At 75.0% G+C, this 56483-nt stretch carries 56 protein-coding genes and 1 pseudogene (1 of these 57 cut by a window edge); 35 read left to right on the forward strand and 22 right to left on the reverse strand.

Features of this window, described 5'->3' with window-relative positions; translation table 11 throughout:
• Positions 1–133 precede the first annotated feature (133 nt).
• The 8 genes from ABD160_RS05330 to ABD160_RS05365 all read right to left on the reverse strand — a co-directional run bounded on the left by ABD160_RS05330 (position 134) and on the right by ABD160_RS05365 (position 10041).
• Entirely contained in the window at positions 134–1030 is an 897-nt protein-coding gene (locus tag ABD160_RS05330) for a PaaX family transcriptional regulator (protein ID WP_344018877.1), read from the reverse strand.
• Between the two features lie 102 nt (positions 1031–1132).
• On the reverse strand, positions 1133–2758 hold the full coding sequence (locus ABD160_RS05335; RefSeq protein ID WP_344018879.1) for a flavin-containing monooxygenase: 1626 nt from the start codon (positions 2756–2758) through the stop codon (positions 1133–1135).
• Positions 2759–3094: 336 nt separating this feature from the next.
• On the reverse strand, positions 3095–4297 hold the full coding sequence (locus tag ABD160_RS05340) for a TetR/AcrR family transcriptional regulator (RefSeq protein WP_344018881.1): 1203 nt from the start codon (positions 4295–4297) through the stop codon (positions 3095–3097).
• A gap of 105 nt (positions 4298–4402) precedes the next feature.
• On the reverse strand, positions 4403–5278 hold the full coding sequence (locus ABD160_RS05345) for an SMP-30/gluconolactonase/LRE family protein (protein ID WP_344018883.1): 876 nt from the start codon (positions 5276–5278) through the stop codon (positions 4403–4405).
• 40 nt (positions 5279–5318) lie between these two features.
• Entirely contained in the window at positions 5319–6932 is a 1614-nt protein-coding gene (locus ABD160_RS05350) for an AMP-binding protein (RefSeq protein ID WP_344018885.1), read from the reverse strand.
• Complete coding sequence (locus ABD160_RS05355) at positions 6929–8092, reverse strand: acyl-CoA dehydrogenase family protein (protein WP_344018887.1); 1164 nt, start codon at positions 8090–8092, stop codon at positions 6929–6931. Before ABD160_RS05355 ends, ABD160_RS05350 begins: the two co-directional genes overlap by 4 nt.
• On the reverse strand, positions 8085–9266 hold the full coding sequence (locus tag ABD160_RS05360) for an acyl-CoA dehydrogenase family protein (protein WP_344018889.1): 1182 nt from the start codon (positions 9264–9266) through the stop codon (positions 8085–8087). Before ABD160_RS05360 ends, ABD160_RS05355 begins: the two co-directional genes overlap by 8 nt.
• Position 9267: 1 nt before the next feature.
• Positions 9268–10041: an enoyl-CoA hydratase-related protein gene (locus ABD160_RS05365; protein ID WP_344018891.1), complete on the reverse strand. Its 774-nt coding sequence runs from the start codon at positions 10039–10041 to the stop codon at positions 9268–9270.
• 201 nt (positions 10042–10242) lie between these two features.
• Here ABD160_RS05365 and ABD160_RS05370 point away from each other — a divergent pair, with 201 nt between their 5' ends.
• The 7 genes from ABD160_RS05370 to bsaP all read left to right on the forward strand — a co-directional run bounded on the left by ABD160_RS05370 (position 10243) and on the right by bsaP (position 17804).
• Positions 10243–11568 carry an adenosylmethionine--8-amino-7-oxononanoate transaminase gene (locus tag ABD160_RS05370; protein WP_344018893.1) on the forward strand — a complete coding sequence of 442 codons (1326 nt, stop codon included), beginning with the start codon at positions 10243–10245 and terminating at the stop codon, positions 11566–11568.
• 250 nt (positions 11569–11818) lie between these two features.
• On the forward strand, positions 11819–14164 hold the full coding sequence (locus ABD160_RS05375) for a SulP family inorganic anion transporter (protein WP_344018895.1): 2346 nt from the start codon (positions 11819–11821) through the stop codon (positions 14162–14164).
• A 79-nt stretch (positions 14165–14243) separates the two neighbouring features.
• Positions 14244–14636, forward strand: a complete 393-nt coding sequence (trxA, locus tag ABD160_RS05380; RefSeq protein WP_344018897.1) for a thioredoxin — start codon at positions 14244–14246, stop codon at positions 14634–14636.
• A gap of 84 nt (positions 14637–14720) precedes the next feature.
• A complete protein-coding gene (locus ABD160_RS05385; protein WP_425563579.1) occupies positions 14721–15884 on the forward strand; it encodes an 8-amino-7-oxononanoate synthase in 1164 nt (387 codons plus the stop codon).
• Positions 15881–16582, forward strand: a complete 702-nt coding sequence (bioD, locus tag ABD160_RS05390) for a dethiobiotin synthase (protein WP_344018899.1) — start codon at positions 15881–15883, stop codon at positions 16580–16582. Before ABD160_RS05385 ends, bioD begins: the two co-directional genes overlap by 4 nt.
• Positions 16579–17586: a biotin synthase BioB gene (gene bioB, locus ABD160_RS05395; RefSeq protein ID WP_344018901.1), complete on the forward strand. Its 1008-nt coding sequence runs from the start codon at positions 16579–16581 to the stop codon at positions 17584–17586. Before bioD ends, bioB begins: the two co-directional genes overlap by 4 nt.
• Positions 17583–17804 (forward strand): biotin synthase auxiliary protein BsaP, encoded by a 222-nt coding sequence (bsaP, locus tag ABD160_RS05400; protein ID WP_344018902.1) that lies wholly within the window; start codon positions 17583–17585, stop codon positions 17802–17804. The genes bioB and bsaP overlap by 4 nt, the downstream gene beginning before the upstream one ends.
• Here bsaP and ABD160_RS05405 read toward each other — a convergent pair.
• Positions 17791–18825, reverse strand: a complete 1035-nt coding sequence (locus ABD160_RS05405; RefSeq protein ID WP_344018903.1) for a zinc-dependent alcohol dehydrogenase family protein — start codon at positions 18823–18825, stop codon at positions 17791–17793. The two genes, bsaP and ABD160_RS05405, sit on opposite strands and share 14 nt — an antisense overlap.
• Positions 18826–18934: 109 nt before the next feature.
• Between ABD160_RS05405 and ABD160_RS05410 the strand changes: the two genes are divergently transcribed.
• Together ABD160_RS05410 and ABD160_RS05415 are read left to right on the forward strand one after the other, a co-directional pair.
• Complete coding sequence (locus ABD160_RS05410; RefSeq protein ID WP_344018905.1) at positions 18935–19507, forward strand: type II toxin-antitoxin system PemK/MazF family toxin; 573 nt, start codon at positions 18935–18937, stop codon at positions 19505–19507.
• Positions 19458–20858 carry an ATP-binding cassette domain-containing protein gene (locus ABD160_RS05415; protein WP_344018908.1) on the forward strand — a complete coding sequence of 467 codons (1401 nt, stop codon included), beginning with the start codon at positions 19458–19460 and terminating at the stop codon, positions 20856–20858. The genes ABD160_RS05410 and ABD160_RS05415 overlap by 50 nt, the downstream gene beginning before the upstream one ends.
• 7 nt (positions 20859–20865) lie before the next feature.
• Here the strand turns inward: ABD160_RS05415 and ABD160_RS05420 are convergent, their stop codons facing one another.
• Entirely contained in the window at positions 20866–21549 is a 684-nt protein-coding gene (locus ABD160_RS05420) for an LON peptidase substrate-binding domain-containing protein (protein ID WP_344018910.1), read from the reverse strand.
• A 4-nt stretch (positions 21550–21553) separates the two neighbouring features.
• On the reverse strand, positions 21554–22282 hold the full coding sequence (locus ABD160_RS05425) for an NUDIX hydrolase (RefSeq protein WP_344018912.1): 729 nt from the start codon (positions 22280–22282) through the stop codon (positions 21554–21556).
• Positions 22283–22447: 165 nt separating this feature from the next.
• Between ABD160_RS05425 and nadA the strand changes: the two genes are divergently transcribed.
• Genes nadA through nadC form a run of 3 tightly spaced genes read left to right on the forward strand, consistent with a single transcriptional unit; the run spans position 22448 to position 25976 of the window.
• Entirely contained in the window at positions 22448–23446 is a 999-nt protein-coding gene (gene nadA, locus ABD160_RS05430; RefSeq protein ID WP_344018914.1) for a quinolinate synthase NadA, read from the forward strand.
• Positions 23443–25029: an L-aspartate oxidase gene (locus ABD160_RS05435; RefSeq protein WP_344018916.1), complete on the forward strand. Its 1587-nt coding sequence runs from the start codon at positions 23443–23445 to the stop codon at positions 25027–25029. Before nadA ends, ABD160_RS05435 begins: the two co-directional genes overlap by 4 nt.
• Positions 25026–25976 carry a carboxylating nicotinate-nucleotide diphosphorylase gene (gene nadC, locus ABD160_RS05440; protein ID WP_425563580.1) on the forward strand — a complete coding sequence of 317 codons (951 nt, stop codon included), beginning with the start codon at positions 25026–25028 and terminating at the stop codon, positions 25974–25976. Before ABD160_RS05435 ends, nadC begins: the two co-directional genes overlap by 4 nt.
• A gap of 68 nt (positions 25977–26044) precedes the next feature.
• Here the strand turns inward: nadC and ABD160_RS05445 are convergent, their stop codons facing one another.
• On the reverse strand, positions 26045–27241 hold the full coding sequence (locus tag ABD160_RS05445; protein WP_344018918.1) for a winged helix DNA-binding domain-containing protein: 1197 nt from the start codon (positions 27239–27241) through the stop codon (positions 26045–26047).
• A gap of 59 nt (positions 27242–27300) precedes the next feature.
• Complete coding sequence (locus tag ABD160_RS05450) at positions 27301–27699, reverse strand: hypothetical protein (RefSeq protein ID WP_344018921.1); 399 nt, start codon at positions 27697–27699, stop codon at positions 27301–27303.
• A gap of 353 nt (positions 27700–28052) precedes the next feature.
• On the opposite strand from ABD160_RS05450, the gene hisD reads away from it, so the two are divergent.
• The 4 genes and pseudogenes from hisD to ABD160_RS33290 all read left to right on the forward strand — a co-directional run.
• The gene (gene hisD / locus ABD160_RS05455) at positions 28053–29378 is read left to right on the forward strand and encodes a histidinol dehydrogenase (RefSeq protein ID WP_344018924.1); all 1326 of its coding nucleotides are present in this window, start codon (positions 28053–28055) and stop codon (positions 29376–29378) included.
• On the forward strand, positions 29375–30499 hold the full coding sequence (locus ABD160_RS05460) for a histidinol-phosphate transaminase (protein ID WP_344018926.1): 1125 nt from the start codon (positions 29375–29377) through the stop codon (positions 30497–30499). Before hisD ends, ABD160_RS05460 begins: the two co-directional genes overlap by 4 nt.
• On the forward strand, positions 30496–31095 hold the full coding sequence (gene hisB / locus ABD160_RS05465; RefSeq protein ID WP_344018928.1) for an imidazoleglycerol-phosphate dehydratase HisB: 600 nt from the start codon (positions 30496–30498) through the stop codon (positions 31093–31095). Before ABD160_RS05460 ends, hisB begins: the two co-directional genes overlap by 4 nt.
• Before the next feature lie 99 nt (positions 31096–31194).
• Positions 31195–31356 (forward strand): annotated as a pseudogene (locus tag ABD160_RS33290) (flavoprotein); the annotation flags it as partial.
• Positions 31357–31455: 99 nt separating this feature from the next.
• Here ABD160_RS33290 and ABD160_RS05470 read toward each other — a convergent pair.
• Both ABD160_RS05470 and ABD160_RS05475 read right to left on the reverse strand, forming a co-directional pair.
• Positions 31456–31818 carry a hypothetical protein gene (locus ABD160_RS05470; RefSeq protein WP_344018930.1) on the reverse strand — a complete coding sequence of 121 codons (363 nt, stop codon included), beginning with the start codon at positions 31816–31818 and terminating at the stop codon, positions 31456–31458.
• Between the two features lie 64 nt (positions 31819–31882).
• Positions 31883–32758: a sulfurtransferase gene (locus tag ABD160_RS05475; protein WP_344018932.1), complete on the reverse strand. Its 876-nt coding sequence runs from the start codon at positions 32756–32758 to the stop codon at positions 31883–31885.
• A gap of 646 nt (positions 32759–33404) precedes the next feature.
• On the opposite strand from ABD160_RS05475, the gene hisH reads away from it, so the two are divergent.
• A complete protein-coding gene (hisH, locus tag ABD160_RS05480; RefSeq protein WP_344018935.1) occupies positions 33405–34037 on the forward strand; it encodes an imidazole glycerol phosphate synthase subunit HisH in 633 nt (210 codons plus the stop codon).
• Positions 34038–34134: 97 nt separating this feature from the next.
• On the opposite strand, the gene ABD160_RS05485 is transcribed toward hisH, so the two are convergent.
• On the reverse strand, positions 34135–34650 hold the full coding sequence (locus ABD160_RS05485) for an OsmC family protein (RefSeq protein WP_344018937.1): 516 nt from the start codon (positions 34648–34650) through the stop codon (positions 34135–34137).
• Between the two features lie 57 nt (positions 34651–34707).
• Here ABD160_RS05485 and ABD160_RS05490 point away from each other — a divergent pair, with 57 nt between their 5' ends.
• The 4 genes from ABD160_RS05490 to hisI are packed head-to-tail and all read left to right on the forward strand — an operon-like array spanning position 34708 to position 37418.
• Positions 34708–35484, forward strand: a complete 777-nt coding sequence (locus ABD160_RS05490) for a GntR family transcriptional regulator (protein ID WP_344018939.1) — start codon at positions 34708–34710, stop codon at positions 35482–35484.
• Between the two features lie 46 nt (positions 35485–35530).
• Complete coding sequence (gene priA, locus ABD160_RS05495) at positions 35531–36277, forward strand: bifunctional 1-(5-phosphoribosyl)-5-((5-phosphoribosylamino)methylideneamino)imidazole-4-carboxamide isomerase/phosphoribosylanthranilate isomerase PriA (RefSeq protein WP_344018941.1); 747 nt, start codon at positions 35531–35533, stop codon at positions 36275–36277.
• Complete coding sequence (gene hisF, locus ABD160_RS05500) at positions 36277–37050, forward strand: imidazole glycerol phosphate synthase subunit HisF (protein WP_344018944.1); 774 nt, start codon at positions 36277–36279, stop codon at positions 37048–37050. Before priA ends, hisF begins: the two co-directional genes overlap by 1 nt.
• Positions 37047–37418 carry a phosphoribosyl-AMP cyclohydrolase gene (hisI, locus tag ABD160_RS05505; protein WP_344018947.1) on the forward strand — a complete coding sequence of 124 codons (372 nt, stop codon included), beginning with the start codon at positions 37047–37049 and terminating at the stop codon, positions 37416–37418. The genes hisF and hisI overlap by 4 nt, the downstream gene beginning before the upstream one ends.
• Positions 37419–37475: 57 nt before the next feature.
• Here hisI and ABD160_RS05510 read toward each other — a convergent pair whose 3' ends face one another.
• The 5 genes from ABD160_RS05510 to ABD160_RS05530 form a co-directional block, all read right to left on the reverse strand.
• On the reverse strand, positions 37476–38357 hold the full coding sequence (locus ABD160_RS05510) for an oxygenase MpaB family protein (RefSeq protein WP_344018950.1): 882 nt from the start codon (positions 38355–38357) through the stop codon (positions 37476–37478).
• A gap of 41 nt (positions 38358–38398) precedes the next feature.
• Positions 38399–39877: a sodium:solute symporter family protein gene (locus ABD160_RS05515; RefSeq protein WP_344018952.1), complete on the reverse strand. Its 1479-nt coding sequence runs from the start codon at positions 39875–39877 to the stop codon at positions 38399–38401.
• Positions 39874–40170 carry a hypothetical protein gene (locus tag ABD160_RS05520; RefSeq protein ID WP_344018953.1) on the reverse strand — a complete coding sequence of 99 codons (297 nt, stop codon included), beginning with the start codon at positions 40168–40170 and terminating at the stop codon, positions 39874–39876. The genes ABD160_RS05515 and ABD160_RS05520 overlap by 4 nt, the downstream gene beginning before the upstream one ends.
• Before the next feature lie 85 nt (positions 40171–40255).
• A complete protein-coding gene (locus tag ABD160_RS05525) occupies positions 40256–40939 on the reverse strand; it encodes a GntR family transcriptional regulator (protein ID WP_344018955.1) in 684 nt (227 codons plus the stop codon).
• Between the two features lie 51 nt (positions 40940–40990).
• Positions 40991–41899, reverse strand: coding sequence for a hypothetical protein (locus ABD160_RS05530; protein WP_344018956.1), 909 nt, complete (start codon positions 41897–41899; stop codon positions 40991–40993).
• Between the two features lie 107 nt (positions 41900–42006).
• Between ABD160_RS05530 and ABD160_RS05535 the strand changes: the two genes are divergently transcribed.
• The 8 genes from ABD160_RS05535 (at position 42007) to ABD160_RS05570 (ending at position 49753) form a co-directional block, all read left to right on the forward strand.
• On the forward strand, positions 42007–43245 hold the full coding sequence (locus tag ABD160_RS05535) for a sensor histidine kinase (protein WP_344018958.1): 1239 nt from the start codon (positions 42007–42009) through the stop codon (positions 43243–43245).
• Entirely contained in the window at positions 43242–43898 is a 657-nt protein-coding gene (locus tag ABD160_RS05540; RefSeq protein ID WP_344018960.1) for a response regulator, read from the forward strand. Before ABD160_RS05535 ends, ABD160_RS05540 begins: the two co-directional genes overlap by 4 nt.
• Before the next feature lie 55 nt (positions 43899–43953).
• Positions 43954–45528: an anthranilate synthase component I gene (locus tag ABD160_RS05545; RefSeq protein ID WP_344018962.1), complete on the forward strand. Its 1575-nt coding sequence runs from the start codon at positions 43954–43956 to the stop codon at positions 45526–45528.
• A complete protein-coding gene (locus tag ABD160_RS05550) occupies positions 45525–46145 on the forward strand; it encodes a Trp biosynthesis-associated membrane protein (RefSeq protein WP_344018964.1) in 621 nt (206 codons plus the stop codon). The genes ABD160_RS05545 and ABD160_RS05550 overlap by 4 nt, the downstream gene beginning before the upstream one ends.
• 76 nt (positions 46146–46221) lie before the next feature.
• Complete coding sequence (gene trpC, locus ABD160_RS05555) at positions 46222–47034, forward strand: indole-3-glycerol phosphate synthase TrpC (RefSeq protein ID WP_344019347.1); 813 nt, start codon at positions 46222–46224, stop codon at positions 47032–47034.
• 1 nt (position 47035) lies between these two features.
• Positions 47036–47932: a prolipoprotein diacylglyceryl transferase gene (lgt, locus tag ABD160_RS05560; RefSeq protein WP_344018966.1), complete on the forward strand. Its 897-nt coding sequence runs from the start codon at positions 47036–47038 to the stop codon at positions 47930–47932.
• On the forward strand, positions 47929–48567 hold the full coding sequence (locus ABD160_RS05565) for a DUF2461 domain-containing protein (RefSeq protein ID WP_344018968.1): 639 nt from the start codon (positions 47929–47931) through the stop codon (positions 48565–48567). The genes lgt and ABD160_RS05565 overlap by 4 nt, the downstream gene beginning before the upstream one ends.
• A 145-nt stretch (positions 48568–48712) precedes the next feature.
• Entirely contained in the window at positions 48713–49753 is a 1041-nt protein-coding gene (locus ABD160_RS05570) for a M28 family peptidase (protein WP_344018969.1), read from the forward strand.
• Between the two features lie 4 nt (positions 49754–49757).
• Here the strand turns inward: ABD160_RS05570 and ABD160_RS05575 are convergent, their stop codons facing one another.
• A complete protein-coding gene (locus ABD160_RS05575; RefSeq protein ID WP_344018970.1) occupies positions 49758–50093 on the reverse strand; it encodes a VanZ family protein in 336 nt (111 codons plus the stop codon).
• Between the two features lie 178 nt (positions 50094–50271).
• Between ABD160_RS05575 and pyk the strand changes: the two genes are divergently transcribed.
• The 6 genes from pyk to ABD160_RS05605 all read left to right on the forward strand — a co-directional run.
• A complete protein-coding gene (gene pyk / locus ABD160_RS05580) occupies positions 50272–51696 on the forward strand; it encodes a pyruvate kinase (protein WP_344018973.1) in 1425 nt (474 codons plus the stop codon).
• Between the two features lie 22 nt (positions 51697–51718).
• Positions 51719–52633, forward strand: a complete 915-nt coding sequence (locus tag ABD160_RS05585; protein WP_344018975.1) for an acyl-CoA thioesterase — start codon at positions 51719–51721, stop codon at positions 52631–52633.
• A complete protein-coding gene (locus ABD160_RS05590; RefSeq protein ID WP_344018977.1) occupies positions 52630–53343 on the forward strand; it encodes a dienelactone hydrolase family protein in 714 nt (237 codons plus the stop codon). Before ABD160_RS05585 ends, ABD160_RS05590 begins: the two co-directional genes overlap by 4 nt.
• Before the next feature lie 24 nt (positions 53344–53367).
• The gene (locus ABD160_RS05595; RefSeq protein WP_344018979.1) at positions 53368–54708 is read left to right on the forward strand and encodes an O-acetylhomoserine aminocarboxypropyltransferase/cysteine synthase family protein; all 1341 of its coding nucleotides are present in this window, start codon (positions 53368–53370) and stop codon (positions 54706–54708) included.
• Positions 54705–55196 carry a CoA-binding protein gene (locus ABD160_RS05600; protein WP_344018981.1) on the forward strand — a complete coding sequence of 164 codons (492 nt, stop codon included), beginning with the start codon at positions 54705–54707 and terminating at the stop codon, positions 55194–55196. The genes ABD160_RS05595 and ABD160_RS05600 overlap by 4 nt, the downstream gene beginning before the upstream one ends.
• A gap of 123 nt (positions 55197–55319) precedes the next feature.
• Positions 55320–56483, forward strand: partial view of an FAD-binding oxidoreductase gene (locus tag ABD160_RS05605; protein ID WP_344018983.1) — the 5' portion only. Its footprint extends 240 nt past the window's final position; the window shows 1164 of its 1404 coding nt (coding positions 1–1164); the start codon lies at positions 55320–55322; its stop codon lies off the right edge, out of view.

Genomic DNA, 56483 nt, shown 5'->3' on the forward strand with positions numbered 1-56483 from the left:
CGCGCGCCGCGCCGCACCTCTCGTCCCGCCGAGATGCAGCTCAGCGGGAATTGTCGATCTTCGCGGCCCGCTGATCTGCATCTCGGCGAGCGACGGGGTGCGGTGCGCAGGGCGGGGTGCGGCGCGCGCGAGGTCAGGGCCCGGTGGCGAGGGCGGCCCAGGCCGCTCGGGCCTCGGCGTCCCACCGGGCGTGCAGGGTGCTGAACAGCTCGGCGGCCCGGGCGCCCGCCCACCGGTCGGGGAGCAGCTCGGCGGGCAGCTCCGGGTCGAGGAACGGGAACCGGCGCCAGGAGTGCACGAGCTGCACCTGCCGGGCCAGGGTCGCCGGCCCGGGGGCGGGGTCGGTGGTCCGGTCCGGGCTGAACTCGTCGAGGAACTCCTGGTAGGCCTGCTCGACCCGGTCCAGGTCCCAGGCCTGCTCGACGACGTCGGCGGGGCGCCCGATGCCGCCGTAGTGCCCGATGAACGAGCTGCTCATGCCGCGCAGGTCCAGCTCGTCCAGGACGGCGGCGACCTGTGGTTCCTTGCCCGGGTCGGGGGAGACCCACACCCCGGGCGCCGGTGAGCCGAGCCCGGCCCAGGCGAGCCGGGTGCGGAGCCGGTGGCGCAACCTCCGGCGGGACTCCGGGACGCTGGCGAGCAGCACCAGCCAGCGGCCGTCCCACCCGGTGGCGGGCCGGCCGAAGGCGTAGATCCGTGCGGCGCCGTCGGACAGCAGCCGGTGCCCGGACGCGGTCAGCGACCAGCGGACCCGCCGGCCGTCGCGGTCGGAGCTGAGCAGGCCCTCGCCAGCGGTGCGGGCGAGCGCCTGGCGGGCCGACTTCGACTCCACGCCGAGCCCGCCCAGGACCTCGAGCAGCGCCCGCGTCCACACCGGCTCACCGGAGGGCAGGACGAACTCCCCGAGCACGGTCAGCAGCAACGACCGGGCGGAGGTCTGGCCGAGCTCGCGGCGGCGCAGTGCCGGGTCGGCCGCGTCGTCCGGAGGGTCCGGCTCGGTGGAGGCGGGATCGCGGAATGGGGTGGCCATGGTCGGGTCAGCCTAGAACCCCGGTGCCCGGGCACCAGCGGGCGATGCGGCACGTCGCGGGTGCCGCCCGGACGGGCGGCACCCGCGGTCCGGCGGCCGCGGTCAGGACAGGGCGAAGCCCGCGTAGCCGTTCTCCGCCGACTGCCGGCACTTCTCCAGGTAGGTGGGCAGACCACCGGGGTAGGCGAGCAGCTCCCGCTTCTTGCCGGGCACGTTGGCGTTCATGTACCAGGAGTTGGCGAGCGGGAAGGTGGTCGCGCTCGCCAGGGCCTCGAGGTGGTCGTGCCACTCCTTCTCGGCCTCCGGGGTCGCCTCGATCCGGGTCAGGCCGTTGTCGCGCAGGTGCACCAGGCAGTTGACGACCCACTCGCCCTCCAGCTCGGCGCAGGTGGGCCCGTTGCAGAAGGCGGACGGGCTCTGCGGGCCGTACACGTAGAGCATGTTCGGGAAGCCTGAGGTCGCCCTGCCCAGCGCGGTGCGGGCGCCGTCGCGGAACACCTCGGCGAACGACTCGCCGGACGTGGAGCGGACGTCGATGTCGGTGAGGCCGCCGGTGAAGGAGTCGAAGCCGGTCGCGAGGACGATCACGTCGAACTCGTGCTCGCGGCCGTCGGCGGTGACGATGCCGGTCCGGGTGACCTTCTCGATGGGCGTCTCCCGGACGTCGACGAGCTCGACGTTGTCCCGGTTGAAGGCGTCGTAGTAGGTGTACTCGAGCGGGCAGCGCTTGGTCCCGAACGGGTACGGCGGCGTCTCCGGTGCGAGCTTCTCGGCGAGCGCGGGGTCCTTGATCCGGGCGAGGGTCTTCTTCCGCCAGAACGCGTAGATCCGGTGCCCGACCTCGGCGTTGAAGAACATGTCGGCGTAGCCGCCGAGCCAGATCTGCAGGCCGCCCTTCGCCCAGAGCTCCTCGAGGGTGGCCTCGAACTCCTCGTCGGAGACGTCGGCGGTCGGGGTGTAGATGACGTCGTACTCGAGCCCGCCGAAGGTGGTCTCGCGGTACCGGAACAGCTCCGGGTAGCCGCGGCGCAGCTCGTCGTTGGCGGCCGCGTCGAGCTTGCGGGAGATCATCGGCAGCGCGGTCGCCGGGGTCCGCTGGAACACGGTGAGCTGCGCGACCTCGGGCGCGATGGACTGCACGACCTGGACCCCGCTGGCCCCGGTCCCGATGACGGCCACCCGCTTGCCGGTCATGTCGTAGCCCGCCGGCCAGCGGGAGGTGTGGAAGTGGTCGCCGGCGAAGTCGGCCAGCCCGGGGATCTCCGGGACCAGCGCCTTCGAGCCGGTGCCCAGCAGCGGGAGGACGTAGCGGGCCCTGGTCCGGAACGTCTCGCCGGTCCGCTCGTCGCGGGACTCGACCGTCCAGGTGTCGGTCCGGTCGTCGAACCGGGCCGCGACGACCCGGGTGCTGTAGCGGATGTCGCGGGCGAGATCGAGCCGGTCGGTCACGAACCGGAAGTAGGCCTGCAGCTCCTCCTGGCCGGGGAAGATCTCCGACCAGTTCCACTCCCGCCAGATCCGCTCGTCGGAGAACTGGTAGAGGGTCGCCTCGGTGTCGACCCGGGCCCCGGGGTAGCGGTTCCAGTGCCACACCCCGCCCGCGTCGGCCCCGGCCTCGTAGAGCGAGACCGAGAAGCCCAGCGAACGGAGCCGCTCGAGCTGGTAGATCCCGGAGAAACCGCCTCCGATGACGAGGACGTCGAGCTCCTCGACGACAGACGTCTCCATGCGAGTTCCTTCCTGTGGGTGGTGAGTCCCGGGCGTCGGAGGCTCACCTCGGCGCGGACGAAGTGTCAGTCAGGGCTGCCGAAGGGTGACCCTGGTCACCGCCTCATTGAAGAGCCTCTGCCCAGTGTTGTCAATGACGGCTAACTGATTTCTGGCCCAAGATCGGAGGCCCGCCGTGGCCGGAAGTCCGCTTCACGTGGCGTTTGCGCAGAGCAGCGGACGGCGATGGGGTAACGCTGGCTCATTCCGGTGCCGCGCACGGAGAGTCGAGCGCACGAAAAATGTCCATCAGCGCTCATTCGTCCGGCGGGACGGGAGCGGAGGAGTGGGCCGCGCTCAGGCGGTGCCGGACGGCAGGCCGAGGACGGCCCCCGTCAGCCGGGCCAGCTCCGGGGCGAAGCGCCGGTCGGCCCGCAGGTGCGGGATGCGGACGATCCCGTCGACGGTCGTGCGGGCGGCGTTGACCAGGGTCAGCGCCTCGGTCTCCGGGAGATCGGGGCGGGCCGCGCCGAGCCGGCGCAGCCACTCGCCGACGGTGTCACCGGCCATCCGGTTGAGCCGCTCGTCGACGTCCGGCGGGAGGTAGAGCCGTTCGGTGATCGAGACCGACGCCAGGTCGGTCTCCTCGACGCTGAGCCGGACGTAGCCGTCGACCAGGGCCGTGACGACCTCGTCGTCGGGCACCGGCAGCCGCAGCGCCCGGGAGGTCTCCAGCGCCGACCACTCGCCGAACCGGGTGGCCACGGCGACCAGCAGATCGGCTTTGGTGTCGAAGTACCGGTACAGCGCAGGCCCCACCACGCCCGCCGCGCCGCCGATCTCGTCGATCGTGACGCCGCCGTAGCCGCGCCTGCGGAAGGTCCGCGCGGCCGCCCGCAGCAGCAGCTCCCGCCGCGAGGTGGGCAGCCGGTCGACCGGCTCGGGTCCGCCGTCCGGGTCCGGCGCCCGCCCGGCCGGGCAGTGCACCAGCCGGGTGGCCGCCTGCACCAGCAGATCGGTGAGCCGGGTCGTGGACAGGCTCGTGTCGTAGTGACCGGGACTGGTCACCAGCCCGATGACCGCCCAGCTGCGGAGCTCGGTCAGGTACGGGTCCAGGTCCGGCCGGGCCGGCGCGACGCACACCGCGTCGATCCGGTCCGCGATCCAGCGGGTGCGGGCCCGCACCGCGGCGTAGTCGTCGGGGCCGAGGTGGCGGGCCTCGCGCTGCCACAGCAGCGACAGGCGCAGGCTCTGCAGGGCGGTCTCGACCAGCCGCCGGAGCCCGGTGTCGAGATCGGCAGGCGGCGTCGCGTCGAACCCGGTGAGCAGCTCGACGAGCCGCGCCTGGTCCTCGTGCACGACGTGCGACAGCAGGGCCTGCTTGTTCGCGTAGTGCCGGTAGAGCGCCCGCGCCGTGATGCCGCTGGCCTGCGCGATGTCGTCCATCCGGACCGAGTGGAACCCGCGCGCGGCGAACAGCGCACCGGCCGAGAGGCCGATGTCGGCGCGCCGGGTCTTGGGGCGCTTGGCGCCACCGCCCGTCGCGCCTGCGCTGCTCATCGCTCCTCCTCGGCTGCCGCGGCCCGTGCGGAATCCTAGGCAGCGGTGCGCAGCGGCCGGATCGCCGGGTGCAGCGGTGCCGCGCGCGGCGACCCGGCCGCGGGCTCACCCGGTCCGCGCCGGATCGACCCCGCGGCGGCCCACCGACGCGGTGCGGACCTCCCCGGCGGAACGGCCCTCGTGGAACTCCTCCAGCGTGGTCGTGTTGCACATGAGGTGGAGGACGTCGAGCTCGGCGCCGCCGAACGCGCAGGCGATCGACCAGGTGCCCGGGGTGGGGATGTGGTCGGTGATCTCGCCGCCCTCCAGCACCCGGTAGAACCCGGACGCCGGACCGGGGTCGAGCGCGTTGCCGAACCACACGCCGCCGTCGGTGTCCAGCGCGATGCCGTCCGGGTGCACGGTGTCCGGCAGCTGCGCCCAGGTGCGCAGGTTCGCCGGCGAGCCGTCGTCGGTGATGTCGAAGGCGCTGATCCGGTGCGCGAAGGTCTCGGCGAGCAGCAGCGTCCGCCCGTCCGCGGTCAGCGCGGCGCCGTTCGGGAAGAGCACGTCGCCGAACACCCGGTGCACCTTCCCCTCCGGATCGACGTGCGCGAGGTTGGTGGTGCGCGGGTCCTCGGAGCCGAGCGCGAACCCGAAGTTCCCCACGTAGGCGTGGCCGGACGGGGAGACCAGCATGTCGTTGCCGAGCCCGGTGGCGATGTGGCTGAAGTCGGCGTACGCGGTGACCGCGCCGTCCGGGGCGATCCGCCGGACGGTGGCGGTGGCCTGGGAGACGACGAGGATCGACCCGTCGGCGAGGAAGCCGAGTCCCGACGGTGCCCCCTCGATCTCGGCGACCGGCTGGTGGCTGCCGTCCGCCTCGATGCGGAGCACGTGGCCGGCGAAGAAGTCGCTGGCCCAGAGCCGGCCGTCGTGCCAGCGCGGAGCCTCCAGGAACTGGTGGCCGCTGGAGAACGGGGTGGTCCGGTGGAGCTTCATTGTTCCTCCTGATCCCTGTCGGTACGTGCGGGTTGCCCCGTCACGGGGCGGACCGGCGGAGCCGGTCGCGCAGCTTGAACTTCTGCACCTTGCCGCTGGCGGTGCGGGGCAGCTCGTCCACCAGCAGCAGCCGCTCGGGCAGCTTCTGGACGGCGAGGCGGTGCCGCTCGCGCAGCCAGGTCGTGAGGGCGGGCAGGGTGACGTCCGCGCCGGGCTCGGGCACGACGACGGCGCAGGCGCGCTCGGTCAGGACCGGATCGGGGACCGCCACCACGGCGACGTCGGCGACCGCGGGATGCTCGAACAGGCGGTCCTCGATCTCCTTGGCGCTGAGGTTCTCGCCGCCGCGGATGATGATGTCCTTCTCCCGGCCGGTGATCTCCAGGTAGCCCGCGTCGTCGACGACGGCGAGATCGCCGGTGCGGAACCAGCCGTCCGGGGTGAAGGCGTCCGCGTCGAGCGTCGGGTCCAGGTAGCCGACGAACCGCTCGGGCCCGCGCACCAGCAGGTGCCCGGCGGTTCCGGGCGGGACCGGCCGGTCCCGGTCGTCGACCACCCGCACCTGCGCCCGGCCGATCGGCCGGCCGTCGGTGTGCGCCCGGGTGCGCACCGGATCGGACAGGTTGGTGCTGGTCGCGGTCGGGAACTCGGTGGACCCGTAGATCCGGACGACCAGGCAGTCCAGCTGCTCGCCGGCCCGCCGCACGAGATCGGGCGGCACGTCCGCGCCGCCGCAGGCGAAGACGCGCAGCGTGCGGGTCGACTCCGGGGTGCGGCCCGGGTGGTGCACCAGCCCGTGCAGGAACGGCGTGGCGGCCACGACGAACGTGCAGCCGTGGCGCTCGATCAGGTCCAGGCCGGCGCCGGGCTCCCAGACGTCGAGCAGCACGACCGGCGCCCCGATCATGAACGGGAGCTGCAGGCCGTACAGCACCCCGGTGACGTGGGTGACCGGCGACGGCATGAACACCACGTCGGAGCCGGTGAGCCCGAAGAACTCGATCATGCTGTGGTTCTCGTGCTCGAGCGTCGCGTGGGTGTGCAGGACGCCCTTCGGGTCCGAGGTGGTGCCGGAGGTGTAGAGCAGCAGGGCGAGCGCGTCCGGGTCGTCCGGGACGGCCGGTTCCGGTGGCGTCGGCTCGGTCGCCGGAGCGGACAGGAAGTCCTCCAGCCCGACGACGCCGTCCCCGGGCGGGGCGGTGCCGACGACGACCACGGTGGCCAGGTCCGGCAGCCCGGCGCGGAGGTCGCCGACCATGGCCGGGAAGTCGAAGCCGCGGAACTCCGCCGGGACGACGACGATCTCCGAGCGGGCCTGGCGGAGGATGAACCCGACCTCGGCGTGCCGGTAGATCGGGACGATCGGGTTGCTGATCGCGCCGATCCGCAGCGTCGCCTGGTGCAGGACGACCGCCTCGGCCCGGTTCGGCAGCTGCCAGGACACCACCGCGCCGGGTCGCACGCCGTGCCGCACCAGGGCGGCGGCCCAGCGGTCGGTCTCGCGGTCGAGCTCGCCGTAGGTCCAGGTGCGCCCGCGGTCGACGAGCGCCGGGCGGTCCGGGTGCCGGGCGGCGGCGGCCCGCAGGTGGGCGTCGATCCGGCCCGGCTCAGGTGCGGCGCCGGGCCGGGCCGCGGGACGTGCCGGGCCGGTCACGGCGCGCCCCCGGCCCCGCCGAGCAGGCCGTCGCCGATCTCGTGGGCGAGCTCCTCCGGATCGCCGAACCAGGCCCGCAGCGCGAGCGCGCGCTTGTAGTAGAGGTGCAGGTCGGTCTCGGTGGTGAAGCCGGTCCCGCCGTGCAGCTGGATCGCGCCCTCGGCGACCCGGACCGCGACGTCCGCCGCGTACGCCTTGGCGACGGCAGCCGACCGGGCCTGCCCGGCGGTGGTGTCGGTGCTCCCGGCGGCGGCGTCGGCCAGGGTCACGTCGCAGAGGTTCCGCAGCGAGCTCGCCAGCGTGTGCAGGTCGGCGAGGAGGTGCTTGACCGCCTGGAAGGACCCGATCGGCCGGCCGAACTGCTTGCGGACCAGCACGAACGCGGTGGTGTCCTCGACCAGCCGGGTGGCCATCCCGGACAGCTCGCAGGCGGCCAGGATCCGGGCCCAGGCCCGCAGCTCGGTCGCGAACCGGTCGGCGGCCGGGCCGGTGAGCACCGGCGCGGGCCCGGGCCGCCCGGTCCGGGTGAGGGTGACCCGGGCGAGCCGGGCGGTCGGATCGGCGCTCCGGACCGGCTGCACGGCGATCCCGGGCGCGTCGGCCGGGAGCAGGTGCACGACCGTGCCGTTGCCGTTGCCGTTGCTGTTGCCGTCCGCCGAGCGGGCGACGGTCAGCAGCAGATCGGCCTCGGCGGCGAACCGGACCGGCAGCATGCCGCCGATCGGCCCGTCCGGTCCGGCGCGCAGCCCGGCGTCGTCGGCGGCCCAGCTGCCCAGTGCGGCCGGATCGACGAGCGCGACGAGTGCGCCCGTGAGGTCCGGGCCCGGGTGGGCGCTGCCGAGGTGGCGCAGCAGCAGCGCCGGGAGCAGCAGCCGTTCGGGCAGCGGGCCGGGTACCAGGTGCCTGCCGGCGGAGAGCATCGCCGCGCCGGTGGCGGACAGCGGCAGGCCCAGCCCGCCGTGCTCGTCGGGGACGGCGAGCGCGAACCAGCCGAGCTCGTCGAGCTCGTCGAGGAAGGCCGGGTCCCAGCCCTGGCGTCCGATGAGGGCGCGCCTGCGGTCCGCGTCGTAGGACCGGGTCAGGTAGGCGTCGACCGTCTTCTCGATCTCGGTCACGGTGGCTGCGGGAGCCCCGGTCGCGGTGCGGGAGGTGTCAGTCACGGGGCAGTCCGAGGAGTCGTTCGGCGATGATGGTGCGCTGGATCTGCGAGGTGCCGCCGTAGATCGAGGCGGCCCGCGAGTACAGGTGGTCGTGCGCCCACCGGGCCGGGTCGAGACCCAGCGGCCGGCCGGACGGGGTGGCCCGCAGCGGGCCCAGCAGGTCCGCGATGGATCCGTACACCTGCTGCTCGACGTCGTTGAGCAGGAGCTTGTCGACCGAGTCCGCCGGGACCGGCCCGGTGTCGGCGGCCAGCCGGTCGATGGTGCCGCGGGTCCGTGCCTCGAGCACCCGCAGCGCCACGTGCGACCGGCCGACGGCGCTGCGCACCCGGTGCGCGCGGTGCGGGTCGGCGTCGAGCGTGCCGCAGGCGGACAGCTCGGCGATCGCGTCCCGCAGGGCGACCTCGTACTCGACCCGGCGGCGCAGCGTGTAGGCGGCGCGCTCGGTGCCGAGGGTGTGCCGGGCGATCGGCCAGCCCTGGTGGAGCCCGCCGACGAGGTTCTCCCGGGGGACCCGGACCCCGTCCAGGAAGACCTCGCAGAACTCCTGGTCGCCGGTCATCTGGGTGAGCGGCCGGGTCTCGATGCCGGGGGTGGACATGTCGACCAGCAGGTAGCTGATGCCGCGGCTGCCCGGCGCGTCCGGATCGGTGCGCACCAGCATCGCGCACCAGGACGCGAGATGCGCCCAGCTGGTCCACACCTTCTGCCCGGTGACGACGAAGTGGTCCCCGTCGGGCTCGGCGCGGGTGCGCAGCGACGCCAGGTCCGAGCCGGCGTCGGGCTCGGAGAAGCCCTGGCACCATATGTCGGCACCGGACAGCAGCCGCGGCAGCAGCTCGGTGCGCTGGCGGTGGGTGCCGAACCGGTCGATCGAGGGACCGACGACGTCGAGCCCGATCAGCCCGATCGGCTGCGGGGCCCTGGCCCGGGCCAGCTCCTCGGAGAAGACCAGCTGGTGCCGGTGCGACAGGCCCTGGCCGCCGGCCGCCCGGGACCAGGCGATGCCGGTCCAGCCGCCGTCGTGCAGGGTGCGCTGCCAGCCGCGCAGCACCCGGAACCGCTCGGTGAGGTCCAGCGGCACCTCGGGGATCGGCGTGGCCGCCAGCCAGCTGCGGCAGCGCTCCCGGTACCGCCCGAGGTCGGCGGTGTCCGGATCGGCGGAGGCGACCATCTCAGCGCCCCGTGTAGACCGGCTCGCGCCGCTCGAGGAAGGCGTTGACGGCCTCCTTGGCGTCGTCGTACGCGGCGAGCTCGCCGGTGAGTCCCTGTTCGAGCCGGTAGCCCTCCTTGAGCGGCAGGTACTCGATCGCGTTGAGGCTGCGCTTGGCGAAGCGGAGCACGGTGGGGCTGTGCCGGGCGATCGAGCGGGCGAGCCGGCGGGCGGCGGCGTCGAGCTGGTCGGCCGGGACGATCTCGGTGATCCCGCCGTAGCGCAGGAGTTCCTCGGCGGGGACCGGATCGCCCTGCAGGTGCATCCGCCGGACCACGCCCTGCGGGACGAGCCGGGACAGGTGCTTGGCGCCGCCCATCACCCCGACGTTGACCTCGGGGAGCCCGAACCGCGCGCCCTCGGCGGCCACCACGAGATCGCACGACGCGGCGATGGCCAGCCCGGTGCCCACGGCCACCCCGTGCACCGCGGCGATCACCGGCACCGGGCAGTCGTAGACGGCGAAGAACGCCTCGCGGACCAGCCGCATCCGCTCCGCGGCGTTCTCGGCGGTCATGGTCTGGAACTCGGCGAGGTCGTTGCCGCCGCAGAAGTGCCTGCCGCGGCCGGACAGCACGATCACCCGGGCGTCCGGCAGGTGGGTGGTGACGTCGCCGAAGAAGCGGGTGATCTCGCGGTACATCGCGCCGTTCACCGCGTTCACCGGGGGCCGGTCGAGCTGTACCAGGCCGATCGTGCCGTCGGCCGAGAAGTCGATGAAGTCCCGTTCGCTCATGGTCAAGCCTCACAGCCTCATCAAGTCAGTCAGAGCTAATAGTGAGTGTCGGCCGCTCCCGTCGAGAGAGCCGCGTTCAAGGGCAAGACTAGCGGCCTGCACGGGCATTTTGTCAACGATGACTAACTCAGTTCGACGGGCGGGCAGGGGCGGTGACCGGTCCGGCCGGGGACACCCGTCCGCCGGTACTACGGTGGGTCCGTGACCGCCCCCGGATCCGACAGCACGCCGGGGGAGACCCCGTACGGCACCTCCGGACTGCTCGCGGCCGACCGGGCACACGTCTGGCACCCCTACGCCCCGATGCCGGCGACGGCGACGCCGCTGGTCGTCGAGTCGGCGTCCGGCGTGCGGCTGCGGCTGCCGGACGGCCGGGAGCTGGTCGACGGCATGTCGTCCTGGTGGTCGGCGATCCACGGCTACCGGCACCCGCGGCTGGACCGGGCGGTGCAGGAGCAGCTCGGCCGGATGAGCCACGTGATGTTCGGCGGGATCACCCACGGGCCCGCGGTCGACCTGGCCCGGCTGCTCGTCGAGATCACCCCCGAGGGCCTCGAGCACGTCTTCCTCGCCGACTCCGGCTCGGTGTCGGTGGAGGTCGCGATCAAGATGTGCCTGCAGTACTGGCGGTCCCGCGGCCGCCCGGGCAAGCACCGGCTGATGACCTGGCGGCGCGGCTACCACGGGGACACGTTCGGTGCGATGAGCGTCTGCGACCCGGACGGCGGCATGCACTCGCTGTGGGCCGACGTGCTGCCCCGGCAGGTGTTCGCCGACGCGCCGCCGGAGGACTTCTCGCACGCCTACGTCGCGCACCTGGCCGAGCTGGTCGAGACGCACGCCGACGAGCTCGCCGCCGTCGTCGTCGAGCCAGTGGTGCAGGGCGCCGGCGGGATGCGCTTCCACGATCCGCGCTACCTGCACGTGCTGCGCGAGCTGTGCCTGGCGCACGACGTGCTGCTGGTCTTCGACGAGATCGCCACCGGCTTCGGGCGGACCGGCGAGCTGTTCGCGGCCGACCACGCCGGGATCGCCCCGGACGTCATGTGCCTGGGCAAGGCGCTCACCGGCGGCTACCTGACGATGGCCGCGGCGCTGTGCAGCTCCCGGGTGGCGGCCGGGATCAGCGAGGGCGAGGCCGGGGTCCTCATGCACGGGCCGACGTTCATGGGCAATCCGCTCGCCGCGTCGGTGGCGCACGCCTCGGTGAGCCTGCTGCTGGAGCGCGACTGGCGGCGGGAGGTGAAGGACATCGCCGCCGGGCTGCGCGCCGGGCTCGCCCCGGCGCGGTCGCTGCCCGGGGTGCGCGAGGTCCGGATCCTCGGCGCGATCGGCGTGATCGAGCTGGACGGCGAGATCGACCTGCCCGCCGCGACGGCCGCCGCGGTGCTCGCCGGCGCCTGGCTGCGGCCGTTCCGGAACCTGGTCTACGCGATGCCGCCGTTCGTCTGCTCGCGCGAGGAGATCGGCCTGATCACCGCCGCCATGCGCGCTGCAGCCCTTGCCGGACAACAGGATCGACGATGACCTGAACCACCGGACCGGGTGGAAGTCACTATGATCCGAGTCACGTTACGCTCGGGTGAACGGTCCTGACCGGGCGTTTCGTCGTGAGCGACCGAATCGATGAGAACGGCTCTCATCAAGATCCGTTTGCGTGAGGTGGTGCAACGCCGGACCGGGCCACGAACCCGGTCGGCGTCGCCCAGGCACAGCCGTGCAGTGACCGCATCGTCGCGGTCCGGCGCCCCCCAACGGACCGATCTCGGAGGATCCGGTGCATCCGCACAATCACTCCAGCAACATCAGCAACACACGTAACACCAGTTCCACCCGCTCGACCCAGGACGAGCACGCGCCCGCCGAGTCCGGCCGGGGCGAGCACTCCCCGCCCGGCGGCCGGTTCGGCCGGATGTTCCCGCACGCCCGCGCCGACCTGTCGGCGTCGGTCGTCGTGTTCCTGGTCGCGGTGCCGCTCTCGCTCGGCATCGCCGTCGCCTCCGGCGCGCCGATCCTCGCCGGGCTGGTCGCCGCCGTCGTCGGCGCCGTGGTGGCCGGGCTGCTCGGCGGCTCCCCGCTGCAGGTCTCCGGCCCCGCGGCCGGCCTCACCGTGATCGTCGCCGAGCTGGTCAACCGCTTCGGCTGGGAGGTCACCTGCCTGATCACCGCGGGCGCCGGCGTCCTGCAGCTGGTCTTCGGGCTCACCCGGCTGGCCCGGTTCGCGCAGGCCATCCCGCCCGCCGTCGTGCACGGGATGCTCGCCGGGATCGGGGTCACCATCGCCGTCTCCCAGCTGAACGTCGTGTTCGGCGGGGAGTCGCGCACCGGCGCGGTCGAGTCGCTGGCCGCACTGCCCGGCTCGGTCGCCGCGCTGTCGCCGGTCGCGCTGCTGCTCGGCGCCCTGGTCATCGCGCTGATGCTCACCTGGCCGCGGCTGCCGCGGCCGGTCACCGCAGTGCCCGGCGCGCTGGTCGCCGTGCTGGCCGCCACCGCGCTCTCGCTGGTCGTCCCGGGCGCCGCCGACGTGGTCCGGGTCGAGCTGGGGGGCTCGCTGCTGGACGCGCTGTCGACGCCGGTGCTGCCCGAGTCGGACTGGGCCGGCGTGCTCGGCGGGATGCTGACCGTCGCACTGATCGCCAGCGTGGAGTCGCTGCTCTCGGCGGTCGCCGTCGAGCGGATGCGACCCGGCACCCGCACCGACGCCGACCGGGAGCTGCTCGGCCAGGGCGCGGCCAACACCGTCTCCGGCATGATCGGCGGCCTCCCGGTGACCGGCGTGATCGTCCGGTCCTCGGCGAACGTGCGCGCCGGCGCCCGGACCCGCGCGTCGGGCGTGCTGCACGGCATCTGGATCGCGCTGTTCGCGATCGTGCTGATCGACGTCATCGAGCTCATCCCGATGGCCGCACTGGCCGGGCTGCTGGTCGTCGTCGGCCTGCAGCTGGTCAAGCCGGCCGACATCCGCACCGCCCGCTCGCACGGTGAGCTGGCCATCTACCTGGCGACGCTGGCCGGTGTGGTCACGCTGAACCTGCTGGAGGGCGTGCTGATCGGCCTCGCACTGGCCGGGCTGATGCTGCTGTGGCGGGCCGTCCGGTCGCGCCCGCACCTGGAGCAGCACGCGGACGGGCACTGCGAGCTCGTCGTCGAGGGATCGCTGTGCTTCCTGTCGGTGCCCCGGCTGTCCCGCGAGCTCAACACCGTCCCGCGCGGGGTCGACACCACCGTCCGGCTGGTCACCGACTACCTCGACCACGCCGCCTACGACCACCTGCTGGCCTGGAAGGCCCGGCACGAGGGGACCGGGGCCACCGTCACGGTGATCGAGCCGGACGCCGCCCGGCCCGCCCCGACGCCGTCCTACGCGACCTGGTCGCAGTGGCAGTCGGTGCAGCCGGTGGACCAGGAGCCGCACGAGCCGATGATGGCCGGCGTCGCGGCGTACCACGAGAACACCCGGGACCGGATCCGCCCGACCATGTCGGAGCTGGCCGGCGGCCAGGCGCCGTCCGCGATGATGATCACCTGCGCGGACTCGCGGGTGCTGCCGCACGTGATCACGCACAGCGGTCCCGGCGACGTGTTCACCGTCCAGAACGTCGGCAACCTCGCCGTGGGCCCGGGCACCGCCGCCGCCGTCGAGTTCGCCACCTCGGCGCTCGACGTGCCGCTGGTCGCCGTCTGCGGGCACTCCGGCTGCGGCGCGATGAACGGGCTCCGGGCCGGCCTGGCCGGGTCCGACGGCGCCCTCGGCCGGTGGCTGCTCGAGGCGCGGCCGGTGCTGCGGGCCTTCGAGCAGGGCCATCCGGTCGGCGTCGCCGCCGCCGCGGACGGCTTCGACGAGACCGACCAGCTGGCCATGGTCAACGTCGCCCTGCAGCTGGAGATGCTGCGCGCCAAGCAGTCCGGTCCGGGCTCGGATCCGGGTCCGGCGGACGGTCCGGCGCTGATGGGGCTGTTCTACGACATCGGGACGGCGGCGGTGCTGGTGCTCGACGAGGAGGCCGGGCGGTTCGTCCCGATCCGGCCGGACGACGCCACCCCCGGCTCCGGCCTGGAGCGGATCGCCGCCGGACACGGACACGGGGTGGCCACGACCGCGGCCCGGCTGCTGCGGGTGTGACGCGAGCGGTCCCGGCGCGGACCCGATCGGGTGGTCCGCGCCGGGAACATCCGGCCGCCGCTGCTCGTTGGAGCCGGGCATGGCCACCGTGGAACTGACCACCGACAACTTCAACGACGTCGTGGGCGCGCCGGGGGCGACCGTCCTGATCGACTTCTGGGCGTCCTGGTGCGGTCCGTGCAAGCAGTTCGCACCCGTCTACGACGCCGCGTCCGACAACCACCAGGACGTCACCTTCGGCAAGGTCGACACCGAGGCGCAGCAGGAGCTGGCCGGGGCGTTCGGGATCTCCTCGATCCCGACCGTGATGGCCGTCCGCGACGGTGTCGTCCTCTACTCGGAGCCCGGTGCGCTGCCCGCCGAGGCCCTGGAGGACCTGATCGGCCAGGTGAAGGCCGTCGACATGGACGAGGTCCGCGCCGCCGTCGCCGAGCAGGAGAAGCAGGCCGGCGGGGGTGCCCCGCAGGCCTGATCCGCCCCGCCGCCGCCCCGGCCCCGCACACCACGGTGTGCGGGGCCGGTCGTCGTCGCGACCCGGTTGCCTAGGCTCCGGGGCGTGATCCGCCCCGACGCGCACCCGCTGGCCTGGCTCGACGAGCGCGCCGCCGCCCGCACCGCGGCCGGGCTGCGCCGCAGGCTGCGGCCCCGCCCGCCGGCCGGCGCCGATCCGCCGATCGATCTCGCCGGCAACGACTACCTCGGCCTCGCGGCCGATCCGCGGGTGGTCGCCGGCGGCATCGAGGCGCTGCGGGTGTGGGGCGCGGGCGCCACCGGCTCGCGGCTGGTCACCGGCAGCACCACGCTGCACCGCGACCTGGAGACCGAGCTGGCCGGGTTCTGCGGGTTCGCCGACGCGCTCGTGTTCTCCTCCGGCTACACCGCGAACCTCGGCGTCGTCACCGCGCTGACCGGCCCCGGCGCGCTGATCGTGTCGGACGCGGCGGCGCACGCGTCGCTGGTGGACGCCTGCCGGCTGTCCCGGGCCCGGGTGGTCGTCGTCCCGCACGCCGATCCGGCCGCCGTCGCCGCCGCGCTCGCCGCCCGCACCGAGGAGCGCGCGCTGGTGGTGACCGACACCGTCGGCTCCGCGGACGGCGATCTCGCGCCGCTGCGGGCGCTGCACCGGGCCTGCCGGGAGCACCACGCCGTGCTGCTCGCCGACGAGGCGCACGGCCTCGGCGTGCGCGGGCCGGGCGGGCGCGGCCTGCTCGCCGAGACCGGCCTGGCCGGCCAGGACGACGTCGTCGCCACGGTGACGCTGTCCAAGGCGCTGGGCAGCCAGGGCGGCGCGGTGCTCGGCCCGCCCGCCGTGATCGCGCACCTGGTCGACGCGGCGCGGTCGTTCATCTTCGACACCGGGCTGGCGCCGGCACCGGCCGGTTCCGCGCTCGCCGCGCTGCGGGTGCTGGCCGCGGAGCCGGAGCGGGCGGGCGAGGTGCTGCGGGTGGCCGGGGTGCTGGCGGCGGCCGCCGGGGCGCCGGTCCCGGTCTCGGCGGTCGTGCCGGTGGTGCTCGGCGAGCCCGGTCCGGCCGTCGCCGCGGCCGCGGCCTGCCTGGCCCGCGGGGTGCACGTCGGGTGCTTCCGGCCGCCGTCGGTGCCGCCGGGGACCTCCCGGCTGCGGCTCACCGCGCGGGCCGGGCTGTCCGCCGCCGAGCTGGATCGGGCCGGGTCGGTGCTGGCCGAGGTGCTCGACGGCGTCCGCGCCGGGAGCCCGCGGTGAGCGCGGCCGTCGTCGTCACCGGTACCGGGACCGGGGTCGGCAAGACGATCGTGACGGCCGCGCTGGCCGCGGTCGCGCTGGCCGCCGGGCTGCGGGTGGCGGTGCTCAAACCCGCCCAGACCGGGATCGGGCCGGACGAGCCGGGCGACGCCGACGTGGTCGCCGCCCTGGTGCCCGGGATCACCGTCCGCGAGCTGGCCCGCTACCCGGATCCGCTGGCCCCGGCGACCGCGGCCCGGCGGGCCGGCCGGCCGCCGGTGACCCCGGAGGCCGCGGCCGGCGCCGCCCGGGCGCTGGCCGGCGAGCACGACCTGGTGCTGGTCGAGGGGGCCGGCGGGCTGCTCGTCCGGTTCGACGACGACGGCGGCACCCTCGCCGACGTCGCCCGGTCGCTCGGTGCGCCGGTCGTCGTCGTCGCGGCGGCCGGGCTCGGCACGCTCAACCACAGCTGCCTCACCGTGCAGGCGCTGCACGCGCGCGGACTGGCCTGCGCCGGCGTCGTCGTCGGGGAGTGGCCGGACACGCCCGATCTCGCCGCGGAGTGCAATCTCGCCGATCTCCCGGCGACGACCGGGGTGCCGCTGCTCGGCGCGCTGCCGGCCGGCCTCGGCACCGCCCCGCCGGACCGGTTCCGCACCGTTGCGTGTCACACACTGGGCCCGTCGCCGCTGGGGCGCTGGCAGGATGCCGGATCATGACGACCGCCCGGACCGACGTCCTCACCGCTGCGCGCGCCCAGGTCCTCGAGCAGGGGACCGGCCTCACCCCGGCCCAGGTGCGCGAGGTGCTCGACCTGCCCGACGAGAGCCTCGACGACCTGCTCGAGCTCGCCCACGAGGTGCGGATGCGCTGGTGCGGGCCGGACGTCGAGGTCGAGGGCATCATCTCGCTGAAGACCGGCGGCTGCCCGGAGGACTGCCACTTCTGCTCGCAGTCCGGGCTGTTCGCCTCGCCGGTCCGCTCCGCCTGGCTGGACATCCCGATGCTGGTGGAGGCCGCCAAGCAGACCGCGAAGACCGGGGCGACCGAGTTCTGCATCGTCGCCGCCGTCCGCGGGCCGGACGAGCGGCTGATGTCCCAGGTGGCCGCCGGCGTCCAGGCGATCCGCGACGAGCTCGACATCAACATCGCCTGCTCGCTGGGCATGCTCACCCAGGACCAGGTCGACCGGCTCGCCGAGATGGGCGTGCACCGCTACAACCACAACCTGGAGACCGCCCGCTCGCACTTCCCGAACGTCGTCACCACGCACACCTGGGAGGAGCGCTGGGAGACCCTGCGCATGGTGCGCGCGGCCGGGATGGAGGTCTGCTGCGGCGGCATCGTCGGGATGGGCGAGACCCTGGACCAGCGCGCCGAGTTCGCCGGGCAGCTCGCCGAGCTGGAGCCCGACGAGGTGCCGCTGAACTTCCTCAACCCGCGCCCGGGGACGCCGTTCGGTGACCTGGAGCCGATGTCCGGCCCGGACGCGCTGCGCACCGTCGCCGCGTTCCGGCTCGCGCTGCCCCGCACCATCCTGCGGTTCGCCGGCGGCCGGGAGATCACCCTCGGCGACCTCGGCGCGCGCAAGGGCCTGCTCGGCGGGATCAACGCGGTGATCGTCGGCAACTACCTGACGACGCTCGGCAGGCCCGCCGAGGCGGACATCGACCTGCTCGGCGAGCTGGAGATGCCGATCAAGGCTCTGAACGAGTCGCTGTGAGCGCTGCGGCCGCGGCCCACCCGCGGGAGGCGGGTGGGCCGTACTGCGACCAGTGCGGGGAGCCGGCGGCCGCGCCGGCGCACCCGCGCTGCGCCGCCCGCCGCGAGCTGGAGCCGCCCCGGTTCTGCCCGTCCTGTGCGCGGCGGATGGTGGTGCAGGTCGATCCGGTCGGCTGGAGCGCGCGCTGCTCGCGGCACGGCGAGATCAGGGCGCGATGAGGACCTTCAGCGCCTCGCGCTCGTTCATCGCGCGGTAGCCGTCCGGCACCCCGTCCAGGCCGACGGTCCGGTCGAAGACCCGGCCCGGCCGGACCGTCCCGTCCAGCACGTCGGGCAGCAGCTCCTCGATGTAGGCGCGGGCCGGGGCGACGCCGCCGCGGATGCCGACGTTGCGCATGAACGAGCCGACGCCCAGCGGGACGTCGGTGTACTGGGAGACGCCGACCCGCCCGACCAGGCCGCCGTCGCGGGTGGACTCGATGGCGGTACGCAGCGCCTCGACGTAGCCGACGCACTCCAGGGTCGCGTGCGCGCCGTCCCCGCCGGTGAGCTCGCGGACCCGCTCGACGGCCTCGTCGCCGCGCTCGGCGACCACGTCGGTGGCGCCGAACGTGCGGCCCAGGTCGGTGCGGTCGGTGTGCCTGCCGAGCAGGATGATCCGCTCGGCGCCGAGCCGGTGCGCGGCGAGCACCGCGGACAGCCCGACGGCGCCGTCGCCGACGACCGCGACGGTGTCGCCGCGGCGCACGTTCGCCGACACCGCGGCGTGGTGGCCGGTCGGGAACACGTCGGACAGGGTCAGCATCGAGGCGAGCAGGGCGTCGTCCGGCTCGCCCGGCATCGGGACGAGCGTGCCGTCGGCGAACGGGACCCGGACCGCCTCGCCCTGGCCGCCGTCCGTGCCGTCGGAGCCCCAGCCGCCGCCGTGCCGGCACGAGGTGTGCAGCCCCTGTGTGCAGAAGTCGCAGGTGTTGTCGGCCCACACGAAGGGGGCGACGACCAGCTGACCGGGCCGCAGCGTCCGCACCGCGGAGCCGGTGTCCTCGACGACACCGAGGAACTCGTGGCCGATCCGGTTGCCGCCGGGGGAGTCCTCGGCCGAGTTGTACGGCCACAGGTCGCTGCCGCAGATGCAGGAGCGCAGGACGCGCACGATCGCGTCGGTGTCGTCGCGCAGGACCGGGTCCGGGACGTCGGCGACGCGGATGTCGTGCCTGCCGTGGATGAGGGTGGCCTTCATGGCGCCCGGATTCCCGTATGCGTGCCGGGCCATGCGCGCCGCGTTGCGGGGTGAGACCGGTGCCACCCCTGGCGCCGGACGGCGGATGCCGATACGGCAGGCTGGCGGCATGGCGATCTCGTGGGGCCCGCTGCTGCGCAAGGCCGCCGACCTGGCGTTGCGGCTGCTGAAGGACTCCCAGAAGCAGCAGGGGCAGCAGAAGCAGCGACCCCGGTCCGCGCGCCCGTCGGCGCCACCGGCGGCGGCGGGCCGGGTGCGCGCCGCGCCGACCGGTGAGCGCGCCCGGCAGGTCGTCTACGCCCCCGAGCCGGACGGCTCCGCCGACCCGGGCGAGATCGTCTGGACCTGGGTGCCCTACGAGGAGGACCCGAACCAGGGCAAGGACCGCCCGCTGCTGGTCGTCGGCCGGTCCGGCGGGGACCTGCTCGCGCTGATGCTGTCCAGCCAGGAGCGGCGGGCCGGCGACCCGGACTGGGTGGGCATCGGCTCCGGGGCCTGGGACCGGGAGGGCCGGGAGTCCTTCATCCGGCTGGACCGGGTGCTGGAGATCGACGAGCACGGCATCCGCCGGGAGGGCGCGGTGCTCGACCGCAGCCGGTTCGACCGGGTCGCCACCGAGCTGGGCCGATCTGGTGTACCTGCCGCAGGAACCGGCGCTCGACGCCGACGGCACCGTCGGTGACCTGCTCGACGACGCGCTGCGCCCGCTGCACGACGCGGTCGCCGAGCTGGAACGCCTGGCCGCCGAGCTGGCCGGCGACCCGTCCGCCGCCGCCGGCTACGACCGGATGCTCGCCTGGGCGGTGGCGCACGACGCCTGGGACGCCGACCGCCGCGCCGAGGTCACCGCGGGCGCGCTCGGCGTCGCCGATCTGGACCGGGACCGCCCGGTCGGGACTCTGTCCGGCGGGCAGCGCACCCGGCTCGCGATGGCCGCCGCGCTGGTCCGCCGCCCGGCCTGCCTGCTGCTCGACGAACCCACCAACCACCTCGACGACGCCGCGCTCGACCTGCTGGAACGCTCGCTGACCGAGCTGCCCGGGGTGGTCGTCGCGGCGAGCCACGACCGGACGTTCCTGGACCGGGTCTGCACCGGTCTGTTCGATCTCGACGCGGGCGCGCTCGGCACCGACGGCGACGGCGGCCGCCGGTTCGGCGGGTCGTTCACCGAGTACCTGGGCGCGCAGGCGGCGAGCCGGCGGCGCTGGGCGGAGACGTTCGCCGCCCAGCAGGAGGAGATCGGGCGGCTCCGCGAGCGGGCCCGGACCGCGACGTCCGCGATCGCCCCGGGCCGCGGCCCGCGGGACAACGACAAGTTCATCCACGCCTTCAAGGGCGCGAACGTCGAGCGCACCCGGGCCCGCCGGGTGCACGACGCGCAGCGCCGCCTGGAGGTCGCCGAACGGGAGGCACTGCCGAAGCCGCCGCAGCCGCTGCGCTTCGCCGGCCGGCTGACCGGCGACGGCAGCGCCGGTGGGGGCCTCGCGGTGCGGGTCCGCGACCTGGTCGTCGCGGACCGGCTGCGGCTCGACCGGCTGGACCTGCCCGCCGGATCGGGGCTGCTCGTCACCGGCCCGAACGGGTCCGGGAAGTCGACGCTGCTGGCGGTGCTGAACGCCGATCTCGCGCCGTCGTCGGGCACCGTGGACGTCCGGGCCCGGCGGATCGGGCTGCTCGCCCAGGACCCCGACGTCGGGCCGCCGGAGCGCACCGCGGCCGACGCCTACGCCGCGCTCCTGGGCCCGGCCCTCGCCGAGCGGGTGCCGCTGCGCGAGCTCGGCCTGCTGCACCCGCGCGAGCACGGCACCCGGGTCGGCGAGCTGAGCCTGGGCCAGCGGCGCCGGCTGGCGCTGGCGGTGGCGATCGCCGACGCACCGGACCTGCTGCTGCTCGACGAGCCGACCAACCACGTCTCGCTGCGGCTGGCCGGTGAGCTGGAGGAGGCGCTCGGGGTGGCGCCGGGGACGGTGCTGGTCACCTCGCACGACCGGTGGTTGCGGCGGCGGTGGGAGGGGGCGGTGCTGGAGCTCTGAGCGGGCCCTAGTTGAGGCTCTGCTCGTCCGGGAAGGTCCCCTGTGGTGCCGGCACCGCACGGAGCCGGTCGAGCAGCCCGCGCTCCCGGGCGAGCAGCCGGCGCACCTCGCGCAGCCGCTGCACCGGGTCGGTCTGTTCGAGCAGGTCCTGCCGGTCGGCCAGCGGGAGCAGGCAGTCCTCGGCGAGCAGGTGGGCGAGCTCGGCGGTGGGGGTGTCGTCGCCCGGCTCGGACCAGTCCCCGGCCCGCCAGGCGGTCCCGCAGTAGCTGCGGTGCGCCGCCCGCGCCGCCCCCTCCAGCATCGTGACCAGGCGCGGATCGGTCCCGCCGGTGGGGGTGCGGTCGGGCAGGAACTCGACGGTCCCGCACATGTAGGACCGGCTCTCCCGGTCGACGTCGAGCAGCCGGAACCGGCGTCCCCCGCGGGTGACGATGTCGTAGCGCCCGTCGGGCAGCCGGCGCGCGTCGAGCAGCACCGCGGTGCAGCCGACCCGGTGCATCCCGGCCGCGCCGGACCGGTCGGGGGAGTGCCCCTCGCGCACCGCGACGACGCCGAACTCCTTGTCCGGCACCGTGCCGGTGATGAGATCAACGGTGAGCTGCCGGTAGCGGGGCTCGAAGATGTGCAACGGGAGCGCCGCGCCGGGCATCAGCACCGTCCCCAGCGGGAACAGCGGAATCGTCGCGGCCACCGGTTCACGGTAATACGACGTCGGTCGGCCCGCCCGACCGCCGGTCGGCCGCGCCGCGTGCGGGCGGGCGGAGCACCGCGAAGGCGTCGGTCACCCGCAGCGTGCGGTCGGTGAACCGGAACAGCGCGGCCGGACGCCCGCCGGCCCGGCCGGGCGGCACCGTGCCGCCGGTGGGCTCGAGCAGATCCCGCCGGGTCAGGACGCGTTGCAGGTTGGTCGCCGACACCGGGTGCCCGAGCGCGGCGACGTAGTGCTCGCGCAGCGCCGAGATGGTGAACGCGGCGGGCGCGAGCGCGAACCCGAGGTTGGTGTAGGACAGCTTGGCGCGGAGCCGCTCGCGGGCGGACTCGACGATGCCGGCGTGGTCGAACGCGGTCGGCGGCAGCGCCTCGATCTCGTGCCAGGCGGTGTCCGCGGGCAGCTCCGGATCGGCGTCCGAGGGCACCAGGCCGAGGAAGGCGGTCGCGATCGTGCGGGGTCCGGGGGTGCGGTGCGGGTCGGAGAACACCGACAGCTGCTCGACGTGCGCGATCTCCCGGACGTCGACCTTCTCGGCGAGCTGGCGGCGGACCGAGCTCTCGACGTCCTCGTCGGCGGCCAGCCGCCCGCCGGGCAGCGACCAGCGGCCCGCGTCCGGGGCAAGCGCGCGCTGCCACAGCAGCACCCGCAGCCGGCCGTCCCGGATGCCGAGCACGGCGGCGAGTACCTCGTGCTGGGCCGGCGGGTACGTCACGGGGGGAGCCTAGGGGGCGTTTCGGGAAGCACGGGCGGGTGACGGCCGGGTAGCCACAAGGTGAGGTCCCGGTCACGCCGTGGGTGTCCGGGCCCCGGCCCCGGTGCTACGATCCGTCTAGTTTCCGCTCACTAGGCGAAAACCTGATCGGCCCGGGAGGGCGAGATGACCGGAACGCTGACGGCACCGGGGGCGACAGCGGTCGACCCGGCCTGGGCCGACGAGGTCCGCACCCTGGCGCGCAGGCGGGACGCGGTCCTGCTGGCGCACAACTACCAGCTGCCCGAGATCCAGGACATCGCCGACCACGTGGGGGACTCGCTCGCGCTGTCCCGGATCGCGGCCGCGTCGGAGGCGTCGACGATCGTCTTCTGCGGCGTGCACTTCATGGCCGAGACGGCGAAGATCCTCGCCCCGGACAAGACCGTGCTGATCCCGGACGCCCGGGCCGGCTGCTCGCTCGCCGACTCCATCACCGCCGAGCAGCTGCGGGAGTGGAAGGCCGAGCACCCGGGCGCCGTCGTCGTGTCCTACGTGAACACCACCGCGGCGGTGAAGGCCGAGACCGACGTGTGCTGCACCTCGTCGAACGCGGTCGAGGTCGTCGACTCCATCCCGCGCGACCGTGAGGTGCTGTTCCTGCCCGACCAGTTCCTCGGCGCGCACGTCCGCCGGGTGCTCGACCGGGAGAACATGCACGTGTGGGCCGGGGAGTGCCACGTGCACGCCGGCATCAACGGCCGCCAGCTCGCCGACCAGGCGCGATCGCACCCGGAGGCCGACCTGTTCGTGCACCCGGAGTGCGGCTGCGCGACGTCGGCGCTCTACCTGGCCGGCACCGGTGCCGTCCCGGAGAGCCAGGTCAAGATCCTCTCCACCGGCGGCATGATCGACGCCGCCCGCGCCACCGGCGCGAAGGAGGTGCTGGTGGCGACCGAGGTCGGGATGCTGCACCAGCTCCGCCGGGCCGCACCGGAGATCGAGTTCCGCGCGGTCAACGACCGGGCCTCCTGCACCTACATGAAGATGATCACCCCGGAGGCGCTGCTCCGGTCGGTGCGGCACGGCACCGACGAGGTGCACGTCGATCCCGATCTCGCCGCGCGCGGCCGGGCCGCGGTCCAGCGCATGATCGAGATCGGCAACCCGGGGAGCGCGGAGTGACCTGGGAGGCCGGCGCCGATCTGGTCGTCGTCGGGTCCGGGGTCGCCGGACTGACCGCCGCGCTGGACGCGGCCGCCGCCGGGCTGCGCACCGTCGTCGTCACCAAGGACGGGATCGGCGAGGGCTCCACCCGGTGGGCCCAGGGCGGGGTCGCCGTGGTGCTCGGCGACATCGCCGGGGACAGCCTGGAGGCGCACGTCGCGGACACGCTCGCCGCGGGCGGCGGGCTGTGCGACCCGGTCGCGGTGGACACGATCGTCCGCGGCGGGCCGGCCGCGGTCCGCAGGCTCCGCGAGCGCGGCGCCCTGTTCGACGCCCGCGGCACCCGCCTGGAACGGACCCGCGAGGGCGGCCACTCCGCGCTGCGCGTGGTGCACGCAGGCGGCGACGCGACCGGCGCCGAGATCGAGCGCGCCCTGGTCGAGGCCGCCCGCTCCGAGGGGCTGACCGTGCTGGACGGGCACGTCGCGGTGGACGCGCTGCGCGACGCCACCGGCCGGGTGGTCGGGCTGTCCGTGCTCGACGGCGACGGCCGCGCCGGGACGCTGCGCGCCCCCGCGGTGCTGCTGGCCTCCGGCGGCTACGGCCAGCTCTACGCCTCCACCACCAACCCGGCGACCGCCACCGGGGACGGGATCGCGCTCGCCCTGCGGGCCGGGGCGACCGCGTCCGACCTGGAGTTCGTGCAGTTCCACCCGACGGTGCTGTGGTCCGGCCCCGGTTCGGACACCGCGGGCAGGCGTCCGCTGGTCACCGAGGCCGTCCGCGGTGAGGGCGCCGTGCTGCGCGACCGGACCGGGCACGCCTTCATGGCCGCCGTGCACGAGCGCGCCGACCTGGCCCCGCGCGACGTCGTCGCCGCCGCGATCACCCGGCGGATGATCGAGACCGGCTCGGACTGCGTCTACCTGGACGCGACCGGGCTGGACGGGTTCGCCCGCCGGTTCCCGACCGTGCACGCCTCCTGCGCGGCCGTCGGGATCGATCCCGCGACCGACCCGATCCCGGTCACCCCGGCCGCGCACTACGCCTGCGGCGGGGTGGTCGCCGACACCGACGGCCGCACCGGCGTGCCCGGGCTGTACGCGGCGGGCGAGGTGGCCCGCACCGGCCTGCACGGCGCGAACCGGCTGGCGTCGAACTCGCTGCTGGAGGGACTGGTGGTGGGGGAGCGCGCGGTCCGTGCGGTGCTGGCCGACCGCGGGCTCGCGGCGCTGTCCGCGCCGGTCGAGCCGGCTCCGGCGCTGCCGGTCGCCGACCGGGCGGTGGTGCAGCGGGCGATGACCACCTGCGCCGGCATCGGCCGGGACGCGACCGGGCTGGCGACCGCGTCGGACGCGATCGAGGCCGCCACCGTCACCGCGGTCCCGGTCGCCCGCGCCGGGGTGGAGGACGCCGCGCTGACCCTGCTCGCGCAGGCGGTGCTCACCGCGGCGGGCACCCGCCGGGAGACCCGCGGCTGCCATGTGCGCACCGACTTCCCGGACCGCGACGACGTGCACCAGCGGGCCTCGCTGCCGGTCCGGCTGGACGGCTCCGGCCGCCCGGTGGTCGTCGCCGACGCCCTGGTCGGTGCGGCGTGACCGCCCGGATCGCGGCCGGCGTCGGCGGGAACGCGTCGATCGGCGTGCCCGACCCGGACGACCTCGACCGGGTGGTGCGCACCGCGCTCGCCGAGGACCTGCGCTACGGGCCGGACGCGACGACCCGGGCCACCGTCCGCACCGACGCGATGGCGCACGCCGCGTTCACCCCGCGCGCCGACGGCGTCCTGGCCGGGCTCCCCGCCGTGCACGCGGTGCTGCACGCCGTCCTCGGCGACGGGATCGGCCCGGGCACCGGGCAGGCGCAGTACGAGGTCGGCTACTCGGTCGTCTCGACGGCGGCCGACGGGGACCGGCTGCGGGCCGGTGAGCCCGCGCTGGTCGTGTACGGGCCGGTGCAGGGGCTGCTCACCGCGGAGCGGACCGCGCTGAACCTGCTGTGCCACCTGTCCGGGATCGCGACCGCGACCCGGGCCTGGGTGGACGCGGTCGAGGGCACCGGCGCCCGGATCCGGGACACCCGCAAGACGCTGCCCGGGCTGCGGCTGCTGGAGAAGTACGCGGTGCGCTGCGGTGGCGGGGTCAACCACCGGCTCGGGCTGGGCGACGCCGTCCTGATCAAGGACAACCACGTCGCCGCCGCCGGATCGGTGACGGCGGCGCTCGCCGCGGCCCGGGCCGCCGCCCCGGACCTGCCCTGCGAGGTGGAGGTCGACTCGCTGGAGCAGCTCGACGAGGTGCTCGGCCTGGCACCCGAGCTGGTGCTGCTGGACAACTTCTCGGTCGCCGACACCAAGACCGCCGTCCGCCGCCGGGACGCCGCCGCGGCCGCGTCCGGGCACCGGACGCTGCTGGAGTCCTCCGGCGGGCTGGCCCTGGTGAACGCCCGCGGCTACGCGGAGACCGGGGTCGACTTCCTCGCCGTGGGTGCGTTGACGCACTCGGTGACCGCGCTGGACCTCGGACTGGATCTCGTCGCGGGCTGACCGGGCGGTGCCGGGCGCATCCGGCACCGCCCGGCCGCTCTGCCCGCACCGGCGGCTCTGCCCCGGGATCACCGGCCGAGCAGCTCCGGCTGGACCGGCGCCGGATAGCGGACCGAGAACCGCACGTCGCCGAGCAGCTCGCGGATCCGCTGCGCGGCGGCGTCGATCCCGGCGAGCGCGGCGCTGCCGACGTCGGTCCCGGCGCACAGCCGGGTCGCGATCGTGCCGTCCGGGCGCTGCACCCAGCTCCCGGCGATCCGCCCGTCCACCCAGATCGCCGGGCCGCCGTTGCCGTTGCGGTCGAACAGCAGCGGCGCCGCCTCGGGGCCGAGATACCAGTCGCGGGCCTTCCAGCCCATCGTCGTCGGGTCGAGGCCGGGCAGCAGCGCCACCGACGGCCCGGGGTCGCCGACCGGGTCGACGTCGTCGGGCAGCAGATGGCCGGTGCCGCCGCCGTCCAGCGACACGGTGACGGCGCCGACGTCGGCCAGCGCTGCCGTCGTGGTCGCCACCGTCCAGCCCGCCCACCAGCGCAGGTCGTCGCGGGTGGCCGGGCCGAACGCCCGCAGGTACGCGCGGGCCAGGCCGGCCGCGGCGGCCCGTCGGTCCAGCGGCTCGCCGAGCCCGCCGGGCACCCAGTCCCCGGCGGCCGCCCACCGGTACTGGCCGTTGATCCAGGTCCCGGTCGGGCGGGCCCGCAGCACCCGGCCCTCGAACCCGAGGACCAGCAGCACCCTGCTGTGTGCCGGGTAGCTGCCCGGGCCGATCGGCACCGACGTCGCGGACAGCTCCGGCAACGCGGTGCCGATCTCGCGGGCAGTGGTCGGGCCGCGCTCGGCCAGCAGGTCGAGCACCGCGCGGGCGGCGGAGTCGTACCACCCGGCGGGATCGGCGATCCCGGCCGTGCCGAGCCCGCCCAGCAGGGCCCGCCGCTGCACGGCGGCGACGTCGACGGTGGCGGCGTGATGGGCCAGCGCGGCGTGCCGGTGCCCGAACACCCACAGCGTGCGGCGCATCGCGTGGTGGCGGAGCAGGGTGCGCTCGTCGTACAGCGCGGCCGAGACCGGTTCGAGGGCGGGGGAGCGCATCCGCGCCGCCGCCGACAGGTAGACGGTGACCGGATCGGTGGAGTGCAGCGCGACCAGGTCGTCGGCGACGGCCACCACGTCGTCGGTGCGGGTGTGCGGCGCCAACCGGTGCCGGACCGTCAGCCGGGCCCGGCGCTCGGCGTCGTCGACGTGCCGGACGGGCTCACCGGTGCTCATGGCCGGAGAGGGTGCCATGGGGTACCGACAGTCACCCCGCAGCCGGCACCCCGCAGCCGTCAGTCGGGGAGCCGGCGGGCGGCCAGCAGCGCGGCCAGGTTCGTGGTGAGCGGCACCGGGGCGTCGAGCACCAGGTCCTCGCCGGGACGGGCCCGGGCCGTCTCCACCCAGCGGCCCTCGTGCAGCGCGTAGCCGGTGGCGTCCGGCCCGGCCGCGGTGAGATCGATCCGCAGCAGGTGCCCGATCCCGGCGGCCGCGTACAGCGTGGGCTTCACCTGGTCCTTCGTACTTTGCCGGTTCGCCCGGTCGATCGCAGTGTTGATCCCGACCACGAGGCGGACATGGCGCGCCTCCCACACGACCGCGTCCGGATCGATGCCGGGCCCGGCAGCGACCACCGCGAGATCCGGGATCAGGATCCGGTCCGGCCCGAGCCGCACGTTCACCGCCTCGAACACGTCGAGATCGTCCGGCCGGGCCCGTTCGAGCAGTCTGGTGCGGGCTGCCCGGGCTGGGGCTCACGAGGAGCCCCCCGTCGAGCAGCTCGATCCGGCGGCGGTCGTCGGGCAGCTCGAGGAAGCTCTCCTCGGACCAGTGCTCGGGCGCGTCCGGCTGCGGGTCGTAGGCGGGTGCGGCCATCGGCTGCTCACCTCCGTGGCGTCGGGGTCGACGGTGGCAGCTTCGACCGGGGGTACGACAGTTCCGGTGCGGACACGGATCCGATGGGGACACAGGCGGCGGTTCCGGCGGCGGAGCCCGTGCTCACCGCCGGGTCGCGTTCCTGTCGGACCCCCGCCGTACCCTGGGGACCATGCTCCGTCGTCTCGACCTGCGACCCGACGCGTTACCCCGGCCGGCCGTCCTGCGCGCGACGATGCCGCGCGCCGAGCTGGACATCGACGGCGCGCTGGCCGTCGTGCGACCGCTGGTCGAGGCCGTGCGGGAGCGTGGCGCCGAGGCCGCGCTGGAGGCCACCGAGCGGTTCGACAAGGTCCGCCCGGACACGGTGCGCGTTCCGGCGGCCGCGCTCGCCGGCGCGCTGCGTGATCTCGACCCGGCCGTCCGTGCGGCGCTGGAGACCTCGATCGAGCGGGCCCGGGTGGTGCACCTCGAGCAGCGCCGGGCCGACGTCGTCACCCGGGTGGTGCCGGGCGGCACCGTCACCGAGCGGTTCGTCCCGGTCCGACGGGTCGGGCTGTACGCGCCGGGCGGGCTCGCCGTCTACCCGTCGAGCGTGATCATGAACGTGGTCCCGGCGCAGGCCGCGGGCGTCGAGTCGCTGGTCGTGGCGTCCCCGGCGCAGGCCGAGTTCGGCGGCCTCCCGCACCCGACGATCCTGGCCGCGGCGGCGCTGCTCGGCGTCGACGAGGTGTGGGCGGTCGGCGGTGCGCAGTGCGTCGCGCTGCTCGCCCACGGCGGCACCGACACCGACGGCGGCGAGCTGGAGCCGGTCGACATGGTCACCGGCCCGGGCAACGTCTACGTCACCGCCGCGAAGCGGATGCTGCGCGGCGTCGTCGGGATCGACGCCGAGGCGGGCACCACCGAGATCGCGATCCTGGCCGACGACACGGCCGACGCCGGGCACGTCGCCGCCGACCTGATCTCCCAGGCCGAGCACGACCCGAACGCGGCGTCGGTGCTGGTCACCACGTCCGAGGAGCTGCTCGCGCGGGTCGAGGCCGAGCTGGAGACCCGGGTCGGTGCGACCAAGCACGGCGAGCGGGTCCGCACCGCGCTCACCGGTCCGCAGTCCGGGGTCATCCTGGTCCGGTCGATCGACGACGGGCTCGCCGTCGTCGACGCCTACGCCGCCGAGCACCTGGAGATCCAGACCGCCGACGCGGCCGCGGTCGCCGCCCGGGTCCGCAACGCCGGGGCGATCTTCGTCGGCGCCTACTCGCCGGTGTCGCTGGGCGACTACTGCGCCGGGTCGAACCACGTGCTGCCCACCGGCGGCTGCGCCCGGCACTCCGGCGGCCTGTCGACCTCGACGTTCCTGCGCGGGGTACACGTCGTCGACTACACCGCCGAGGCGCTGCGCGAGGTCGCCGACCGCGTCGTCACCCTGGCGAACGCCGAGGACCTGCCCGCGCACGGCGAGGCCGTCACCGCCCGGTTCGAGGGCGGCGCATGAGCACCCCCGGGGACGGCGTCCGGCTCGAGGACCTGCCGCTGCGCGACGACCTGCGCGGGAAGAGCCCGTACGGGGCGCCGCAGCTCGACGTCGCCGTCCGGCTCAACACCAACGAGAACCCGTACCCGCCGCCGCCGGAGCTGGTCGCCGACGTCGGCGCCGCCTGCGAGGAGGCGGCCCGCGAGCTGCACCGCTACCCGGACCGGGACGCGGTCGCCCTGCGCGCCGATCTCGCCGCCTACCTGACCGGGCAGACCGGGGTCGCGCTGACCGAGCGGAACCTGTGGGCCGCGAACGGCTCGAACGAGATCCTGCAGCAGCTCCTGCAGGCGTTCGGCGGGCCGGGGCGCAGCGCGCTCGGGTTCGTGCCCAGCTACTCCATGCACCCGATCATCTCCTCGGGCACGCAGACCGAGTTCGTGCCGGTCCCGCGCCGGGCCGACTTCTCCATCGACATCGACGACGCGATCAGCACCGTCCGCCGGCAGGCGCCGGACATCACGTTCGTCACCAGCCCGAACAACCCGACCGGGCAGTCGATCGCCCCCGCCGACCTGGCCCGCCTGGTCGACGCCGCACCCGGGCTGGTCATCGTCGACGAGGCCTACGCCGAGTTCGCCGAGGCCACCGGGCGGCCCAGCGCCACCACGCTGCTCGCGAGCCACGGGCACAAGCTCGTCGTCTCGCGCACCATGAGCAAGGCGTTCGCCTTCGCCGGCGGCCGGCTCGGCTACCTCGCCGCGGCACCCGCGGTCGTCGACGCCGTCCAGCTGGTCCGGCTGCCCTACCACCTGTCGGTGCTGGCCCAGGCGTCCGCGCGGGCCGCGCTGCGGCACGCCGACGCGACCCTCGGCTCGGTCGCGCTGCTGGCCGCCGAGCGGGACCGGGTCTCGGCCGAGCTGGCCGCCGCCGGGTACGACGTGATCGGGTCCGACGCCAACTTCGTGCTGTTCGGCCGGTTCGCCGACGCCGGGCGGGCCTGGAAGGGCTTCCTGGAACAGGGTGTGCTGATCCGCGACGTGGGTATCCCGGAGCGTCTGCGGGTCACGATCGGAACCCCCGAGGAGAACGACGTCTTCCTGCAGGTTGCAGGCGACCTCGCCGTCAAGGAGCTGTTGTGAGCAGAGTGGGCCGCGTCGAGCGCGTCACCAAGGAGACCCGGATCGTCGTCGAGATCGACCTCGACGGCACCGGGACGACCGACATCGACACGAAGGTCCCGTTCTACGACCACATGCTGGACGCGTTCGGCAAGCACGGGTCGTTCGACCTGTCGGTGCAGGCCTCGGGCGACATCGAGATCGACTCGCACCACACCGTCGAGGACGTCGCGATCGTCCTCGGCCAGGCGATCCGGCAGGCGCTGGGGGACAAGACGGGCATCCGCCGGTTCGGCGACGCCTGGATCCCGATGGACGAGGCGCTGGCGCACGCCGTCGTCGACGTGTCCGGCCGGCCGTACACGGTGTGCACCGGCGAGCCGGAGATGATGCGCGGCTTCGTCGTCGGCGGGCACTACCCGACCGTGCTGAACAAGCACGTGTTCGAGTCGCTGGCCTTCCACGGGCATCTCGCGCTGCACGTGCGGGTGCTCGACGGGCGGGACCCGCACCACATCACCGAGGCGGAGTTCAAGGCCGTCGCCCGCGCGCTGCGCGCGGCGACCGAGCCCGACCCGCGGGTCAGCGGGGTGCCGTCGACCAAGGGTGCGCTGTAGCGGGTCACTCCGGTCCGCCGGACCGCAGCCAGGCCAGCACCGCCGGCACCCGAGCTGGAGCGCCTGACCGGCCATCCGGTCCGCTCGGAGCACCGGGCCGTGGGTGAGACGAAGCCGGTCCCCGAGTGCGACGCGGTCGTCGTCTGCCCGGCGACGGTCAACACCGTCAACAAGTGGGCCGCCGGGATCTGCGACACGCCGGCGCTCGGCGCGCTGGTCGAGGCGGTGGGCAGGCGGCTACCGGTGGTGGCGGTGCCGTACGGGAGTCCGGCGCTCCGCGGGCACCCCGCCTTCGGTGCGGCCGTCCGGAACCTGCGGGAGTGGGGGGTCGACGTGCTGTCGCTCCCGGACGACGCACGGTCAGGCGCGCCGGCAGGAGAGCAGCTCGGTGTCGGAACCGGTCGCGAGGTGCTTGTTCGCGATGTAGGTCTGCCGGACGTGACAGACGAGCGGGTCTCCCGCCCGGACCCCGGGGAGCAGCTCGATCCGGTCGGACCGGACGAAGCCGCTCGGCAGGGCGTCCGGCGGTCCGGGCGGGGACAGGCGCACCGACATGGTTCCGTCCGCCTCGTCGACGTACCTGACCTGGGCCGGGAACTCGCCCTCCCAGTGCTGCACCCGGGTCAGCAGGTGCGCCAGCAGCAGGAGCCCCCCGGACACCAGCGCGGCCGGGATCAGCAGGACGAGCAGGACGGTGCGCGGTCGCGGGCGTCGGACGGCCATGCCCGCATGGTCGCGCGCCGTCCCGGTGCGGGACTCCGTAGCCGTACCGACCCCGGCCGCCGGGTCAGCCGGTCTCGACCGGGAGCGCCGCGTCCGCCGTCCACTCGGACAGCGACCCGTCGTAGACCGCCACCTCGGCCCCGCTGACGACGAACGCGGCGAACGCCGGCAGGGTGGCCGCGATCCCGCCGCCGCAGTAGGTCACCGCCCGCCGGGCGTCGAGGATGCCCGCCTCCTGCAGCTTCGCGGTCAGTCCGGCCTCGTCGAGGAACCGCCCGGTGGCCGGGTCGAGCAGGTCGAACAGCGGCAGGTTGGTGCTGCCCGGGATGCGGCCGCGGCGACTGTAGGGGCTGATCTCCTGCTCGCCCCGGTAGGTGGCCGGGTCGAGCGCATTGACGACGACGCCGGCATCGTCGCCGGTGCTGAGGCTGCGCACCTCGTCGGTGGTGGCGAGCAGCTCCGGCCGCCAGCGCGGGGTGAAGGTCGCCGGTACCGGCTTCGGCTCGCCGGACTCGGTGGGGTGCCCGGCCACGGTCCACGCCCGCAGCCCGCCGTCGAGCACGGACACCGCGTCGTGGCCGAACGCGCGCAGCAGCCACCACAGCCGGGTGGCCCAGGCGTTGCCTGCGGTGTCGTAGGCGACGACGTGCGTGCCGTCGCCGATACCCAGCGCGCCGGCCGCCGCGGCGAACTGCTCGGCGGTGGGGACGGCGAGCGAGAACCGCGCGGACGGATCGGAGAACGCGCCGGGGATGTCGGCGAACACCGCTGTGGGCAGGTGCGCGTCGCGGAAGCCCTCGATGTCCGGGGCGACCTGGTAGGGCTCCCCTTCGACGGTGGTGGCGAGACGGGTGGTGGCGTCGACGACCAGGACGTCGGGGCGGTCGGCGGCCGCGGCGAGCTCGTCGGCGGAGACGAGCGGGGGCAGGATCGGGGACACGGTGTGCTCCTTCGGTGCGGACTCGATGAGGTCTGGCTCGGTGGGTGTGCGGCGGCGGGCGATCGCACGACGGTGGCGGTGGACCGGGCGACGGCCCGGCGCGTGGTCGGCCCGTGCCGGCCGGTGGTCCCGGCCACGCTGCGGCACTGTGGCCCCGGCCGCGCGGCGGGACTGTGGCCCCGGCCGCGCGGCGGCACTGTGGCCCGGCCGCGCGGCGGCACTGTGGCCCGGCCGCGCGGCGGCACTGTGGCCCGGCCGCGCGGCCACGCTGCGGCCCGCCCACGGGCGGTCGTGCCGGTGCCCCGGCCACGACGGTCGTGCCGGTGCCGCGGCTGCGCGCGTCGTCGATCCCGGGATGGGCCGACGTCGCGGTGCGGGAGGCGGCAGGTCCGCCGTGGGCCGCGGAGCTGTGCGGGCAGGCCGGTGCCGGATCAGCCCGGACAGGCGGTGGCGTGGACCCGCATGAGGTCGAGCCAGCGCCGCTGTGACCGGCAGGGGCGCAGGTACCCGCCCGGCCGCGGTCCGGGGCGGGGGAGCGGAGCGGCGGCCACGGATCGAGGCTAGGCCCGCCGCCACGGCGCCGACAAGCACGCTCGGTGCGACGGTGCCCCCGGCGCGGCCCGGCCGGGAGACTAGGCTGGTCGGCGTGGCACGGATCGTCGTCCTCGACTACGGATCGGGAAACCTCCGCTCGGCCGAGCGGGCTCTGGAACGCGTCGGCGCGGACGTCACCGTCACCCCCGACTTCGACACCGCGGCCGAGGCGGACGGGCTGGTCGTCCCCGGTGTCGGCGCGTTCGCGGCCTGCATGCGCGGCCTGCACGCGGTGCGCGGCCCGGAGCTCATCGGGCGCCGGCTCGCCGGCGGCCGCCCGGTGCTCGGCATCTGCGTCGGGATGCAGGTGATGTTCGAGCGGGGCGTCGAGTTCGACGAGGACACCGCGGGCTGCGGGGAGTGGCCGGGCACGGTCGAGCGGATCCAGGCGGACGTGTTGCCGCACATGGGCTGGAACACCGTCCGCGCCCCGCGGGACAGCACCCTGTTCGCCGGCCTCGACGACGACACCCGCTTCTACTTCGTGCACTCGTTCGGCGTCCGGCGCTGGGAGCTCGAGGAGTCGCACGCCATCGCCCCGCCCATGGTCACCTGGACCCGGCACGGCGAGGACGTCGTCGCCGCCGTCGAGAACGGCGCGCTCGCGGCCACCCAGTTCCACCCGGAGAAGTCCGGCGACGCCGGCGCCACCGTCCTGGAGAACTGGCTGAAGTCCCTCTCCTGACCGCACCCGGGCCCGTTCGCACGGGTTCACGCGATCCGCACGGGATCCGATCCCGTGCGGATGCGACGAACCCGTGCGAACGGGTGCGCCGGCCGGGTCAGGCGCGCTCGATCGTGCCGGTGACCGGGGTGGCGTTGAGGACGTTGTCGAACATCGGCGAGGTCGCCTCGGTGGCGGCCCGGATCTCGTCCAGGACGGCCTGGTCGGCGTCGGTGTCGACGTGCACGGTGTAGCTGATTCCGGAGAACCCGGGGCGGACCTTCTCGTCCAGCGCGAGGTAGCCGCGCAGGTCGAAGTCGCCGCTCACCTCGATCCGCAGGTCGCGGTACTCGATGCCGCGCTGCACCGCCTGGGTCACCCAGCCGATCGTCAGGCAGGTGCCGATCGCCGCCAGCACGAGCTCCATCGGGTCGATCGCCGCGTCGGTGCCGCCGAGCGGGGCCGGCTCGTCGGTCTGCAGCACGAACGACCGGGCCGTGGTCCGCGCGCGGGCGCCGTCCTCCCAGCTGGTGACGGTGGTGAAGGACCCGGAGCCGACGGACGGATCCTCCGCGACGGCCGCCTTGGTGGCTTCGAGGGTGGCCAGGTCCAGCGTCGAGCAGCTCTTGGTCATCGGTGTCTCCTGCATTCGTCCGGACTAATCGGCGGCCAGTCTGTAGCATCCCCGCTCGTGCCGTCCAGTGGAACGCCCGGCCGGGATCCGTTGTGGGCCACCGTGCTCGCCGATCTCCGCGATCGGCTCGCGGCGCGCGAGTTCGACGACCGGTTCCCCACCGACCGCGAGCTGATGGATCGGTACCGGGTCAGCAGGCACACCGTCCGGGAGGCGGTCCGCCGGCTCGGCGTGGTCGAGCGCAGGCCGCGGCTCGGCGGCCGGGTCCGCGCGCCCGCCACCGGGGCGCTGCCCGGGCTGGGCCGGACCCTGGCCGCGCTGGGCGTCCGGCTGGAGCTGCTCCCCGACCCGCACGCCGGGGGCCCGCACACAGGCGGCCCGACCGACCCGGACACCGCGACCGGCCCGGGCACTGCGACCGGCCGGAGCACTGCCACCGGCCGGAGCACTGCGACCGACTTGAGCACCGCCACCGGCTTGGGCGCCGCCACCGGCCGGAGCACCGCCACCGCCGCCCGGCACCTGCTGCGCGCCGACGGTCTCCCGCTGGCCGACTCGCAGTGCCGGGTCGAGGGCCCCGGCCCCCCGGCCGCCGAGCTGGCCCCGGGACTGCTCGGGCTCGGCGCCCCACCGGTCGCGCTGCATCCCGGTCCGGAGTCGGTGCTGCCCGACGTCCCGCCCGCCGCGGTCCGGGAGGCCCTCGAACTGGGGGAGGGGATCGCCGTGTACCGGGTCGACACCACGCACACGCTGGACGGCGGCGGCACCGTGACGCACCGCGCGTACGTCCGCGCCGACCGCTACCCGTGCATCCTGCGGTTCACCCCGGGCTGAGCACGCCGCCCGACCGGGGTTCGGGGCCCGCTCGTAGGCTGGACCGGTGAGCTTCACGTTGCTTCCCGCGGTGGACGTGGCCGACGGCGCGGCCGTCCGGCTGGTACAGGGCGAGGCCGGTACCGAGACCGGCTACGGCGAGCCCCTGGAGGCCGCCCTGACCTGGCAGCGCGACGGCGCCGAGTGGATCCACCTGGTCGACCTGGACGCCGCGTTCGGTCGCGGCTCGAACGCCCCGCTGCTGGCCGAGGTGGTCGGCAGGCTGGACGTGAAGGTCGAGCTGTCCGGCGGCATCCGCGACGACGAGTCGCTGGATCGCGCGCTGTCCACCGGCGCTGCCCGGCTCAACCTGGGCACCGCCGCCCTGGAGCAGCCGCAGTGGTGCGCGAAGGTGCTCGCCGAGCACGGCGACCGGATCGCGATCGGGCTGGACGTCAAGATGATCGACGGCAGGCGCCGGGTCGCGTCCCGCGGCTGGACGGCCGACGGCGGCGACCTGTGGGAGACCCTCGCCCGGCTGGACGGCGACGGGGCCGCCCGCTACGTCGTCACCGACGTCTCGAAGGACGGCACCCTGACCGGACCGAACGTCGAGCTGCTGACCGAGGTCGCGAAGGCCACCAGCGCCCCGGTCGTCGCGTCCGGCGGCATCTCCGAGGTGGCCGACCTGGTCCGGCTCGCCGAGGTCGCCGCGAGCGGGGTGAACATCGAGGGCTCGATCATCGGCAAGGCGCTCTACGCCGGCCGGTTCACGCTGCCCGAGGCCCTCGAGGCCGTGCGGAAGGTGGGCTGATGGGCGTCGCGGTCCGCGTCATCCCGTGCCTGGACGTCGACGCCGGGCGCGTGGTCAAGGGCGTCAACTTCAAGGAGCTGCGGGACGCCGGCGATCCGGTCGAGATGGCCCGGGTGTACGACGCGGAGGGCGCCGACGAGCTGACCTTCCTCGACGTCACCGCGTCCTCCGGGGAACGCGCGACGATGATCGACGTGGTCCGCCGGACCGCGGAGCAGGTGTTCATCCCGCTGACCGTCGGCGGCGGCATCCGCACCCCCGACGACGTCGACCGGATGCTCCGCGCCGGCGCGGACAAGGTCGGCGTGAACACCGCCGCGATCGCCCGCCCCGAGCTGCTGCACGAGATGTCGCGCCGGTTCGGGTCGCAGTGCATCGTGCTCTCGGTCGACGCCCGGCGGGTCCCCGACGGGGAGCGCCCGCAGCCGTCCGGCTACGAGGTGACCACGCACGGCGGGCGCCGTTCCGCCGGGGTGGACGCGGTGGAGTGGGCGGCCCGCGGCCAGGAGCTGGGGGTCGGCGAGATCCTGCTGAACTCGATGGACGCCGACGGCACCCGGGCCGGTTTCGACCTGGAGATGATCGAGGCCGTCCGGAAGGTGGTGGACGTGCCGGTGATCGCCTCGGGCGGCGCCGGGACGGTCGACCACTTCGCTCCGGCGGTGCGGGCGGGCGCGGACGCGGTGCTCGCGGCGAGCGTCTTCCACTTCGGGACGCTGCGGATCGGCGAGGTGAAGGACGCGATGCGGACCGACGGGGTGGAGGTGCGGTGAGCTCGGCGAGCGTGCGGGTCACCGAGTCGGCGCTGGATCCGGCGATCGCCGCCCGGCTCAAGCGGGACGCCGACGGGCTGGTGTGCGCGGTGGTGCAGTCCCGGGCCGGTGAGGTCCTGATGGTCGGCTGGATGGACGACGAGGCGTTGCACCGCACGCTGACCACCGGCCGGGGGACCTACTGGTCGCGGTCCCGGCAGGAGTACTGGGTCAAGGGCGACACCTCGGGGCACGTCCAGCACGTGCACGAGGTGCGGCTGGACTGCGACGGCGACGCGCTGCTGGTCGTCGTCGACCAGGAGGGACCGGCCTGCCACACCGGCACCCGGACCTGCTTCGACACCGACGTCCTGCTCGCCGCCGACTGATCACCGGTTGTGGAGCGCAGCACCCGCCTGCGCGGCCCGGCGCTCCACAACCGGTGATCACCCGGTGGTCACCCAGCGGATCCCGGCGGTGATCAACGTCCCGCCGGCCCGCACCACGGTGGCCTCGGTGACCGGCAGCCAGGGCAGCCGCAGCGGCAGCCGGGCCCAGCGCGGGAGCAGCCCGACCGATGCGGCGGCCAGCACCGCGTAGGGCACCCGCGCGGAGAGCGGCAGCGGCGGCTGCAGCAGCAGGAACCGGGCCGCGTCCCGGGCCTCGGGGGTGCCGGAGAGCTCGGGCCGGTAGCCGGCCAGCTGCTCGGCCAGCTCGGCGGCGGTCTCCGGCGGGTCGGGTATCCCCAGCTCACGGGCGACCCGCGCGGTGTCGGCGACGTAGCCGTCCCGGCCCCGGGCGTCCAGCGGTTCCTTCCCGTAGCGGTCGTGCGCGGCGAGGAAGCTGTCGATCTCGGCGACGTGCACCCAGCGCAACAGGTGCGGATCGGACGCGGAGTAGCGCCGCCCGTCGGGGGCCACCCCCTGCACCGGTGCGTGCGCCCGCCGGATCCGCTCGATCACCCGCTGCGCCTCGTCGGCCGGCCCGAACGTGGTGGCGGCCAGGAAGTAGGAGGTGCGCTGCAGCCGTCCCCACGGGTCACCGCGGAAGCCGGAGTGCCCGGCGACACCCGCCATGGCGAGCGGGTGCAGCGACTGCAGCAGCAGCGCCCGCAGGCCGCCGACGAACATCGACGCGTCGCCGTGCACCCGGCGGATCGGCGCGTCCCCGGCGAACCAGCGCGGCCCCTCGGAGCCGAGGACCCGGGCCCGGCGGCCGGATCCCTCGTCCCCGGCGACCCGGGAGAAGACCGCCGAACCGGCCCGCGACCGCAGGATCGCGAGCCGGTCGGTGACGGCGCCCGGCAGCCGGGGGGTGAGATCGACCATCCGTCCAGTGTGCGGGCCGGGCACCGGCCCGGCCAGGCGGATCAGCGGGTGGCCGGCACGTCGTCGCGGACGCCGTCGCGGGTGAGCAGCAGCGACCCGATCACGACGATCGTGACGTTCGCGGCCAGCCCGACCAGCCCGGCCGGCACGCCGTAGAACGGGCCCCACCCGATCAGCGTCGCGCCACCGGCGACCAGGGCACCCACCAGCATCCCCCAGAACGTCGGCCCGGCGGCCATCCGCTTCCAGTACAGGCCGAGGATGAACACCGGCGCCAGCTGCACGATCAGCTCGAACTTCAGCACGAAGATGCTGAACAGCGTCCCCGGCGGGTTCCAGGCGATCGCCAGCAGGCCGAACACCATCGCCACGCCGACCAGCTTGCCGACGACGACCTTGCGCCGGTCCGACGCGCCGGGGGCGATGTAGCGGCCGTAGAGGTCGCTCGACACCACCGAGGAGAACGCCAGCACCGCGGAGTCCGCGGTGGACACGATCGCGCAGACGATGCCGCCGAACAGCAGGATCATCAGCAGGTAGAACAGCACGTTGGTGGCGGCGACCTCGTTCGCGATGAGGCCGACCAGCTGCTCGGACGCCGCGGTGTCCAGGCCGGGGAACAGCTGGATGCCCGCGATCCCGACGACGAACACCACGCCGGTGGTGACCAGCGGCATCCACGCCATGAACGCCAGCGAGCGCTTGAGGGTGCGCTCGCTGCGGGCCGAGTAGACGCGCTGGATCGCGTGCGGGTACACCGCGGCCCCGAAGCCGATCATGACGATCATCGCGAACCAGTTGACCGCGTCGGCGGTCTCCGGCACACCGACCAGCTCCGGCGAGGTCTCGGCCAGGTAGGTCGTCAGGGTGCCGAGGCCGCCGGTCAGGTACACCGCGCCGGCCAGCAGCGCACCGATGCCGACCAGCATCGCGGTGCCCTGCATGACGTCGGTCATCGCGATCGCCCGCATCCCGCCGGTCCACGAGTAGGCCAGCATGACGACGATGAACCCGATCACCCCGATCTCGTAGGGGATCGTCTCGCCGGTCAGCCCGGCGATGCCGTGCCCCATCGCGACGAGCTGTTCGAGGACGTAGTTGCCGAGCCCCCACAGCATCAGCGCGATGGTCAGCAGGCTGAGCCGGGTGCTGCCGAAGCGGTCCCGGACGAAGTCGGTCGGGGTGACGAAGCCCTTCTGCTTGGCGAGCACGTAGAGCCGCGGCGCGAAGAGCAGGTAGACCGCGATGACCGCGATCATGAACGGCACCGACTGCCACCACAGGAAGCCCTCGCGGTAGGCCTGCGGCGGGTAGCCGACGACCGAGTTGCCGCTGTACTGGGTGGCGTAGAGGGTGAAGAACAGGGTCACCATGCCGAGGCCGCCGCCGGCGGTGAAGTAGCCGCGGGCGGTGCCGGTGTTGCCGCTGCGCCCGGCGTACCAGCCGATCAGCAGCATGACGACGGCGTAGGCGCAGAGGATCGCGATGCCGCTCGGCCCGGCGAAGATCAGGTCGTTCACCGGTCGTCACCCCGGTCCGCGGCGGCGGCCGCCTCGGCGGTCTCTGCGGCTTCGGCGATGTTCCAGCGGCGCAGGCAGATCCAGGACACGAACCCGGCGAACGCCAGCGTGCTGGCGACCGAGATCGCGAACCAGAACGGCACCCCGAACACCAGCGGCTCGATCAGCCCGGTCGGGTACCAGACCGGGGTGCCGGCGAGCACGATCGCCAGCAGTACCGCGAACAGCCACGGTGACCGGATGGGTTCGCGTTCCCCGGGCGGGGGCGTCGGTGCGGATCGGCGGTGGTCCACGGGCGGTACTCCTCGGCGGCGTCGTCGTCGGGGGTCGGGATCGGTCGGGATCGGTCAGGGGGCGGTCAGGATCGGACGGGGTCGGTCAGGGGCCGGTCGGTGCGGGACCGGCGGTGACCGCGTCCCGGACGACCTCGCGGGCCGCCCGCAGGTGCGCGGTCATGACGGCGCGGGCCCAGTCGGCGTCGCCGGCCTCGATCGCCGCGACCAGGTCGCGGTGCTGGGCGAAGCTGCGGTCGAGCCGGGCGGGGGTGTAGCGCCGGATGGTGCTCTGCACGAGCGGTGCCTCGACGACGCGTGCGACGAGCTCGGGCAGCACCCGCCGCCCGCCCGCGCGGTGCACCTCGCGGTGGAACTCCAGGTTCAGCCGGGTGATCGCGGGATAGTCCGGCGGGGTGCGCAGCGCCTCCATCCGGTCGCACAGCGCGTGCAGCCGGTCGAGATCGGCCCGCCCGGAGACGGCGGCCCGGGCGGCCGCGTGCCCCTCGAGCACGACCCGCAGGTCGAACAGCTCGTCGAGGTCGTCGGCGTCCCAGGCGACGACGACGGCGCCGCGCCGCGGGGCGATCTCGGCGAGCCCGTCGGCGGCGAGCCTGCGGATCGCCTCCCGGACCGGGGTCCGGCTGGTGCCCTGGGCGGCGGCGATCTCCTCCTCGCGCAACCGGGATCCCGCGGTCCGGACGCCGTCGAGGATCTCGGCGCGCAGCGTGGCGTGCACCCGGTCCGCCGCCTGCTCGCCGGCGCCCGGAACGTCGTCGTCCCAGGTCACGCGACCACCTCCTCGTGATTGTGCACAAAGTAAGGTGGTCGGTGCCGGTTTTCAACCGTTGACGGCTGAATTGCGGTGTGCAGTGGGCTGGATTGTGTACGAAGTGAGCGGGCTGCTGACGGCCAGCAGCGCGGCGACGGCCAGCGCGAACCCGCCCAGCAGGCCGGCCAGGTCGGCGAGCCCGCGCAGCGCCGGAGCGCTCCCGGGCCCGGCGATGCCCACCGCCGACACGACCGCCCACAGCCCGCCGGCGAACGGCACCGCGCTCCCGGTCCACGCGGCGACCACCGCCACCGGTCCCGGACGGCCGGCGGCGAGCGCGAGCACCCCGGCGATCCCGGCGGCGACCAGCGCGGCCTGCACGATGTCCACCACGGCCCCGGTGACCGGCCCGGCCCCGGCGGCCAGGACGAGATGCAGCGCCACCGACCCGGCCGCGGTCAGTGCGCCGCCGGCCGCGGTCGCGCGCAGCAGCGGGCGCACCGGCTCCGGCACCGGGCCGGGCCGCAGCACGGCCGTCCACCAGCGGTCCCTGGCGAACAGCGCGAACGCGGCGAGCAGGAAGATGCCCTGCCAGGCGAACCCGCCGTAGACCATCGGCGTGACCCAGCCGGCCACCCCGCCGCCCGGCGCGGCGGGGGTGAGCAGGGCGAGCGGGGCGACGAGCGCGGCCGGCACCAGCAGCCCGGTCCCGACCCAGGCCGGCAGCAGGACGGCCGCCGCCGGCGCCCGCAGCGCCCACCGCGAGCCGAGCACCGCGGCCAGACCGGCCACGCACAGTGCGAGCAGCACGGTGACCGTGTTGGCGGCGATCCAGGCGTCGTCGCGCAGCAGGGCCGGGTCGTCGATCCCGACCGGGTTCCCGGTCAGCCAGGCGATCTTCAGGGACAGATAGGGCAGCGTGCCCGCCGTCGCGGCGACCCCGAGGGCGCGGCGGGCGGTGATCGTGTCGGTCGTCATGCCGTCGAGCCTGCGCGGCCGGGCCGCCGGGCGGATCCCGCCCGCGAGGGGACCGGGTCCCCCGCGGGAGGGAGCCCGCGGGGCCGCCGATCTGCCACGATCGTCGGGTGAGTGCTGGGAGGGCCGCGCGCCGTGCACTGCACGTGCTGCTGGGCGCCGTGGTCCTGCTGCCCTACGCCGGCCTGGCCTGGCTGCTGTCGGAGATCGTGCGGTCCGGCGCCGGGGCGGCCGCGGCGACGTTGCTGGCGGTGCCCGCGGTGCTGGTCGGCGCCGGGGTGCTGGTGCTGCCCGGGGTCCGGGAACTGGCGACGGCCGCCGCCCGCACGCTGCTCGATCCGGTGTCCGAGCTGCCCGAGCCGGCCGCCGCGACGCTGCCCGGGCCGGCTGCCGCACCGGGCGCCGCGGGCCGGCTGCGCGCCGCCTGCTGGCTGCTGTTCTGCGTCGCCTGCGGGACCGTCGCCGCCGCGGCGGTGCTGCTGGTGATCCCGCAGGCGGCCGGCCTGCTGCTCGCGCCGTGGGAGCCGCTGCCCGGGCTGCCGACGGGTGCGGCGGCGTGGTGGACCCCGCTCGCCGGCCTGGCGCTGCTGCCGGTCGCCGCCGCCGTTCCGGTGCTGCTGGGTGGGGTGCAGGCCCGGATCGCGCCGCGGCTGCTCGGGCCCACCGCGGCCGAACGGCTGGCCGCCGAGCTGGAGCGCTCCCGGCGCCGCGCCGACCGGCAGGCCGGCCAGGCCCGGCTGGCCCGCGAGCTGCACGACTCGGTCGGGCACGCGCTGACCGTGACCACCCTGCAGGCCGGCGCGGCGGCGACCGTGCTGGAGAGCGACCCGGCGTTCGTCCGGCGGGCGCTGGAGGCGATCGAGCACACCGGCCGGGCCGCGCTCGACGATCTCGACCACGTCCTGGGCCTGCTGCGGGACGGTGACACCGCAGCCGGGGACCCGACGGCCGGGGACGCGCCGGCCCCCGGCCCCACCGCGCTGGACGCCCTGCTGACCGGTGCCCGCACCGCGGGGCTGGAGCTGTCCGCCGAGGTGGACGGCGTGGCCGGGCTGCCCGCGACGGTGTCCCGGGAACTGCACCGGCTGGTCCAGGAGGGGCTGACCAACGCGCTGCGGCACAGCGGCCCCGGGCCGTCGACCCTGCGGCTGGGCCGCACCGGGGACGCGGTGCAGCTGCGGATCGCCAATCCGGCGGGCGTCCGGCGCCGGCGCGGCCGGACCGGCACCGGACTGGCCGGTGCGGCGGAGCGGGTCGCGCTGCTCGGGGGCACGTTCGGCGCGGGCCCCGACGACGACGGGTGGTGGGTGCTGCACGCGCACCTGCCCACGGGCGGGGGAGGGACATGACGACCGGGGTGCTGCTGGTCGACGACGAGGAGCTGGTCCGCACCGGCCTGCGGGCCGTGATCGGGGCCGAGCCCGGTCTGGAGGTCGTCGGCGAGGCCGTCGACGGGGCCGAGGTGCCCGGCCTGGTCGGGCGGCTGCGGCCGGACGTCGTCCTGATGGACGTGCGGATGCCCGCGGTGGACGGGATCACCGCCACCCGGGAGCTGCTGCGCCGGCCGGACCCGCCGCGGGTGCTGGTGCTGACCACCTTCGGCCACGACCGCCACGTCTACGACGCGCTGCGCGCCGGGGCGACCGGCTTCCTGCTGAAGCGGACGCCGCCGCGGGACATCGTGCGTGCCGTGCACACCGTCGCGACGGGGGAGTCGCTGCTGTTCCCGGCCGCGGTCCGGGAGCTGGTCGCCGGGTTCGCGACCGGCGACGGCGACCGGCTCGCCGGCGCCCGGCTCACCGCCCGCGAGGGCGACGTGCTGCGGCTGGTGGCGCGCGGCCTGTCCAACGCCGAGATCGCCGCCGACCTGCACCTCGGCGTCGAGACGGTCAAGACGCACGTCGCCGCCGTGCTGGCGAAGACCGGTTCCCGGGACCGCACCCAGGCCGTCGTCGCCGCCTACGAGTCCGGCTTCGTCGACCCGCGGTTCCCGGCCGGATAGCGGCCCGGCTTCACCCCGCCGTCCGCGCCCGGCGGGCTCGGGGACAATGGGTCGCATGACCGCGAGCCCCACCACCACGTCCGTCCCCGTGGCCGCGTTGGGTGCGGTGAGCCCGAGCCGCGAGGAGTTCCGGGAGCTCGCCCGGGAGCACCGGGTGATCCCGGTGAGCCGCCGGCTGCTCGCCGACGACGAGACCCCGGTCGGGGTCTACCGCAAGCTGGCACAGGGGGCCGCCGGCACGTTCCTGCTGGAGTCCGCCGAGAACGGGCGGTCCTGGTCGCGCTGGTCGTTCGTCGGCGCCCGCAGCGCCGCCGCGCTGACCGCCGTCGACGGCGAGCTGCACTGGACCGGCGAGGTCCCGGACGGGCTGCCGACCACCGGCGACCCGCTGGACGCGCTGCGCTCGGTGGTCACCGAGCTGCACTCCGAGCCGCTGCCCGGGCTGCCGCCGCTGACCGGCGGGATGGTCGGCTACCTGGGCTACGACGTCGTCCGCCGGGTCGAGCGGATCGCCGACCCGGACGATCCGGCCGTCGACGACCTGCACCTCCCCGAGCTGGTGATGCTGCTGGCCACCGACCTGGCCGCGCTCGACCACCACGAGGGCACGATCACCCTGATCGCGAACGCGATCAACTGGGACGCCACCGACGCCCGGGTCGACCAGGCCTACGACGACGCGGTCGCCCGGCTGGACCGGATGACCGGCGAGCTGGGCGCCGCCGCGCCGAGCACCGTGGCGGTCTACCGGCCGGGCGAGCCGGAGTTCACCCGCCGCCGCACCCCGGAGCAGCACCACGCCGCGATCGAGGACGCCAAGGAGCAGATCCGGGCCGGCGAGGCGTTCCAGATCGTGCTGTCCCAGCGGTTCGAGATGCCCTGCGCGGCCGACCCGCTCGAGGTGTACCGGGTGCTGCGGACGACCAACCCCAGCCCGTACATGTACCTGCTGCAGCTGGAGGACGCCGCCGGCGGCGAGCCGTTCTCGATCGTCGGCTCCAGCCCGGAGGCGCTGGTCACCGTGCTCGACGGGCGCGCGACGACGCACCCGATCGCGGGCACCCGGTGGCGCGGCGCCACCGAGGAGGAGGACCTGCAGCTGGAGAAGGACCTGCGCGGCGACGAGAAGGAGCGCGCCGAGCACCTGATGCTGGTCGACCTGGGCCGCAACGACCTCGGCCGGGTCTGCGAGCCGGGCACGGTGACGGTCCGGAACTTCTTCGAGATCGAGCGCTACAGCCACGTCATGCACCTGGTGTCGACGGTGACCGGCCTGCTGCGCCGGGACCGGGCGGCCTTCGACGCCGTCCTCGCCTGCTTCCCGGCCGGGACGCTGTCCGGGGCGCCGAAGGTGCGTGCGATGCAGGTGATCGACCGGCTGGAACCGACCCGGCGCGGGCAGTACGGCGGCATCGTCGGCTACCTCGACTTCGCCGGCAACGCCGACACCGCGATCGCCATCCGGACCGCGCTGATCCGCAACGGCACGGCGTACGTGCAGGCCGGCGGCGGGATCGTCGCCGACTCGGACCCGGCCGCCGAGGACACCGAGTGCCTGAACAAGGCCAGGGCGGTGCTGTCGGCCGTCGCGGCCGCGGGTTCGCTGCGGCCGCCCGAGGTCACCGCATGACGGCCGCGCCCGCCGCCCGCGACGACCGCCGCGGCCTGGGTGTCGTGGTGCTCGGCCTGCTCGTCGGCGCCGCCGCCCTGTGGGGGTCGGGCACCGCGCCGTGGTTCACCGTCGACGTGCCGACCGCGACCCGCGGGACGGTCGCGGCCTCGGCGACCGGCGCGCAGCTGCAGCCCGCGGTGACCGCGGTGGCGGCGCTGCTGGTCGCCGCGGTCGCCGCGCTGGTGGCGCTGTCCGGGATCGCGCGCCGGCTGCTCGGGGTGCTCGTCGCGCTCGGGGCGGGCGCCGCCGTCGTGCTGACCCTGCGGCTGGTCGCGGTGCCGCCGTCCCCGGCCGAGCTCGCCTCGGCCCGCGCCGGGCTGAACACCGGCGGCGCGCCGGAGGGGATCGGCGCGGTGCAGGCGACCCCGTGGCCGTGGCTGGCGGTGGCCGGGGGCGCGGTCGCCGTCGTCGTCGCGGTGCTGCTGGTGATCCGGGAGCACCGGCTGCCGCGGCTCGGCGGCCGGTACGCCGCGCCCGGGGCGAAGCCGCCCGAGACCGACCCGGACCGGGCGGCCTGGGAGCGGCTCGACGCGGGCGGCGACCCGACCGTCGGGCCGCGCGAGAGCGACAACTAGCATGGCGCCGACGACCGGGCGGAGCGCCGGTGGAGGAGGAATCGACGCGGTGGGCCAGAACGAGGACGGCGGGCGCGTGCCGAGCGTGCTGGAGTCCATCGTGGACGGAGTCCGCGCGGACCTCGCCGAACGTGAACGTGCCGTCGACCTGGCGGAGATCAAGCGGCGGGCCGCTGCGGCGGTGCCGCCCCGGGACGCGATGGCCGCCATGCGCGAGCCGGGCGTCGGGGTGATCGCCGAGGTCAAGCGGGCCAGCCCTTCGAAGGGTGCGCTCGCCGACATCGCGGATCCCGCGGAGCTGGCCGACGCCTACGCGACGAACGGCGCGCGGATGATCAGCGTGCTGACCGAGCAGCGCCGGTTCGGCGGCTCGCTCGCCGATCTCGACGCGGTGCGCGCCCGGGTGGACGTCCCGGTGCTGCGCAAGGACTTCATCGTGACGCCGTACCAGGTGCACGAGGCCAGGGCGCACGGCGCGGACGTGGTGCTGCTGATCGTCGCCGCGCTGGAGCAGCCGGTGCTCGACTCGCTGCTCGACCGGGTCGAGTCGCTCGGCATGACCCCGCTGGTCGAGGTGCACACCGAGGAGGAGTGCGACCGCGCGCTGGAGGCCGGGGCGAAGCTGATCGGGGTGAACTCGCGCAACCTGCACACGCTCGAGGTGGACCGCTCGGTGTTCGGCCGGATCGCGCCCGGCCTGCCGTCGAACGTGATCAAGGTGGCCGAGTCCGGCGTCCGCGGCCCGGGTGACCTGCTCACCTACGCGGGCTGGGGCGCCGACGCGGTGCTCGTCGGCGAGGGCCTGGTCACCAGCGGTGACCCGGCGGCCGCGGTCCGCGGGCTCGTCGCGGCGGGCTTCCACCCGTCCTGCAGCCGCACCGGGGCCTGAGATGGTCACGACCGTCCTCGCGTCCATCCCCAGCCCGGACCGGGGGGTCTGGCACCTCGGCCCAATCCCGATCCGGGCGTACGCGCTGTGCATCATCGCCGGCATCGCGATCGCGCTGTGGTGGGGCGAGCGGCGGCTGGTCGCCCGCGGCGGGCTGCCCGGCACGGTGCTCGACGTCGCCGTGTGGGCGGTGCCGTTCGGCCTGGTCGGCGGGCGGCTCTACCACGTCGCCACCGACTGGCACGTCTACTTCGGCCCCGGCGGCGACCCCTGGGGTGCGCTGGCGATCTGGAACGGCGGGCTCGGCATCTGGGGTGCGATCGCGCTCGGCGGTGTCGGCGCCTGGATCGGCTGCCGGCGGCACGGCGTGCCGCTGCCGGTGTTCGCCGACGCGGTCGCCCCCGGCATCGTGGTGGCGCAGGCCGTCGGGCGGCTCGGGAACTGGTTCAACCAGGAGCTCTACGGCGCGGCGACCACGCTGCCCTGGGGCCTGGAGATCTACCGCCGGGTCGATCCGGGGACCGGCCTGGAGGACCCGCTCGGCGGCGTCGCGCTGGACCCGACGCCGATCGCGGTCGTGCACCCCACGTTCCTCTACGAGCTGCTGTGGAACCTCGCCGTCGCGGGGCTCGTGGTGTACGCGGACCGGCGCTTCCGGCTCGGCCACGGCCGCGCCTTCGCCGTCTACGTCGCTGGCTACACCTTCGGCCGGTTCTTCATCGAGCTGATGCGCACCGACCCCGCCACCCGGGTCTTCGGTGACCTGCGGATCAACGTGGTGGTGGCCGCGGTGCTGTTCGCCGGGGCGATCGCCTACCTGGTGCTCGCGCCCAAGGGGCGCGAGGAGTTCTCCCAACCGGATCCGGAGGAGAGTCCCGCGACCCGGGAGGACGCGTGAGCTCCTTCGTGGGCTTCGGCGACGGCGCGGTCGAGTTCTACGACGGCCTGCTGGCCGACAACTCGAAGGCGTACTGGACCGACCAGCGGGCGATCTACGACGCCGACGTCCGCGGTCCGATGGACGCGCTGCTCGCCGACCTGGAGCCCGAGTTCGGCGCCGGGAAGGTGTTCCGCCCGTACCGCGACGTCCGGTTCTCGGCCGACAAGACGCCCTACAAGACGCACTGCGGCGGCTACACCGCGCCGTTCTACGTGGAGGTCTCGTCGGAGGGCCTGCTCGCCGCCGGCGGCTACTACCGGATGGCCCCCGACCAGCTGGCCCGCTTCCGCACCGCGGTCGACGACGAGCGCCGCGGCGAGGACCTCCGCGCCCGGCTGGCCGCCGCCGAGCGCGACGGCCTGACCGTCGACGGGGAGACCCTCGCGACCCGCCCGCGTGGCACCGATCCGGCGCACCCGAGACTGGACCTGCTGCGGCACAAGGGCCTGTTCGTGTCCCGCCGCTGGCCGCCGGACGACGTGCTGCACGGACCGCGGGCCCGCGACCGGGTCCAGAAGGTGTGGCGCGCCGCGCGCCCGGTCACCGAGTGGCTGGACGACCACGTGGGGCCCACCGAGCAGCCCCGCCGCTGAGCGGTCCCGCCGGAACCCCGGCCCGGCCCCGAACCGTCACGGGCCACGCCGCGAACGCTCTGTGTCCGTGGGTTCCGGTCCGCAACGATCGGGCCGGCCCGGACGAGACCGCGGTGGGGTGTCACGAGCCGGAGCGGAGGTCCCGATGGGGTCGAGGAGCAGCGCGGGGCGTCCCGCGCACGGCCGGGCCGGGGCGGTGACCGCGCTGCTGCTGGGGTTCGTCGTGGCGGCCGCCGGCTGCGGGGCCGCGGAACCGCCGCCGACCCCACCGCCGCCGACCGGCGCGCTCGCCCAGCGGCTCGCCGCCACCGCCTCCGGCGACGCCGCGTCCGCGCACCTGGAGGCGTTGCAGCGGATCGCGGACAGCAACGGCGGCAACCGCGCCTCCGGCGGCCCCGGCTACGAGCGGAGCGTCGAGCACGTCGCCGGGGTGCTGCGCGACGCCGGGTTCGACGTCGCCACCCCGTCCTACGACGCCGGCGGCGGCCGCGAGCTGCGCAACGTGGTGGCCCGCACCCGCGGCGGCGATCCGGACTCGGTCGTCCTCGCCGGTGCGCACCTCGACTCGGTCCCGGAGGGCCCCGGGATCAACGACGACGGCACCGGCGTCGCCGCCCTGCTGGAGACCGCGCTGCGGCTCGGCCCCGAACCGGGCACCCGCAACACCGTCGCGTTCGGCTTCTGGGGCTCCGAGGAGGACGACCTGCAGGGCTCCACCGGCTACGTCGACGCGCTGTCCCCCGACGAGCGCAGCGCGCACCTGCTCTATCTCAACGCCGACATGCTCGGCTCGCCGAACGGCGGCTACTTCGTCCAGGGCGGCACCGGCGACGACGAGGAGGAGACCGGCCCGAGCGGGTCCGCCGCGGTCGCCGGGGTGCTCGCCGAGGAGCTCGCCGCGACCGGTGTCACGGTCGAGCGGATCCCGCTCTACGGCGACGACGACGCCCCGTTCGCGGCGGCCGGGATCCCGGTGGCCGGTGCCGTCACCGGTGACGGCGACAGCAAGACCGACGACCAGGCGCGGCAGTGGGGCGGCACGGCGGGCGAGGTGTACGACCGCTGCTACCACGCCGCCTGCGACACCCTCGGCAACGTCGACCCCGACCGGTTCGACCGCTACACCAGGGCGATCGCCGCGACGGTCGCCCGGTTCGCCGACGCCACCGAGCGGCCGTCGGGATGAGGGCTCACCCGGCGCGGGCCCGGAACCGGTCCAGCGCCGCGTAGAGCCCCAGCCCGAGCAGCGCGCCCGCGACGTCGGTCAGCCCGTCGAGCAGGTCCCCGCTGCGGCCCAGCGGCAGCAGCGCCTGCAGCACCTCGGACACCGCGGCGTACACCGTGAGCCCCGCCAGCAGCGGCCACGGGCGGATCCCGGCCATCCGCCCGGTGACCGCGAGCAGCGCGAACAACGCCAGGTGGATGACCTTGTCGGTGCCGGGCGGGGCGTCCGGTACCCCGGCCGCGGGGGTGAACAGCACCACCAGGCTCAGCAGCAGCGCGAGGACGAACGGCTGGACACGCACCGGCCCAGTCTGCCGGTCGGCCCGGCGGGCCCGGCCGCCCGGTCGGGCCGCGGGCGGGCCGCCGGACGCCCGCGGGCGGGCCCCGGCGGGCGTCCATCGACGGATCGGCCCGAACCGGACACCGACAGGCCGCGCCGCGGGAACCGGATCGTTCCAGAACGGCGCTAGGGTGGGCGCCGTGACACGTCGAACCAAGATCGTTTGCACCATCGGTCCGGCCACCGCGACGCCGGACCGGATCCGGGACCTCGTCGACGCCGGGATGGACGTGGCCCGGCTCAACTTCAGCCACGGCGACCGCGAGGACCACAAGCGCGTCTACGACATGATCCGCTCCGCGGCCGACGCGACCGGGCGCGCCGTGGGCATCCTCGCCGACCTGCAGGGGCCGAAGATCCGGCTCGGCAGGTTCACCGACGGCCCCACCGAGTGGCGCACCGGTGAGGAGATCCGGATCACCGTCGACGACGTCGCCGGCACCCACGACCGCGTCTCCACCACCTACAAGGGCCTCGCGCAGGACGCCAAGGTCGACGACCGGCTGCTGGTCGACGACGGCAAGGTCGGCCTGCGGGTCGTCGCCATCGACGGCAACGACGTCGTCTGCCGGGTCACCGAGGGCGGCCCGGTCTCGGACAACAAGGGCCTCAACCTGCCGGGCATGAACATCACGGTGCCCGCGCTCTCCGAGAAGGACGTCTCCGATCTCGAGTTCGCGCTGTCGCTGCGGGTCGACGTCGTCGCGCTCTCCTTCGTGCGCAGCCCCGCGGACATCGACCTCGTCCACAAGATCATGGACAACACCGGCCGCGGCCGGGTCCCGGTGATCGCCAAGCTGGAGAAGCCGGAGGCCGTCGACAACCTGGAGGCCATCGTCCTGGCCTTCGACGGGATCATGGTCGCCCGCGGCGACCTCGGCGTCGAGCTGCCCCTGCAGAACGTGCCGCTGGTGCAGAAGCGGGCCATCCAGATCGCCCGGGAGAACGCCAAGCCGGTCATCGTCGCCACCCAGATGCTGGACTCGATGATCTCCAACTCGCGCCCGACCCGGGCCGAGACCTCGGACGTCGCGAACGCGGTGCTCGACGGGACCGACGCCGTCATGCTGTCCGGCGAGACCAGCGTCGGCCGGTACCCGATCAAGACCGTCCGCACGATGGCCGAGATCGTCGAGGCCGTCGAGGCCGGCCCGGCGACCGTCCCGCCGCTCAACCACGTGCCGCGCACGAAGCGGGGCGTGCTGTCCTACGCGGCCCGCGACATCGGCGAGCGGCTCTCCGCGCGGGCCCTGGTCGCGTTCTCCCAGTCCGGTGACACCGTGCGCCGGCTCGCCCGGCTGCACACCCGGCTGCCGCTGCTGGCCTTCACCCCGGAACCGGCGGTGCGCAGCCAGCTCGCGATGACCTGGGGGGTGGAGACGTTCCTGGTCGACAAGGTCGACTCCACCGACGCGATGGTTCGCCAGGTCGACCACGCCATCCTCTCGATCGGCCGGTTCAAGGCCGGCGACCTGGTGGTGATCGTGGCCGGCTCGCCGCCCGCCACGGTCGGCTCGACCAACCTGATCCGGGTGCACCGCCTCGGCGAGGACGACCACGCCTGACGAACCGGCATACTCCGTCCCCGTGAGTGCCGATCCCGAACCCGCGACCGGACCGACCGCCGTCGACGGCGTGCCGCGCGGCCAGGCCGTACTGGACGACCTGGTCGCGCTGCTGGACCTGGAACGCCTGGAGGAGAACCTCTTCCGCGGCGTCAGCCCGCCGGTGTCGCTGCCCAGGGTGTTCGGCGGGCAGGTGGCCGGGCAGGCGCTGGTCGCCGCCGGCCGCACCGTCCCCGACGACCGCGGCGTGCACTCGCTGCACGCCTACTTCATCCGGCCGGGGGACCCGAGCATCCCGATCGTCTACGAGACCGAGCGGGTGCGCGACGGCCGGTCGTTCACCACCCGCCGGGTGCTGGCCGTCCAGCGCGGGGAGGCGATCTTCGCGCTCTCCGCGTCGTTCCAGCTGGACCAGCACGGGCTGGTGCACTCCGAGCCGATGCCGGCCGGTCTGCCACGGCCCGGCGAGCTGGACGACCTGGGCACCCGCGCGCTGCGCGGCGACGGCAGCTGGATGTCCGGCCTGCCCCGGCCGCTGGACATCCGGCTGATCGACGAGCCGCCGGGCTCGCGCACCACCGGGCCGACCGGGGAGCCGACCCGGCTCTGGCTGCGCGCCGACGGCGAGCTGCCCGACGACCGGCTGCTGCACGTCTGCCTGCTCACCTACGCCAGCGACCTGACCCTGCTCGGCTCGGTGCTGGCCCGGCACCCGAAGCCCGCCGGCCCGGTGCAGATGGCCAGCCTGGACCACGCGATGTGGTTCCACGAGCCGTTCCGGGCCGACGAGTGGCTGCTCTACGAGTGCTACTCGCCGGCCGCGTCCGGCGGCCGCGGCCTGGCCAGGGGCCGGTTCTTCACCGAGGACGGCCGGATGGTCGCGACCACCATGCAGGAGGGCCTGGTCCGGGTCCCCGAGTCGAGGGAGCAGTCGTGACGATCGAGGCGGACGTGTCGGTCCCCAGCGTGAACGGCGGGCGGCTGCCCGGGTTCCTGGCCCGGCCGGACGGCGGCGACACCCCCGGGCCGGCGCTGGTGATGATCTACGAGGCGCTCGGGATGACCCCGGAGATGCGCCGGATCGCCCGCGACCTCGCCCGCGAGGGCTACACCGTGCTGATCCCGGACCTGTTCGCCCGCGGCCGGGTGAAGCCGCTGTGCGTCGCGTCCACGATGACCACGATGGCGACCGGCCGGGGCGCGGCGCTGGGCGACTGCGAGTCGGCCCGGCGCTGGCTCGCCGAGCAGCCCACCGTCGACGCCGACCGGATCGGCGTGATCGGGTTCTGCATGGGCGGCGGCTTCGCACTGCTGCTGTCGGGCACCGGCCTGTACCGGGTGGCGGTCCCGTTCTACGGGCGCACCGCCGCCCGGGTGGAGCCGCTCTGCCCGGTCGTCGCCAGCTTCGGCGGCCGCGACCTGGAGTTCCGCGACGGCTACCCGCAGCGGCTGGAGGCCGATCTCGCCGAGCGCGGCATCCCGCACGACGTGAAGGTCTATCCCGACGCGGGCCACTCCTTCATGACCCGCACGCCGGGCGTCACCGGCGCGCTGGCCGCCCGGACGCCGATGCACCTGGAGTACCACGAGCCGTCCGCGACCGACGCGACCGCGCGGGTGCTGGCGTTCCTGGCGGAGCACCTGTGACGCCGTCCCGGGCGTGCGGGCAGGATGGGCCGGGTGAGTGAGCGCCAGCAGCAGGACCGCGCCTGGGGTTTCCGCACCCGGGCCGTGCACGCCGGGACGGTGCCGGACGAGGCGACCGGCTCGCGGGCCGTGCCGATCCACCAGACCACCAGCTACGTCTTCCGGGACACCGACGACGCCGCGGCGCTGTTCGCGCTGCAGAAGTACGGGCTGATCTACTCCCGGATCGCGAACCCGACGGTCTCCGCGCTGGAGGAGCGCCTGGCCAGCCTGGACGGCGGCATCGGCGCGGTCTGCACCGCCAGCGGCCAGTCCGCCGAGTTCCTGACCTTCGCCGCGCTCGCCGGAGCGGGCGACCACGTCGTCGCCGCGGCCGGGCTCTACGGCGGCACGATCACCCAGCTCGACGTGACGCTGCGCCGGTTCGGGGTGGACACCACGTTCGTCCCCGGCACCGATCCGGCCGACTACGCCGCGGCCATCCGGCCGGAGACCAAGTGCCTGTTCGCCGAGATCGTCTCCAACCCGGGCGGGGAGGTCGCCGACGTCGCCGGGCTGGCCGAGGTCGCGCACGCCGCCGGGCTGCCGCTGGTCGTCGACGCGACCCTGGCGACGCCCTACCTGTGCCGGCCGATCGAGCACGGCGCCGACATCGTCATCCACTCGGTCACCAAGTTCCTCGGCGGGCACGGCACCACGCTCGGCGGCGTCGTCGTCGAGGCGGGGACGTTCGACTGGGGCAACGGGAACTTCCCCGGGATGACCGAGCCGGTGCCGTCGTACGGCGGGCTGACCTGGTGGGGCAACTTCAAGGAGCTGGGCTTCCTGACCAAGCTGCGCGCCGAGCAGCTGCGCGACGTCGGGGCGACGCTGTCGGCGCACTCGGCGTTCCTGCTGATGCAGGGCGTGGAGACGCTGCCGCAGCGGATGGCGGCGCACGTCGCGAACGCGCGCCGGGTCGCCGAGTGGCTCGAGGCCGATCCGCGGGTCTCCTACGTCACCTACCCGGGCCTGCCGTCGCACCCGCACCACGAGCGGGCCGCCCGGTACCTGCCGGACGGGCCCGGCGCGGTGTTCGCGTTCGGGGTCGCCGAGCCGGGCGGGCAGCGGTCGGGCGGCCGGGCGGCGGGCGCCCGGTTCATCGAGGCGGTGCAGCTGTGCAGCCACCTGGCGAACGTCGGCGACGCCCGCACCCTGGTGCTGCACCCGGCGTCCACGACGCATCAGCAGCTCACCCCGCAGCAGCTGGAACAGGCGGGCGTGCCGGGGGACATGATCCGCATCTCGGTCGGCCTGGAGGACCCCGAGGACATCCTGTGGGATCTCGACCAGGCCCTGACCGCCGCGACCGAGGAGACCCCGTGAACCCGGAGCAGACCTGGGAGAACCCGCCCGCCGTGCGGCGCCAGCAGATCCTCGGCGAGACCCGCACCGTCGCGATCGTCGGCGCCTCGGCGAACCCCTCGCGGGCCAGCAACTTCGTCGCGACCTACCTGCTCGCGTCGACCGGGTACGAGGTGTACTTCGTGAACCCGAACGCGACCGAGATCCTCGGCAGGCCGGTGTACCGGTCGCTGGCCGAGCTGCCGGTCGTGCCGGACCTGGTCGACGTGTTCCGCAGGCCGGCCGACCTGGCCGGCGTGCTGGACGAGGTGCTCGCCCTCGATCCGCTCCCGCGCACCTTCTGGCTGCAGTTCGGGCTGTTCGACGCCGACCTGGCCCGCCGGGCGGAGGCGGCCGGGCTGGAGGTGGTGATGGACCGCTGCCTCAAGGTGGAGCACGCCCGGTTCGCCGGGGGACTGCACCTGGCCGGGTTCAACACCGGGGTGATCAGCTCCCGGCGACGGGGCTGACGGCGGCGTCCCGGACGGGCTCCGGCCCGTCGTCAACCGTGGCGAAATCCACCCCGCTCCCGTGACAGCGGCGGGGCGTGACGCGACGGTGTCCGGCACACCGCCGACGCCACGGAGGACGCCATGACAGCGACCGTCGACCACCTCGGGGAGCTGCGCTCACGGATGGCCGGTGACGTCGTCACCCCGGCCGATCCCGGCTACGACGAGGCCCGCCGGGTGTGGAACGGCTCGATCGACCACCGGCCGGTGGCGATCGCCCGCTGCGCCGGGGTCGAGGACGTCGTCGTCGCCCTCGACCACGCCCGGCGCAACGGGCTGCCGCTGTCGGTGCGGGCCGGCGGACACAGCTCGGCCGGGCTGTCGGTGGGCGACGGGACGCTGGTGATCGACCTGGCCGCGCTGAACGAGGTGGTCGTCGATCCGGCGGCCCGGCGCGCCCGGGTCGGCGGCGGGGCGCTGCTGCGCGACATGGACGCGGCCTGCCAGGAGCACGGGCTCGCCGTCCCCGCCGGGGAGGTCGGGCACACCGGGATCGGCGGCCTCGCGCTCGGCGGCGGGATGGGCTGGCTGACCCGCCGGGCCGGGCTGACCGTCGACCACCTGCTCGGTGCGCAGGTCGTGCTGGCCGACGGGCGGGTGGTCCGCACCTCGGCCGACGAGCTCCCGGACCTGTTCTGGGCGCTGCGCGGCGGCGGCGGGAACTTCGGGATCGTCACCGAGTTCGAGTTCTCGGCGGTGCCGGTCGGGCCGCTGGTGTCGTTCGGCATGACCTTCTTCCGGCTCGACGACGGCGCCGCCGTGCTGCGCCTGGCCCGCGACCTGCTCCCCGGGCTCCCGCCCACCCTCGGGTTCCAGATCATCTGCCTGACGGCGCCGCCCGCCCCGTTCGTGCCCGCGGACGTGCAGGGCTGGACCGGCTGGGCGCTCGTCGTCGTCGGGACCAGCGGTGAGCAGCCGGACCCGGACGCCGACGCCGCCCGCGACCGGATCCTGGCCGCCGCACCCGCCCCGCTGTTCGAGTTCCGCACCCCGATGCCGTTCACCGCGCTGCAGCAGATGTTCGACGACGCCAACGCCTGGGGCGTGCACTGGTACGAGAAGGGCTGCTACCTGCCCGGGCTCCCGGACCGGGCGATCGAGACGCTGGCCGAGCACGCCCGCCGGAAGGTGTCGCCGCTGTCGCTGGTGCACCTCTACACGCTCGACGGCGCCTACTGCGAGGTGCCCGACGACGCGACGGCCTTCGGCGGCGACCGCACCCCGCGGCTCGGCGCGTTCGTCGTC

It is taken from the genome of Pseudonocardia kongjuensis (assembly GCF_039526905.1).
In the GTDB taxonomy this organism is placed as follows: domain Bacteria; phylum Actinomycetota; class Actinomycetes; order Mycobacteriales; family Pseudonocardiaceae; genus Pseudonocardia; species Pseudonocardia kongjuensis.

Excerpts from the sequence above, each read along its gene's own strand:
- ABD160_RS05470 (WP_344018930.1), bottom strand. The coding sequence starts at position 31,818 with ATGGCCGTCCGACGCCCGCGACCGCGCACCGTCCTGCTCGTCCTGCTG.
- bioB (WP_344018901.1), top strand. The coding sequence starts at position 16,579 with ATGACGACCGCCCGGACCGACGTCCTCACCGCTGCGCGCGCCCAGGTC.
- ABD160_RS05345 (WP_344018883.1), bottom strand. The coding sequence starts at position 5,278 with ATGAAGCTCCACCGGACCACCCCGTTCTCCAGCGGCCACCAGTTCCTG.
- ABD160_RS05365 (WP_344018891.1), bottom strand. The coding sequence starts at position 10,041 with ATGAGCGAACGGGACTTCATCGACTTCTCGGCCGACGGCACGATCGGC.
- lgt (WP_344018966.1), top strand. The coding sequence starts at position 47,036 with ATGGTCACGACCGTCCTCGCGTCCATCCCCAGCCCGGACCGGGGGGTC.
- ABD160_RS05410 (WP_344018905.1), top strand. The coding sequence starts at position 18,935 with ATGGCGATCTCGTGGGGCCCGCTGCTGCGCAAGGCCGCCGACCTGGCG.
- ABD160_RS05510 (WP_344018950.1), bottom strand. The coding sequence starts at position 38,357 with ATGGTCGATCTCACCCCCCGGCTGCCGGGCGCCGTCACCGACCGGCTC.
- ABD160_RS05460 (WP_344018926.1), top strand. The coding sequence starts at position 29,375 with ATGAGCACCCCCGGGGACGGCGTCCGGCTCGAGGACCTGCCGCTGCGC.
- ABD160_RS05595 (WP_344018979.1), top strand. The coding sequence starts at position 53,368 with ATGGGCCGGGTGAGTGAGCGCCAGCAGCAGGACCGCGCCTGGGGTTTC.
- ABD160_RS05545 (WP_344018962.1), top strand. The coding sequence starts at position 43,954 with ATGACCGCGAGCCCCACCACCACGTCCGTCCCCGTGGCCGCGTTGGGT.
- ABD160_RS05445 (WP_344018918.1), bottom strand. The coding sequence starts at position 27,241 with ATGAGCACCGGTGAGCCCGTCCGGCACGTCGACGACGCCGAGCGCCGG.
- ABD160_RS05330 (WP_344018877.1), bottom strand. The coding sequence starts at position 1,030 with ATGGCCACCCCATTCCGCGATCCCGCCTCCACCGAGCCGGACCCTCCG.
- ABD160_RS05485 (WP_344018937.1), bottom strand. The coding sequence starts at position 34,650 with ATGACCAAGAGCTGCTCGACGCTGGACCTGGCCACCCTCGAAGCCACC.
- ABD160_RS05530 (WP_344018956.1), bottom strand. The coding sequence starts at position 41,899 with ATGACGACCGACACGATCACCGCCCGCCGCGCCCTCGGGGTCGCCGCG.
- ABD160_RS05340 (WP_344018881.1), bottom strand. The coding sequence starts at position 4,297 with ATGAGCAGCGCAGGCGCGACGGGCGGTGGCGCCAAGCGCCCCAAGACC.
- hisF (WP_344018944.1), top strand. The coding sequence starts at position 36,277 with ATGGGCGTCGCGGTCCGCGTCATCCCGTGCCTGGACGTCGACGCCGGG.
- ABD160_RS05550 (WP_344018964.1), top strand. The coding sequence starts at position 45,525 with ATGACGGCCGCGCCCGCCGCCCGCGACGACCGCCGCGGCCTGGGTGTC.
- nadA (WP_344018914.1), top strand. The coding sequence starts at position 22,448 with ATGACCGGAACGCTGACGGCACCGGGGGCGACAGCGGTCGACCCGGCC.
- ABD160_RS05360 (WP_344018889.1), bottom strand. The coding sequence starts at position 9,266 with ATGGTCGCCTCCGCCGATCCGGACACCGCCGACCTCGGGCGGTACCGG.
- hisD (WP_344018924.1), top strand. The coding sequence starts at position 28,053 with ATGCTCCGTCGTCTCGACCTGCGACCCGACGCGTTACCCCGGCCGGCC.
- trxA (WP_344018897.1), top strand. The coding sequence starts at position 14,244 with ATGGCCACCGTGGAACTGACCACCGACAACTTCAACGACGTCGTGGGC.
- ABD160_RS05405 (WP_344018903.1), bottom strand. The coding sequence starts at position 18,825 with ATGAAGGCCACCCTCATCCACGGCAGGCACGACATCCGCGTCGCCGAC.
- ABD160_RS05540 (WP_344018960.1), top strand. The coding sequence starts at position 43,242 with ATGACGACCGGGGTGCTGCTGGTCGACGACGAGGAGCTGGTCCGCACC.
- ABD160_RS05570 (WP_344018969.1), top strand. The coding sequence starts at position 48,713 with ATGGGGTCGAGGAGCAGCGCGGGGCGTCCCGCGCACGGCCGGGCCGGG.
- ABD160_RS05335 (WP_344018879.1), bottom strand. The coding sequence starts at position 2,758 with ATGGAGACGTCTGTCGTCGAGGAGCTCGACGTCCTCGTCATCGGAGGC.